Source organism: Streptomyces sp. NPDC127119 (assembly GCF_042677425.1).
GTDB lineage: Bacteria > Actinomycetota > Actinomycetes > Streptomycetales > Streptomycetaceae > Streptomyces.
This window is the reverse complement of sequence record NZ_JBHXTO010000081.1, coordinates 1-44,268: the sequence shown is the minus strand read 5'-3', so window position 1 is coordinate 44,268 and position 44,268 is coordinate 1. Positions and strand designations below refer to the sequence as shown.

Genomic DNA, 44,268 nt, shown 5'->3' with positions numbered 1-44,268 from the left:
GCCCAGGTATCTGGGGGGGCGGGGAACTGCGCAGTCTTTTAGGGGCGCGGGGAACTGCGCGACCGGCCACAGCGGACCCGCAGACGACCCACTCAGCTCACCCCCGCCGCCCACGGGGCATAAAGGTGAACACCGCTCCGCCGAGCAGCACCGCCGTCCCCGCCACAAACCCGAGCGCCCGCAACCCCCCACCGTCATCACTACCGGTGTCAGCGAGCCCACCCCCGGAACCAGAGGCGCTCCCTCCGGAACCGGAAGCGCTGCCCCCGGCGGAGCCGCTCCCCCCGGCCGCCCCACCCGGCTGGGCAGAGGTGTCGAGCGTCAGGGACACCGCGGACTTCGTCGGCGTGCACGTGGTCGTCGTGCCGAGCGCCTTCACCGTCAGCACGCCCGGCGACAGCGTCGACTCCCCGTCCGCGCCCGGCTTGTACGTACCGGTCATGTCGGAGATCACCATGGGATCACCGGACTTGATGGCTTCGGAGTTGGTCGGCCCTTCGACCGCCACCGTTCCCTTGTCCGCGCCGCCCAGTACGACCTCCATCGACGGCTTGACCGAGTCGGCCGGGATGTCGGCGGGGCTGTCCATCACGGACCCCTTGAACTGGACGGTGAGGTCGTAACTCCCGCCGTTCTTCTTGGCGTTGATCTGCACCGGCGAGGTCGCGTTCTTGTCCCCGATCGGCGTCTTGCACGCGTAGGGGATGTCGACCGCCTTGCCGGTGAAGTCGGTCTGTTCCCCGTCGCCGCCGGTGCTGCCGCCCGTGTCACTGCCCCCGGTGTCACCGCCGGTCTCTCCCCCGGTGGTGCCCCCCGGCGGCGTGGGCGTCGGACTCGTCGGATCGGGCGACTCGGGAGGCGGATCCCCGTCCCCCGCCGTGACCTCGATCGTCGCAGCGGGCTTCACCGTCTCCGTGGGCGCGCACTTGGTGTCCGTGGACATGACGTTGATGGCGTACGCGTCCGGTGTCAGCGTCACCTCACCGGCCGTCGTCAGTTTCAGCTTGCCCTTCATGTCGGACAGGATCATCGCCCCGCCCTTGGGGATCGCCGGGTTCTCGCGCGGCCCCTGCATCGCGACGGACGCGGTCTGCGCACCGGCCGCCTTGAGGGTGCCGGACGGCTGCACGGAGTCGGCGGGCAGGTCGATGAGGTCGGGGTTCTTGGACGCGGCCTGCGTGAACTTCCACACCACCTCGACCTCGTCACCGACCTTCGCCGTGGCGGGTGCGGTGACCTCGACCTTGGTGGTGCCCTTGACCGTCGGAAGCCCGGAGATCGGAGGGGGTACGCAGTCGGTCGCGTAGGCCACCTCGGCGGCCTGGGCGGGCGCCGCCGCCACCGCCAGCAGGACTCCCGCACCGCCGAGCATCATCGCGACTCCGGCCGCGCTCGCTCTCCGGCCGCCTCCGGGCTTCTTCGGTCTCGGCCGGACTCTCCGTTGCGTGCTCACGTGTTTCCCTTCCTGGTGGGGGTCGTCGGGGTGTTCTCGTGCGGTGCGGAGAGCTGATCGGCCTCGGCGGCCCCGGGATCGGTGTCCGGGGTGAACCAGGGCAGAGCGGACTGCGTCCGTGTACGGGCCCCCGTACGCGTACCTGCGCCGGAGCCGGAACGGAGGTCGGAGCCGGAACGGAGGTCGGAGCCTGCCGGGTCGTGGTCGTCGCCGGAGTCTCTGGCGGCAGGCGAAAGACGCAGCTTCGGCATCCGCAGGGTGACGTCGGGCAGCCGCAGCCCCCCGCGCCGCACGCCGTGCGCGCCCCGACCGGGCCGCACACTCCGTCCGCCCCTGCCGCCCCTGCCGCCCCTGCCACTTCCGAACCGGCCGGCGCGCTGGTTGGGTCCACTCGGCCGCACCCGGTCCACCACGGCCATCCCGGTCCGGAACAGCGCGGCCGGTACGACGACGCAGACCAGGATCCAGAAGAGGGTCACGCCCCAGGGGCGGCCCACGCCCCACGGCTGTTCGGCGAGCACCTTGCCGCCGAACTTCAGGGCGACCGTGTAGTCGCCGTGCGCACCGGCGGTCAGTTCCACCGGCAGGGTGATCCGCGCCTTCTTGCCGGGGCCGATCGTGCCGCGCCACTGGTGTTCCTCCCACTGCGGGGCGAACACACCGTGCGAGGTGCCGACCTGGAAGACCGGGTTCTTCACGGCGGTGGTACCGACGTTGCCGACGGTGAAGACGAGCTTGCGGGACGGCGGAGCGCCGAACCAGGTGAGCAGACCGCTCGACCCGTCGAGCTGCGTGTCGGTGAGCACCGAGAGCCGCCCCGCGGTGTCCTCCTTGGGCAGCGGCTCGACCTCGTGTCCCGCGACCAGGAAGGAGGCGTCGGCCTCCGCCTTCGCGCCGGTGACGGTCGCGACATGGACCACGCAGGGGCACGGTACGGGCGGTTCAGTGACCGGCAGTTTCTTGCTGAACCGGCCCTTCGCGTCGGTGGTGACGGCCCGTCCGTCCGCGTTGGCACAGGAGTTGGTCCCGCCGATCACGCCCCGGTCGATCGAGGACCGACCGCAGATGAGCACCATCAGCAGGGCGTTCGCCCGCCAGCCGCTGCCGCTCACCGTGAGGGAACCGCCCGTTCCCGCCTGCGACTTGGAGAGTTTCACCTGCGGTTTCTCCGCCGCGGAGGCGGTACCCGCCACCAGCGGGAACAGCACCATCCCGAGCGCCACGACCACCGCCGCCACGGCCGCCCGCCACCGACACACCCCTTCAGCCGTGCCGCTCACATCACCGCTCCCGTCGACTCGACTTCCGTACGCGCCTGTCCGGCGGCCTCGGTCGGCCCCGGCTGCCCCCGACGCCGTACGAGCCGCATACGCCGCACACGCCGTACGAACCAGAGGGCGCCGCCCGCACACACCGCGAGGCCGGCCGGCGCGCCCGCCATCGCCGCCGCCTTCGGCACGAACCACGTTTCCGCGGCGGCCTCCGCGCGGGCCCCGCCCTCCGCCGTGACCGTCAGCTCGACGTCGACGCCGTCGAGGGCGGGCGGATCGGGCCAGGGTTCGTCGAGGCGTACGCGGCGGCCGGGGAGCAGTTCGACGGGCAGGGTCCGCGGGGCCCGGTCGAGCACCTCGCCGAACAGCCCCTCGGCCCGTACGGCGAGCTTCGGGGTCAGCACGGTGGTGCCGCGGTTGACCAGCTCGTAGGAGATGTGGCCGCCGTGGATCCGCACGTGTTCGACCGTGAGCGCCGAGAGGGTCGGGCCGCCGACGCGCAGCTGGACCCGTACGGCCGCGGTCCGGCCCCCGGCGCTCGCGAGGATCGCGCCGGGGTGGTCGCCGGGCGCGGTGTCCGCCGGGACGCTCACGGTGAAGGGCACGTCGGCGCGGGTGCGCGCGGGGATGCGTACCGTCCGCTCGGCGAAGGTGATCCAGGCGCCGGTGTCCTTCGCCCGTGCCCGTACGGAGAGCGTTCCGTCGCCGTCGTTGTCGGCGTCGGCGCCCCGGAACCGTACCGTCAGCGGCTTTCCGCCGGGGTTGCGCACGGACACGGTGTCCTGGAGGACCGTGCCGGGCGCGCCCTCGGCGTAGAAGTACGGCCGGCCGTCCCGGCCCCCGCCCGCCGAGGGCACGACGGACCAGTCGGCGTCGGCCACGGAGACCGGGGCGACACCGAGCACGGTCACGGAGGCGAGGCAGAGGGCACGGACGGCGAACGGCATCGGCGGCTCCGTAGCAGAAGGGCTGGTGCGGGGTGGTTCAGCCGCGGGCCTGGTGGCGCCGGGTCAGCCACAGCACGCCGGCCGCGCCTGCCAGCAGGACGGTGCCGCCGAGTGTGCCGAGGGCGATCGCGGAGTCCTCGGGGCCGGTCTGCGGCAGGTCCTCACCGCCGGCCGGGGCGTCCTGCGAGGAACCGGTGGTACCCGAGCCGCCCGTGGAGCCGCCGCCCGCCGCCGCGACGGTCAGGGTCAGCGAGGGCTTCGGGCTGTTGCCGGGCGTGCACGTGGTCGTCGTACCGAGGGCCTTGATGGTCAGCACACCCGCGGTGAAGGTGACCTTTCCGCTGCCCTTCGGGGTGTACGTGCCGGTCAGATCGGTGATCTTGATGGGGGTGTTGGCGGGGATCGCGGCCGGGTTCGGTGGGCCCTTGACCGCCACGGTGCCGCTGTCGGCGCCGCCGAGTTTGATGACCGCGCTCGGGTTCATCGCGCCCTTGCCCAGTTCGACGGGGCTGGACGAGACGCCTTTCTCGAAGGTCATCGTGAGCCGGTAGCCGCTGCCGCTCTTGACACTCTTGATGTCGATGGGCGAGACGGCCGACTTGTCACCGATCGGGGTCTTGCACTGGTAGTTGACGTCCACCACGTCGGCCCGGGCTGCGGGGGCGGCCATCAGCACCGCCGAGCCGGCCAGGGCCGCGGCGGACGCGATCGCTGCGGTTCGTTTCTGGTACGTCCGGTATGACACGGTCCCCTCATTCCCGAAGGCGTTCCTGACACCATTCCTGAGTCAGTTCCTGACGGAACATCAGATCGGCCGTCAAGGTACGCCCGGCCCCTTGCCGAGGGAAGACAAAATGCGCACCGGATCCGTGAGGATCCCATGCGCATGGGGCGAGCGACGACGAAGGGACGCCCGCCGGGGGTCGACTCCCGGGAGCCGCCGCTGGGCGACCAGCTCTCCGGAGGCGACGCGGCACGGACGACGCGGCACGGACGACGCGGCACGGACGACGCGGCACGGACGACGCGGCACGGACGACGCGGCACGGACGACGCGGCACGGGGCAGGCCCGAAGGGCCGCCCCGATCAGGGGCGCGGGGAACTGCGCGACAAGCCCCCACCGAACCCGCGGACGAACACCAAACAGCCAGCGCACCCCACACAGCGCAACGCCAACCACAGCGGAGCGCTACGCGGGGGCGCCCAACTCCGCCCAGACCGTCTTCCCGGCAACCCCGTCCGCCCGGATCACACCCCAGTCCAGGCACAGCCGCTGCACGATGAACATCCCGTGTCCACCGGGCCGCCCGGCCCGGTGCGGCGTCCGCGGCGCGGGCTGACCGGCCCCACGGTCGGACACCTCGATCCGCAGCACCTTGTTCTCGCAGGAGATCCAGAGCTCGTCGGGACCCTCGGCGTGCAGACAGGCGTTGGTGACGAGTTCGGAGACGACCAGCAGCACATCCTCCGCCGCGGCCCGCCGATCGGCGGTGGCCGCGGGCAGCCACCCCCACTCGTACAGCGCCTGCCGTGCGAAGTCGCGGGCGAGCGGAACGACCCCGCTCTCGCCGTCGAAGTTCAGCCGGCGGGCGTGACGCCCGGGGGGCGTACCGCCCGGAGACGCCCCGGAAGCGCCGCCGTCGCCCGATTCAGGGCCGCGGTCGCCCGGCGAGTAAGGCCGGGTGGTGCTCATCAGCGCTTCACCTCACCGATTCACCAGTTCACGATTCAAGACTCAGTTCTCAGCACATTCAGCACATGCGGCGCACTCGGAAAGCTCAGGACACTCGGGCTCCGGGAGTGGTCCGGGACTGCCGCGCGCTTGCCGTTCGGTCCGTTGACATATTCAGGATGTCTCCTGCCCGACCGAACCGCCGGAACACCCACTTGTTCGGTACGGATGACGAGACTCCGTCATCGCGTCGATCACATTGATCACGTCGATCACATCGGTCACGTCGAAGCCGGCCTGGACACAACTGTGCCGCAGGACAGCGCCTCGGGGCGACTAGTCACCCCGATCGCCCGCGGGCCGGTCGGTCCCGGCCTCGCCCGTCGCCGCGGAGCCGTCCGCCACCGCGGAGTCACCTGCCCCGCTCTTGTCGTCCAATGCCGCTTCCAGCGTGTCGTGCACGGTGAAGACGGCCTCCGCCCCGGTGATCTCGAAGACCCGGGCCACCACCGGCAGCATTCCTGCCAGGTGGACCCCGCCTCCGGCGGCTTCGGCACGCAGCCGAGCACCGAGAAGGACGTTCAACCCGGTGGAGTCGCAGAACTCCAACCGTGAGCAGTCCACGACGAGACGCACGAACCCGCGGTCGAGGCAGTCCTCGACCGGTTCGCGCAGAAGATCCGCCGTATGGTGATCCAGCTCACCCGCCGGGGTGACGACGGCACTAGTGCCCTCTTCTCGCACCTCGACCAGAAGCCGGCCCGACTGTGCGCTGCCGACCGTCCCGCGGTCCATGCCGTCTCTCTCTTCCGGCCGATGTGGTTGTTCGTTGACGCACTCGAACCCTACGCCTTCCCTGCACACTCTGACACCCGAACAACCGCCAAGAATCGGACATTTCACCGCAAAACTCACTTGCGGGAGGGTCACGAAAGCGGGTAGGGCTAGTAGAGACAGTTTTCGACACGGCCGGCTTTGGAGGCGCCGCACACCGCAGTGCACGTATTGGCATCGGCAGCCATATGCCGAGAACGATGGAGGACATCATGTCACCCCGGCTCGACGCATCGCAGGCCCAGAGGGCGACGTCGACACGCCCTCTGGACGAACTGGAAGAAGAGTCCGCCGACGAGAATGCCGGTCTCGCCGGGCTTCCCGAGATCCCCCCGTTCGCGGAGGTGGGCCCGGTCGACGCGCGAGCACTCTCCAAGACTCTCTTCGGGCGGCTCGAATCGCTGGAGGAAGGCACCTCCGAGTACTCGTACGTCCGTAACACCCTGGTCGAACTCAACCTCGCCCTGGTCAAGTTCGCCGCCTCCCGGTTCCGCTCCCGCAGCGAGCCGATGGAAGACATCATCCAGGTCGGCACGATAGGCCTGATCAAGGCGATCGACCGTTTCGAACTCAGCCGTGGCGTCGAGTTCCCCACTTTCGCGATGCCGACCATCGTCGGCGAGATCAAGCGCTTCTTCCGTGACACGTCATGGTCCGTGCGCGTACCGCGAAGGCTGCAGGAGCTCCGCCTCGACCTGGCCAAGGCCGGCGACGAACTCGCACAGCAACTGGACCGCGCTCCGACGGTGGGAGAGCTGGCGGAGCGTCTGGGGCTGTCGAACGACGAGGTCGTCGAGGGCATGGCGGCGTCCAACGCCTACACGGCCAGTTCGCTGGACGCCCAGCCCGAGGAGGACGACTCCGAGGGCGCGCTGGCGGACCGGATCGGCTACGAGGACCACGGGCTCGAAGGCATCGAGTACGTGGAGTCGCTGAAGCCGCTGATCGCCGAACTTCCGCACCGCGACCGGCAGATCCTGTCGCTGCGCTTCGTCGCCAATCTGACCCAGTCGGAGATCGGCGAGGAGCTGGGCATCTCGCAGATGCACGTGTCGCGACTGCTGTCGCGGACGCTGGTGCGACTGCGCAGGGGCCTGACCGTCGAGGAGTGACCGTCAAGGAGTGACACCTTCGCCGTAACGGGACGTGTGCGGGGCCGAGCCGGACTGACCGGCCCGGCCCCGCGCTTTCTGTCCACGGGCGGTTCCCCATCCCCCATTCGACGCACCCGAGTTACCCACGGGAACCCCTTTCCACTCCGATCCCCTTCCCTCAGTATGGTCACCCGACAAACTGGCTGGTAGGTCAGCAGTCGAGCGAGTGACGGTACGGGCGCAGGGGAGGCGGACGCATGGCTCGGGGCGAGGGCGACGACGACCGGCCGGGCGGGGGTGTGCACACGGGAGCGTCCGACGCACGGCTCACGGAACTGCTGCGCGCCGACGCCGCCACCGGGGGCGCGGCACTGGAGGAACTGCGCGCCCGCCACCGGCCCGCGGTCCTCGCGTACGCCCGGCTGTGCACCACCGGCGAGTACGCGGCCAGGGACCTGACGGCCCACGCGTTCACGCTCGCCGCGCGGGAGACCGAGCGCGGCACGGACCCGCGCGGACCGTGGCGGCACCAACTCCTGCTCCTGGCCTGGCGGCTGGCCGCCGCATGGGCCGGGGACCAGCGCTCACGCCGCCTCGACCCCGGTCTGCTCGCGCGCCTGCACGAGGCGGGCCCCGGCGGCCCGACCCCGCCGATGCTGGACGCGTTCCGCTCGCTCCCCACGCGGGTGCAGGGCCTCATCTGGTACGGGCTGGTCGAGCGGGAGCCCGAGGACGAGACGGCGGGACTGCTGGGCATCACGCGCCAGGACGTGACGTACGGGCTGGAGTCCTCGCTCCAGGCACTGCGCGCGACGTTCCTGAAGTCCCACCTCGCCGCGTCCGGGGACCCGCGCTGCCAGGACTTCCGCCGGCTGATCGAGGAGTCGGTACGCCCCGACAGCCCTCGTCACAGCGCGGATCTGCGGGCCCACATGGCCGAGTGCGGACACTGCGCGACGGCGTACGCGGTGCTGTCCGCACTACGGGACGACCGGCGTACGGCGCTGGCGGAAGGCCTGCTGCCGTGGGGCGGCACGGCGTACGCGGCGACGCTCGGCCCCGGAACGCACGCCCACGCCCACGCCGACGCCCACGAGCGGACTCGTCCGGGCCCCTGGCCGCCCTCCCGCCGCTTCGTCCTGACCTCGGCGGCGCTCGGGGTGGCCCTGGCCCCCCTGCTCCTGTTCCTCGTCCCCCCACAGGAGGCGGGCGACACGTCGACTCCGCCCCGCCCACCGGTGACGGTGACGGCCACGGTCCCCACGAGCCCGCTGCCCTCCCCCACAGGCACCCCCAGCTCCCCGCAGCCGACGTACAGCCCGAGCCCCAGCGCCAGCCCCACGAAGTCGCAACCCCCACCCGCACACCCTCCCGGGGGCGCCTACACCCAGGTGGTGAACCTCGCCTCGGGCCGCTGCCTGGACATCCGGAACGGCGACCTGGAGAAGGGCACGGACGTCATCACGGCACCCTGCACCTCGTCCCGCACGCAACGCTGGCGCGTAGACGCCGACGAGGGCGCCCTGCGGTCGTACGCCGATCCCGACTTCTGCCTGGACAGCCGGGGCGCGACCGACGACGGCGTGGGCATCTGGGAATGCGCCTCGCTCGACGGCCACAACGGCCCGAACCTGCGTTTCGCGGTGACCACAACAGGCGCACTCCGCCCAGCGATAGCCCCGGACCACGCACTGACCCCGACGGACAACAACACCCTGGACCTGTCCCCGGACACAGGCGCGCCGACCCAACGCTGGCGAGCGGGCAAGGCGTGACCCGCCCGCACTGGGCTCAGGCACCCTCGCCGAACAACTCCCCGGCATCGGCGACGCGATAGGAACGGTCGAGCCACGACCCGAGCTCATCCATGTCGGTGCAGGCGAGAACGCGCTCACGAACGGCATCGGGCACGTCGACGCCCCGCCACCGCAGATTCCGCAGAACGCTCTCAGCCCTCTCCTGAGCCCGCCCCTCTTCGCGCCCTTCCTCGCGGCCTTCCTCGCGGCCTTCCTCACGCACCTGCTCGGCAAGCGGATGCCGCCAGAAGTACTGGATTGCGGACATCAGCTCCCTTCCGTTCGACCGGGTCAACGGGCTACACGGCGGCCAGGTCACACCAGACGTACTTGCCTTGGTTGCCGTATCTGAACAGGGGATGCCAGCCCCAGGCGTCGGAGCATGCGTGGACCAGGGCGAGACCTCTGCCGCCCTCGGCGTCGGTGAGCGCCGTCAACTCCCCGGGTGGCTCGGGCGGTTCGGGGTCCGTGTCCCAGGCGCCGATCCGCAGGACCCCGACCGACCAGCAGACCCGGAGGGTCGCGGGCCCCTTCGTGTGCAGTACGGCGTTGGCGACCAGCTCGGTGGCGAGGAGTTCGGCGACATCGACGAGGCGGATCAGCCCGTGCATGGTGAGGATGAGCCGCAGGGTGCGGCGACAGATGGTGACGCCGCGGGGGCCGTTGGGGATGGAGAGGGAGTACTCCCAGGGTCCGGTCTCGTTTTCGGGCATGCGTCAGCTCCGGATGTGGGGCGCGGGGTGGATGCACGGGCGGTGGCAGAGCCGCAGCCGTCATGGCAGGACGGAGCGGTGCGCTTCCGCAGCGTGACTCTTACGTCACTGACGGTATTTCCTAACATTAGGAAGGCGCAAGCGGCTGGCGTATTCTGACCCTCGAACGAGGTACAACCACCGCACAGTTGAGACGAGGAGGCGCCGGTTGCCACCGAAGAGGCACCTCACGGCCCGCAGGCTGCGACTAGGTGCTGAACTGCGGAAACTGCGCGAGGCGACGGGCATGAAGGCCCGGGAGGCCGCCACCCTGCTCGGGGCCGACGCGGTCCAGATGAGCCAGATCGAGTCCGGCGTCGCAGGTGTGAGCGCCGAACGCGTACGACGCCTCGCCGGCCACTACGCCTGCACGGACGAGGCGTTGGTCGAAGCCCTCACCGCGATGGCGACCGATCGGACGCGGGGCTGGTGGGAGGAGTACCGAGGGCCGCTGCCTCCGGTGTTCGCGGACGTCGCCGAGGTCGAGCACCACGCGACGTTCCTCCGCGAGGTGGTGATCACGCACGTGCCGGGACTGCTCCAGACAGCCGACTACGCTCGCGCGGTCTACACGTACATGGTCCCCGGCCTGCCCGAGCGAGATCTGACCCCTCGGGTCGAGCACCGGATGAAACGGCGCGCCGTCATCGAGGGCGCCAAGCCCACGCCGTACGAGACGCTGATCCACGAGTTCGCCCTGCGCATCCGCGTGGCCGGCCGCCAGGCGTCCCGCGTACAACTCCAGCAGATCCTCGACAAGATCGAGCAGGGCCACGCCACCGTCCGCATCATCCCGACCGACCAGGACGGTTTCGCCGGCGCCGGGGCCTCGATGATGTACACGGGCGGCCCGCTCCCCAGACTGGACACCGGCCTACGGGACGCCCCCACCGGAACCGCGTTCATCGATGCGGAACCGCAGCTGACTCAACTTCGAACACTCTTCCGTAAGGTGGAGAAGGCGACGTTGGACCCCGTGGCATCGCGGGACTTCATCCATCGACTGACCAAGGAGATGTGACGCGCGCAATGAACCACATCCTGCGCTGGCAGAAGTCCACTTTCTCGGACGGCGGCGACGGCAACACCTGCGTCGAAATCGCCACCTCCCCCGGAACCCTCCACCTCCGCGAGAGCGACAGGCCTGGTGTCGAACTCACCACCACCACCGGCCCGTTGGCCCGTCTGATACGCGGAGTCAAGGCAGGCGTGGTCGGCACAACCGCTTGATCACATCTCACCGTGGGCTTCTCGGGGAGATCCGTGCGGCCGGCGGAGGGTGGCGTACCGCCAAGCCATCAACTCCCCGTAAGCGGCGGCTGACGACAAAGACCCAGGTCTAGAGGTCGGCACGTCGGGGACGGGCATCTTCCCGTCCGAATGTCAGGACCTGCGCCAGCACTTCCCGCAGCCGCCCGATGTCGTCCTGCGGAACTTCGAGCAACGCCTCGATCTCCGTGTCCGCCAGCCCCAGGTCATCCAGGGCAGCGGGGTGCAACGACACGGTGAGCAGGTTGTCGGACAGCGTCACCTCGCGGACACAGCCATAAGCGGTGCCCTCGTCCGCAGTCACCAGACAGTGGGTGTCGAGACCGAGCGCCACATCCTGACGGGACGGTTCACCCATGTCGCTCATGAACAGAAGAAAGAAACCCTCGCCGTCGTCGTCCTCGGCAACACCCGCCTGCATGATGTCGTTGGCCTCGTCGATCTCTGCAGCCACCGCACGAGCTGTGAATCTGTAAGTCATGCCTGGGTTCTAGCAGAAGCCCCAGTTCGCGACGCTGCCCTGCTGCACAGACAGCCAGTCGCCGCCGAGTCCGGCGTCGCCTGACACCGTATGGAAGTGGAGAAGATGACCGCGCAGGCCGGCCTCGTCGACCACGAACTGATCCGGGCAGCGACGCACATCGCCGCCACTCGCTGTCGGGGCGACAACCACACCATGGCGGCTGCGGCCCGGGCCGAGGACGGTCGGATCGTCACCGCGGTGAACGCCTACCACTTCACCGGAGGCCCCTGCGCCGAGCTGGTCGTCATCGGTGCGGCAGCCGCCCAGGGCGTCTACGACCTGGACACCATCGTCGCCGTGGGTGATCGCGATCGCGGAGTGGTGCCTCCGTGTGGCCGCTGCCGCCAGGTCCTGCTCGACTACTTCCCCGCCCTCAAGGTCATCGTCGGTGCGAGCGACAGCCTCCGAACCGTCCCCATCACCCACCTGCTGCCCGAGAGCTACGTCTGGGCGGACCACCAGCTCGACACCGAGCAGATCGCACCTTCCGGTACGAGCTGACACCCCGGGCAACTTCAGTTCAGACCGTACGGACTCCGCGCCTCCACACCTCTGAAACCAGCGGCACCCCCGGCCGGTACGCCAAGTGCACGTGGCTCGGGGCGTCGAGGAACGTCAGGTCGGCGTACGCGCCCGGGGCCACGCGGCCGATGTCCGTGCGGCGGAGCGCCGCGGCTCCGCCCGCCGTCGCCGACCACAGCGCCTCGTCCGGCGTCATGCCCATGTCCCGTACCGCCAGCGCGATGCAGAACGGTACGGACGACGTGAAGGACGAGCCCGGGTTGCAGTCCGTCGACAGGGCGACCGTGACGCCCGCGTCGAGCAGGCGGCGGGCGTCCGGCCACTCGGCGCGGGTGGAGAACTCGGCGCCCGGGAGCAGCGTCGCCACCGTGGCGCCGTTCGCGAGCGCGTCGACATCCGCGTCGGTGAGGTGCGTGCAGTGGTCCGCGCTGGCCGCGTCCAGTTCGACGGCCAGTTGCACTCCGGGCCCGTACGAGAGCTGGTTGGCGTGGATGCGCGGGTGCAGCCCCTTCGCCCTGCCGGCCGTAAGGATCGCGCGGGCCTGGTCCCCGTCGAAGGCGCCCTTCTCGCAGAAGACGTCGATCCAACGCGCGTACGGGGCACACGCGTCCAGCATCTCGCCGGTGACGAGCGCGACGTACGCGGTGGGATCGTCCGCGTAGTCCGGCGAGACGATGTGCGCGCCGAGGAACGTGACCTCGTCGGTGTGCGCGGACGCGATGCGCAGGGCCCGCGCCTCGTCCTCGACCGTCAATCCGTAGCCGGACTTCGTCTCGAACGTGGTCGTGCCCTGGCGCAGAGCCTCGTCGAGGTAGTGGACGAGGTTGCGCTCAAGCTCCTCGTCGCTCGCGGCGCGCGTGGCCGCGACGGTCGTACGGATGCCGCCGGCGCTGTAGGCCCGGCCGGACATCCGGGCGTTGAACTCCTGCGTGCGGTCGCCCGCGAAGACCAGGTGCGAGTGGGAATCCACGAAGCCGGGGATCACCGCTCGGCCACCGGCGTCGACCCGATTGTCAGTGGCGGGTGCTTTTCTTGAATCACCGGTCCATGCGATGCGGTCGCCGTCGATGACGACGGCCGCGTCCTGGATCAGACCGAGCGGAGACCTGTCACCGAGAGAGGAGTCGTTGGTGACCAGACTGGCGATGTTGGTGATGAGGGTCGTGCTGCCGGTACTGCTACCGCTGGTGCTGCTGGGGCTGGTGCTGCTCATGGCGTCCTCGGGGGCTGTCGGGGCGGAGAGGGCCCGGTCGGGGCCGGAGTTCAGGCGCGCAGCGCTTCGACGGCGTCGGCCAGGGCCCGCGGCACGTCCGGGACGAGGGTGTGCGCCCCGTCGCGTACGACGTGCCGGCCGCCCACGACGGTGTGCCGCACGTCCGCCGCTGTCGCGGCGAATACGGCCGTCTCGGCCCCGAGCCGCGGCAGCGTCCCCGCTGTCCTGACGGAGTCGAGCGCGACCGTCGTGAAGTCGGCGAGCGCACCCGCTTCGAGCGTGCCCGCGTCGGCCCAGCCGAGGGCCGCGTGACCGTCCGCGGAGGCGGCGCGAAGGAGTGCCGCCGCGGTCCAGTGACCCCGCGTACGGCTGCGCAGGCGCTCGTTCAGCTCCATCGCGCGCGCCTCTTCGAGCAGGTCGATCACAGCGTGGCTGTCGGAGCCGAGGGACAGCGGGGAGCCCGCCTGCTGGAGGGCGACGGCCGGTCCGATGCCGTCGGCGAGGTCGCGCTCGGTGGTCGGGCACATGCACGTGCCGGTGCCGGAGCGGCCGAGCAGCGCGATGTCCTCGTCGGTGAGGTGGGTGTTGTGCACGCCCGTGGTGCGCGGGCCCAGCACCCCGTGGTCGGCGAGCAGTTGCGTGGGCGTGCGGCCGTGGGCAGCCAGGCAGGCGTCGTTCTCCGCCGTCTGCTCGGACAGGTGCACATGGAGCGGGGCCCGCCGTTCCTCGGCCCACCGCGCCACCGTCGCCAACTGCCCCGCGGGCACCGCCCGTACGGAGTGGACGGCGGCCCCGATCCGCGCGTGATCCCGGTCCTTGAGAACTGAACAGCGTGTTGCCCAGGCTTCCGCGGTGCCGTCGGAGAAGCGGAGCTGGTGCCGGTTCGGGGGCTGTCCCCTGCGCGCGTCGACCAGGCCGGCGGCGAGGTAGACGGTGTCGAGGAGGGTGATGCGGATGCCCGCCTCGGCGGCGGCCTCGACGAGTGCCTCACCCATGGCGTTCGGGTCGGCGTACGGGGTGCCGCCCGGCGCGTGGTGCACGTAGTGGAACTCGCCCACGGCCGTGATCCCGGCGAGCGCCATCTCCGCGTACACCGCGCGGGCGAGCGCGTGGTACGTGTCCGGGGTGAGCCGGTCCGCGACGGAGTACATGATCTCGCGCCAGGTCCAGAAGGTCCCGGAGCCGACCTGGACGGTGCCGCGCAGGGCCCGGTGGAAGGCGTGGCTGTGGGTGTTGGCGAGGCCGGGGAGGGTCAGGCCGCGCAGGATCTCCGCCCCGGACGGCGGGCTGTCGACGCCCGTGCGGACGGCGGCGATCCGGCCGTCCGTGCCCACGTCGAGGGCCACGCCCGGCTCCACGTAGGAGTCGAGCCAGGCGTGCTCCAGCCAGTACGTCGTGCCTCGCGCGCTCACGTGCGGCTCACTCACTTGCAGGCCAGCCCTTCCAGTACGTCGGCGAGTGCGGTCACCCCGGCCACGCAGTCGTCCTCGGCGGCGTGCTCGGCCGGCGAGTGCGAGATCCCCGTGGGGTTGCGTACGAACAGCATGGCGGTCGGGATCGCACCGGAGAGGATCCCGGCGTCGTGTCCCGCACCGGTTCCCAGGACGGGCACGTTCAGGTGCGCACTCTTCCCTGCGTCCCCCTTGCCGAGGAGGCGGGCGATCTCGTCGCGCAGGGCGTGCTCGAACTCGACGACCGGGGTGAACGACTCCCGGACGACGTCGAGGTGGATGCCGTGCGCGTCGGCGTACTCGCGGGCCGCCTTCTCGATGCCGTGGACGACCCTGTCGAGGGTCGCCTGGTCGGCGGCACGGGAGTCGAGCCAGCCGCGTACGAGGGAGGGGATGGCGTTGACGCCGTTCGGCTCGACGGAGATCTTGCCGAAGGTGGCCACGGCGCCGGCGAGCTGGGCCTCCCGGCGGGCCGCGAGCACGGTCTCCGCGTACGACAGCATGGGGTCGCGGCGGTCCATGAGGCGGGTGGTGCCCGCGTGGTTGGCCTCGCCCCGGAAGTCGAAGCGCCACCGCCCGTGCGGCCAGATGGCGCTGGCGACGCCGACCCGGTCGCCGGTCAGGTCGAGGGCGCGTCCCTGCTCGACGTGCAGCTCGACGAACGCGCCGATACGGCCCAGGCGTTCGGGGTCCGCGCCGATGGCGTCCGGGTCGTGGCCCGCGGCCTCCATCGCCTGCGGGAGGGTGATCCCGTCGGCGTCGGTGAGCCGGTGCGCCTGCTCGACGGTGAGTTCCCCGGCGGTGAGCCGCGAGCCCACGCAGGCCAGCCCGAAGCGGGCGCCTTCCTCGTCGCCGAAGTTCACGATGGCGAGAGGCTTGGTGAACCGCGCGTTCCGGCCGCGCAGTTCGTCCAGCGCGGCAAAGGAGGACACGACACCGAGGGGCCCGTCGAAGGCACCGCCGTCGGGCACGGAGTCGAGGTGGGATCCGGTGACGACGGCGTCCCCCGCGGAGGGGTCACCGAGCCAGGCCCACTGGTTCCCGTTCCGGTCCAGTTCGAGGGTGAGCCCACGCGCCTCGGCCTGCGCCCGGAACCAGGCCCGGCAGTCGGTATCGGCCCCGGTCCAGGCGAACCGCCGATACCCCCCGGACCCGGCATACCGCCCGATGGACTCCAACTCCCCCCACATCTCAAGAAAGGAGGCCCCCTTCACCCCGTCCGGCACCCCCACCCCGTCCGGCGCCTGCCGACGAGACCGCTCGGACACCCCCACCCCGTCCGGCGCCTGCCGACGAGACCGCTCGGGCACTTCCAGCCCGTCCGGCGTTTGAGGACGAGGCCGTTCAGGCCGATCGGGGGTCCGGGGGCGGAGCCCCTGGCCGGGCCCGGGGACAGCGCCCCCGTCACGCGACTGCGGACTCACTCGCCCTCCCGCATGGGAACCCGCACGCCACGCTCATCGGCAACCGTCTCAGCGATGTCGTACCCGGCATCGACATGCCGGATGACACCCATCCCGGGGTCGTTCGTCAGCACACGCCGGATCTTCTCCCCGGCCAGCTTCGTGCCGTCGGCCACCGACACCTGCCCCGCGTGGAGGGAACGTCCCATGCCCACACCGCCACCGTGGTGGATGGACACCCAGGACGCGCCGGAGGCCACGTTCACCATGGCGTTCAGCAGCGGCCAGTCGGCGATCGCGTCCGAGCCGTCGAGCATGGCCTCGGTCTCGCGGTACGGGGAGGCGACGGAACCGCAGTCGAGGTGGTCGCGGCCGATGGCAAGGGGGGCGGCCAGTTCGCCCGAGGCGACCATGTCGTTGAAGCGCTCGCCCGCCTTGTCCCGCTCGCCGTAGCCGAGCCAGCAGATCCGGGCGGGCAGGCCCTGGAAGTGGACGCGTTCGCCGGCCAGTTTGATCCAGCGGTGGAGGGACTCGTTCTCCGGGAAGAGGTCGAGGATCGCCTTGTCGGTCTTGTGGATGTCGGACGCCTCACCGGACAGGGCGGCCCAGCGGAAGGGGCCCTTGCCCTCGGAGAACAGCGGCCGGATGTAGGCGGGCACGAAGCCGGGGAAGGCGAACGCCCGCTCGTATCCGGCGAGCTGGGCCTCGCCCCGGATGGAGTTGCCGTAGTCGAAGACCTCGGCGCCGGCGTCCATGAAGCCCACCATGGCCTCCACGTGCCGTGCCATGGACTCACGGGCCCGGGTGGTGAATCCGGCCGGGTCCTTCGCGGCGTACGCGGCCATGTCGTCGAGTTCGACGCCCACGGGCAGGTAGGCCAGCGGGTCGTGGGCCGAGGTCTGGTCGGTCACGATGTCGATCGGGGCGCCCTCGGCGAGCATCCGCGGCAGCAGTTCGGCGGCGTTGCCGAGCAGGCCGATGGAGAGCGGGCGGCGGGCGTCCCGGGCCTCCACGGCGAGCTGGAGGGCGTGCTCCAGGGAGTCGGCGCGTACGTCCAGGTACCGGTGCTCGATGCGGCGCTCGATGGCGCGCGGGTCGACGTCGACACAGATCGCGACGCCGTCGTTCATCGTCACGGCGAGCGGCTGGGCGCCGCCCATGCCGCCGAGGCCGGCCGTCAGGGTGATGGTCCCGGCGAGCGTCCCGCCGAACTTCTTCGCGGCGACGGCGGAGAAGGTCTCGTAGGTGCCCTGGAGGATGCCCTGCGTGCCGATGTAGATCCACGATCCGGCGGTCATCTGCCCGTACATGGTGAGGCCGAGGGCTTCGAGGCGCCGGAACTCCTCCCAGTTCGCCCAGTCGCCGACGAGGTTGGAGTTGGCGATGAGGACGCGCGGCGCCCACTCGTGGGTCTGCATGACGCCGACGGGGCGGCCGGACTGGACGAGCATCGTCTCGTCCTGCTTCAGCGTCCGCAGCGTACGGACCATGGCGTCGTAGGAGCGCCAGTCGCGGGCGGCCTTGCCGGTGCCGCCGTAGACGACGAGCTTGTCGGGGTGCTCGGCGACCTCGGGGTCGAGGTTGTTCTGCAGCATCCGCAGAGCGGCTTCCTGCTGCCATCCCAGGGCGCTCAGTTCCGTTCCGCGCGGTGCTCGGACGGGGCGGGGTCCTGACATGGTCTGCCTCCTGGCGACGGTGAGTGCTCCGGGTGGTGCCGTTCGTACAGCGGTGCGGCGATAAGCGGTGGGGCAATACAGCGATACAGCAGATATTCACATCCTGAACTTCTGAATAGAACTAGTCAATACCCTCGCGGGCCAGCACGGGCGCCGTACGGGTGTTTGGCTGGATGTATGGCTGCATACACAGGTTCAGGGGACGCGGACAGTGATACGGAAACGAACACCGGCCCGGACCCGGCCGGTGGACCGTCGGAGGGGGCCGTGCGGCGCCACGAGGCCGTTCGCGCCGCCTTGGAGCAAGGGCTCGTGAGCCCCTCCGTCCCCCTCGTCGCACTCCTCGACACCACCGGAATCACGTCCTCCGTCATGGCCCTGCGGGCGGCCTTCGACGCGGTGACCGCACCGGGTACGCCCGTGCTGCACGCGTTCGCGGTGAAGGCGACCCCGCTCGTCCCCGTGCTGCGCCTGCTGCACCGGGAGGGCATCGGCATGGAGGTCGCGAGTCCGGGCGAACTGGCCCTCGCCCGCGCGGCCGGGGTGCCCCCGTCCCGTACGGTCCTCGACTCGCCCGCGAAGACCCCCTCGGAGCTGCGGGAGGCACTGGCGCTGGGCATCGCGGTCAACGCGGACAACCCCCAGGAGCTGGCGCGGATCGACGCGCTGGTCGGGTCGGCGTCGACCCGCTCGCCGCTGGGGCTGCGGGTGAACCCGCAGGTCGGCGGGGGTTCGATCGGGGCGTTGTCCACGGCGACGGCGACCTCGAAGTTCGGTGTGGCGCTGCGGGACGAGGGCGCGCGCGAGTGGGTCGTGCGGGCGTACCTGGACCGGCCGTGGCTGACCCGGCTGCACACGCACTCGGGTTCGCAGGGGATGCCGCTGGAGCTGATGGCCCGCGGGGTGGCAGAGGCGTACGGGCTCGCGGAGGAGATCAACGGGCGGACCGGGCGGCGGCAGGTCGACACGCTCGACATCGGCGGCGGGCTGCCGGTGAACTTCGGCTCGGACGTCCACGCCCCGACGTACGAGGAGTACGCACGGCTCCTCGCGTCGACCGTGCCGGGGCTGTTCGACGGACGGTACGGACTGGTCACCGAGTTCGGGCGGTCGCTGCTCGCCAAGCACGGCGTGGTGCTGGCACGCGTCGAGTACGCGAAGTCGGCGGGCGGCCGGGCCATCGCGGTGACGCACGCGGGGGTCCAGGTGGCGGCGCGCACGGTGTACGCGCCCGAGTCCTGGCCGCTGCGGGTGGCCGCGTACGACGCCGAGGGGCGGCCGAAGACGGGGCCCGAGGTGGTGCAGGACGTGGCGGGGCCGGCCTGTTTCGCGGGCGACCTGCTGGCGGAGGGCCGGTCGATGCCGCTGCTCGAACAGGGCGACTACGCGGCCGCGCTGGACACGGGGGCGTACTACTTCGCGCACCACTACGGGTACAACTCGCTCGCGCGGCCCGCCGTGCACGGCTTCGGTCCTGACGGGGCGGGCGGGGTGCGGTTCGTGACGGTCCGCACGGCGCAGACGATCGACGAACTCGTGGCGGAGTCGGGAGGAGCGCACGCGGACGCGTTGACGGGCGAGCCCCCGGCCTGACCCGTACGGCGCGGGCGGGACCGGCTCGAACCAGGCGGGACTCGAACCAGGCGTGACCGGAATGAACCTACGAACCAGGCGAAGCCGGAAGGTCTGATTATCTTCAGGGCAATCGACCCACACTAGCCAGCAACTGGCATGTTCCACAGGAAAATGCACTATCTCTCACTCGTCACGCACACGTTGCGTAGCTTCTGCGTCACTCAGCTGAACCGACGGGCGGGAGGGAAGCACCGTGCCCGGAATCGACGAGTGCCTGCTGGAGGCCATGAGGCTGCCCGGAGCCCGGGGAGCCTCGGTGGTCGACTGGACCAGCGGACTGGCTCTGGGCACGGTCGGGGACTCACCGAACGGGGATCACGAGGCCACCGCGGCCGAGGCGGCGGAACTCGCCCGCCTCGCCGCGGAGCACAAGGCGTTCGCACCCGAGGAAGGAGCCGACTGGTCCGGCGGGCAGCCGCCGGTGGAGGACCTCATCGTCAGCAACAGGGACAGCTATCACGTCCTGCGTTTCGTCCGGACGACCTTCGACAGCAGTGTGTTCCTGCATCTGTGGCTGGGGCGTTCGGACGGCAATCTCGCCCTGGCCCGAATACGCCTCGGCGAGATGGCGGAACGGCTGGTGGTGGGGTGACCACGATGGAAGCAGGCCCCCTGCCGGGACTGGACAGACCCGACCCCGACCCACCCGTCGGCCCACCTGTCGACCCGGCCGTCGACCTGGACGGCGCGGACCGGCCGGCCGGTGTCCCGCCCGTGCTCAGTCCCATGCTCAGCCGGCTCGCGGAGGAGCGCGCCACCGGCGTACTGACACGGGACCGCGGAGTGCTGTACCTGGTCGAGGGCCAGGTGGTGCACGCCGAGAGCCCCGCGACCCCCGGGCTGGACATCCTGCTCACCAGCCGCGGGGCACTGGGTTCCGACGGCTGGTGGGAGGCGGTCTCGGAGGCGGGCGCCGAACGCCGCGTCGGACGGTTCCTGGTGGACAGCGGGCGGCTGGCCGCGGGCGCCCTGGAGCTGTGCCACCTGGGGGCGCTGTACGACGCCGCGTTCTTCACGCTCGGCGCGAGCAGCGGCCCGGCGCGGTTCAGGTACGGGGTCGCGCACTGGATAGGCCCCGTACGGCCGGTGACCGTGGACGCGGTGGAGCGCGAGACGCTGCGGCGCCGCGCGCTGCTGCACCGCATCTGGCCGGATCCGGACACGGACACCGCGGAACTCGTCCGGACCGCCCGTGCCGTCGACGTGGTCCTTCCGCCGCGTCAGCGCACGGTTCTCGACCAGGTCGACGGGGCGCGCACGGTCTCGGACATCTCACGGGTCCTCGGCAGGCCGGGATTCCACACGCTGGTCGACGTCCGCCGGCTGGCGGCGGCCGGGATCGTGACGACCCGCGCGCGGACGGTCGAGTGCCGGGCACCGGATACCGCCGCACCCCCCGTGTCCCCCATGTCCCCCGTCTCCACTGCGACCGCCCAGGCGGCGCAGGCCGCGCAGGCGTCGGCGGATCCCGACGTGGCCCTGCTGCGCCGGCTCAGAGACGCATTGGAGGCCTTGTGATCCGCGCGCTCCGACAGCGTGCCGAGAGGAGACAACTGATGGCGGCGGAGGCCGAAGTCCTCGACGAACTGCACCGGTTACGGGCCCGGGTGCCCCAGCTGACGGGCGCGCTCGCGGCCAGCGTCGACGGCCTGGTACTGGCCCAGGACACTCCGGGCGTGGAGCCGGAGGGGCTGGCCGCCCTCACCGCCGCCGCACTGGGGGTCGCCCTCCGCGTGGCGGACGCGACCGGCCGGGGCGACTTCCGCGAACTTCTGCTGCGCGGCGAGCACGGCTATGTGGCGACCTACGCGGCGGGACCCTCCGCCGTACTGACGCTGCTGGCGGGCGACCGGACGAACGTCGGCCGGCTGCACCTCGAAGGGCGCCGCTCCGGCACCCGGATCGGCGAACTCGTCGAGGCCGCCGTCGAGGCCCAGCCGGCCCCGGCGGCACGGCCCACGCCGAAGGCCGCCCTCACGCCCCGCACCAGAACCGCGCGCACCGCGCGGACGATCCCCGGGCCGACCGGTGAGAGCCGTTGAACCCGGCCGCACCGAGCCGGCCCGGACCGATCCGAACCAACACGAACTGAACCGAACCGAAAGGACCGCATCACCATGACCAACACCGAGACCGCGTTGAAAGAGACCCTGGCCTCCATCGAGGGCGCGACCGGAGCCGCTCTCGTCGACTACACCACCGGTATGGCGCTGGGCACGATCGGCGGCAGCAAGAGCTTCGACCTCACGGTCGCCGCGGCCGGGAACACCGACGTCGTCCGCGCCAAGATCCGCACCATGGAGCACCTGGGTCTGAAGGGCGAGATCGAGGACATCCTGATCACGCTGTCCGACCAGTACCACCTGATCCGGCTGATCAAGGGCCGCGGCGGCAACGGACTCTTCCTCTACCTGGTGCTCGACGCCAAACGCGCCAACCTGGCCATGGCCAGGCACCAGTTGAAGAAGATCGAGAGCGACCTGGAGGTCTGAGGGATCAGACCAGTACCCCGGCCCGACGCCGCGCCCCACCGGGCGCGGCGTCGCCCGCGGCGATCCCGGTGGCCCGGTAGCCCTTGACGCGCCTGCCCGCCGGAACGCCCGCACCGCGGCCGAGCCAGTCGACCCGTACCCACAGGAGCGACTCGGCCGCCCGTTCGAGCCGGCCGATCCGGGCCGCCTTGAGACGAAGGCCCACTCCGGCGCCGGCGAGCAGCATCCCGCCGGCGGCCGGCACGGCGAACGCGGAGCCGAGTGCCGCGGCGAAGGCGAGGAGCACCCACCAGCGGTGCCCCCGGCGCCAGTTCCGTACGGACACCGCCCGGTCCTGCAGCACATCGTGCTTGCTCGCCCGGTCGGCGCCGCGGGCGAGTGCCGCGTACCGTTTCCGGCGCGTCAGCAGGACGGCGACCGCCGTGATCAGGAAGAGCGCGGCTCCCGCCAGCACCCCGATCCGCCGTCCCGTCACTCCGGGCACCAGTACGCCCACTCCCGCCGCGACGATCCCGAGCCAGCCCAGCGGTGCCGCTCCGGCCCGTACGACGACGGCCACCCGAGCAAGTCCCTGCCCTCCGCGCGCCACCATCCGCCTCCTCACCAGACGCCTGTATGTGGCGGGCAGGTTAGCGGCCGAACGTGAGACACATCTGAGAGAGCCCAGAATTCCGGCCGGTCGCCGGCACTCCGTCTCCGGGGTGCCGCTACTCGACGAACAGGCCCCGCGCCGCGGCGCGCGCGTCGAACTCCTCCAGGCGCGCCTGGGCGTCCGGCAGTCCGTCGCACATCGCCTCCAGCAGGACCCGGCCGAGCAGCATCGGCGCGCAGGCCGTGTCGAAGGCGAGACCCGTTCCGACGGCGGCGGGCAGCAGCAGGTCGGACACCTTGGCGACCGGCGCGAACGCGGAGTCCGCGACGGTGACGACGGTCAGCCCGGCCTCCTTCGCGTGGGCGAGGGTGTCGACGACCTCGCGCGGGTGGCGGGGCAGCGCGAAGCACAGCAGGGTGCTGGCCCCGGCCCGGACGGCCGCGTCGATGCGGTCGTGGACCATCGTGCCGCCCTCGTGCAGCAGCCGGACGTCCGGGTGGACCTTGGCCGCGAAGTACGCGAAGCCGTACGCCTGGGACGCGGCGGCCCGCAGCCCGAGCACCGGCAGCGGGCGGGAGGCGGCGAGGAGCCGGCCGGCCCGTTCGACGGGACGCGGGTCGGCCAGTACGGAGGCGAGATGGCGGAGGTTCTCGATCTCGGCCTCGACGGCCTGCTGGTACTCGTTGTACGAGCCGGTGTCGGGGGCGGGTTCGGCCGGTGCGACCTCCCGCAGGTGTTTACGCAGCGCCGGGTAGCCGTCGAAGCCGAGGGCGACGGCGAAGCGGGTGACGGAGGGCTGGCTGACCCCGGCGAGTTCGGCCAGTTCCACGCTCGACAGGAACGGCACGTCGGCGGCCCGGCGGACCATGCTGTGCGCGATGCGCCGCTGGGTGGGCGTCAGCCGGTGCCCCTCGAAGAGGGCCTGCAGCCGCCCGGCGGGAGCGTCGGTCACGCCCGCGCCTCCGCCGTCCCCGCCGCTGCCCCCGCCCGCGCTCCGGTCGTCCGCCCTCGCGCCACCCGCATCGCCGGCGCCGCTCGCCTCGCTCGTCTCACCGCTGTCCGGGCCCGTTTCCATGTCCCTGTCCATGCCCCTCTTCACGCTCGTGTCCCCGTCCACGCTCATGCCGTGCCCCCACTCCAGATGTCCGTGAACCGGTCGAGCAGCGCTGCCGCCGCCGTCACGTCGTCCGTGAGCGGCCGGTCGGTCGCGTCCGCGTCGAGCACCGACTCGGCGATCTCCAGCGCCCTGCCCACCGGCAGCTCCGGGTCGGGACGCAGGCCGCGCTGACGCAACGCCCGGACGGCGGCCACGAGTTCGCAGCCGACCACGAGACGGTACGCACTGCACGCGCGCAGGGTCTGGCGAGCGGCGAGCGAGGCGAAACTCGCCTGTTCCTCGACGCCCCGGGAGAGTACAGCGTGGCCGAGCGAGGCGGGCGCGGAGAAGGCCCGCAGGTCACCGAGGGCGGCCCCGGCGGCGTACTCCAGGATCATCACGCCGGAGGAGGCGGGCTCGTGGTCGGCGAGGAAGGGGCGCAGCCGGGTGTAGGAGGGTTCGTTGAGGGTCGACAGGCGTGAGGTCGACAGGCGGGCGACCTGAGTGAGGGAGAGTCTGAAGTGGTCCAGGGAGAGGGCGAGCTGGGCCTGGTAGAAGCCGCCGTGGTGGTAGGCGGCCATGTCCTCGGCGCAGATCAGCGGGTTCTCGGCGGCCGCGTTGATCTCGACGGCGAGGACCTCCTCCAGCGCGTCGGCCGCGTCGTGCGCGGGGCCGTGGATCTGGGGCACGCACCGGAAGCCGTACGGGTCCTGGATGCGTCCGAGCGGCGGGGTCGGCCGGTCGGGGGCGCCGATCATCTCCCGCATCCGGCGGGCCACTTCGGTCGATCCGCGGTGCGGCCGGGCGGCGTGGACGGGCGCCGCGTAGGCCTCGTACGAGCCGTCCACCGCGACCAGCGAGAGCGCGGCGACGACCTGGGTGGCCCCGATGAGCCCGCGCAGTTCGTGCAGGGCGAGCGCCGCCTGGCCGAGGGTGAGGGCGTTGCTGCTGATGAGCGCGAGGGCGTCGTTGTTGTCGAGCGGCTGCGGTTCGGGCGCGCGCGCCTGCTCGACGGCGCCCGCCCGCGCCGACAGGCCGGCTCCCTCCCCGCCGCGCCAGGGATGCTCCCCCGCCAGCGCGAGGCCCACCTGGGCCAGGGCCGCGATGTCGCCGGTGCCCACCGAGCCGAACTCGTTCACGACGGGATACGCGCCGCTCTCCAGCGCCTCGCACAGCGCGGTGACGACGGTGGGGCGCAGGCCGGCGCCGCCCGCGAGGAGCTGGTTGGCCCGCACGGCGAGCATCGCCCGGACCTCGCGGGCGGGCAGCTCGGCCCCGATGGCCCCCGCGTGGCTGCGCAGCAGGCGCAGACCGTGTTCGGCGGCGGCCTCGGTGGGCACGTCCTCGTTCCGGTTCGCGCCGACTCCGGTGGAGCGGCCGTACACGCGGCCGGTGGCGGCGATGCGCCGGGCCGCGTCCCAGGACTCCTCGACACGCTTCATCGCGTCGGTGCCGGGGACGGGCCGCGCGGACCCGTCGGCGAGGCGTACGACGTCGGCGACACCTGTGCTGTAACCGTCCAGCACCACGAGGCCGTACGTCCCCGCACTCGGCGTGTCCACATCCCGAGACGACATAGAGCGCAAACTCCCCTCAAACCGGGCATTCGGTCTTGCCTGTCGATCACAAGAAACCAGCGATCAACACCACACCGTTGACAAGCTATTCAAGTAGAGAGAACTCTGCATGACTATATGCAGCCGGGCAAGGGACACCTCATGATCCAGTTCGACGCGGTCCACAAGCGTTTCCCGAATGGCACCACCGCGGTCCACGACCTCTCCCTGGAGATGCCGGAAGGGGGCGTGACCGTCCTCGTGGGGTCTTCCGGTTGCGGCAAGACGACCACCCTGCGAATGATCAACCGGATGGTCGACCCCACCTCGGGCACCATCCGGGTCGGCGGCCGTGACGTGCTGGAACAGGACGCCGCCGACCTCCGCCGCTCCATCGGGTACGTCATCCAGCAGTCGGGGCTCTTCCCGCACCGCACGGTCCTCGACAACATCGCGACCGTGCCGCTCCTCCTCGGCTGGGGCCGCCGCAAGGCACGGTCACGGGCCGCGGAACTCCTGGAGACGGTCGGCCTGACCGCCGAGGCCGGCAAGCGCTACCCGCACCAGCTCTCCGGCGGCCAGCAGCAGCGCGTCGGCGTGGCCCGCGCGCTCGCGGCCGACCCGCCGGTGCTCCTGATGGACGAGCCGTTCGGCGCGGTCGACCCGGTCGTGCGCACCCAGCTCCAGGACGAGCTGCTGCGGCTCCAGAAGGAGCTGAACAAGACGATCGTCTTCGTCACGCACGACATCGACGAGGCCGTTCGGCTCGGCGACCGGATCGCCGTGTTCCGCACCGGCGGCCATCTCGTCCAGTGCGCCACCCCGGCCGAACTGCTGGCCCGCCCGGCGGACGACTTCGTCGCGGACTTCCTGGGCGCCGAACGCGGCCTGAAACTGCTGTCCCTGACCTCGCTCAAGGGCATCCCGCAGGCCCCCGCCCCCGAGGGCGGCACCTGGGAACTGGTCCTGGACGGCGCCCGCAAACCCCTGCACTGGCGCCCCGCGCCCACCAAGGCCGGCGACGAGCAGGGCGACAGCGGGACCACCGAACTCCCCGTACGCCCCCTGCGCGACACGGACTCCCTGCTCGCCGCCCTCAACGAGTCCATCGCCTCCCCGGCCGGACTCGTGGCCCGGGTCGACGCCGACGGCACCCTCACCGGCGTGACCTCGCGCGACGAGATCCACCGGCACGCGGGCCAGGCCCACGCGGAAGCCCGGGTGGCCTGATGACCATCGACTGGTCGTGGATCGGCGACCACACCGACGACCTCACCACCCTCACGCTCTCCCATCTGCAGGCGGCCCTGTCCGCCGTCCTCCTCGGCCTGCTGATCTCCCTGCCGCTGGCCGTGGTCGCCCACCGGATCCGCCCCCTGCGCGGGGTGCTCCTGGGCCTGTCGAACGTCCTCTTCACGATCCCGTCGATCGCGGTCTTCGTCCTGCTCCTGCCGGTCTCGGGACTGACCCGCACCACCACGGTCGTCGGACTGACGATCTACACCCTCGTCGTCCTCCTCCGGAACACGGTCGAGGGCCTCGACTCGGTCCCCGCGAAGACGAAGGAGGCCGCGAAGGCCATGGGTACGCGCCCCCTGCGCGCCCTGCTGACCGTCGAACTCCCCCTCGCGCTCCCGGTGATCATGGCGGGCGTCCGGATCGCCACGGTCATGTCGATCTCGCTGGTCTCCGTCGCCACGTACATCGGCGACGGCGGTCTGGGCCAGCTCTTCACGGACGGCTTCCAGCGCAACTTCCCGACCCCGGTGATCGTGGGGGTCGTCCTGACACTCCTGCTGGCGCTGGTCGCGGACGCCCTGCTGGTCGCCCTCCAGTACGTACTCACCCCGTGGAAGAGGCGGCGAGCCTGACATGTACGAACTCTTCAAGAACCTCGGCGACTGGCTGGTCGGCAGCGAACAGTGGACCGGGCCCGACGGCATCGGTCACCGCCTCGCCGAACACCTGCAGTACTCGCTGCTCGCCACCCTCGTGGCGACCGCGATCGCGCTGCCGCTGGGCCTGCTGATCGGCCACACCGGCCGGGGCGCGTTCCTCGCCATCAACCTCGCGTCCTTCGGGCGCGCCCTGCCGACCGTCGGCCTGGTCGTGCTCGTCTTCCTCGCCAGCGGGCTGTCGATGTGGCCGGTGTACGTGGCGCTGGTCGCGCTCGCGGTGCCGTCGATCGTGACCAACACGTACGCGGGGATGACGGCCGTCGATCCGGACGTGAAGGACGCGGCGCGGGGGCAGGGGATGCGCTGGCACCAGGTCCTCTTCCAGGTCGAGCTGCCGCTCGCGCTGCCGCTGATCATGACGGGGCTGCGGCTGGCACTGATCCAGGTGGTGGCCACGGCGACGATCGCTGCGTACGTGTCGTTCGGGGGGCTGGGGCGGTACGTGTTCGACGGGCTCGCCCAGCGGGATCTTGTGCAGGTGCTGGGTGGGGCCGTTCTTGTCGCCCTTGTGGCCGTCGTGCTCGATCTCGCGCTGAGTGGGGTGCAGCGGTTGTTGTTCCGGCACCGGCCTGCGTAGGGCGTTGCCTCTGGCTGCCTTTTGGCTGCCGCCGGCCGTCGTACTGGATCTGCGGGTCCGTCGTGGCTGGTCGCGCCGTTCCCCGCGCCCCTGAAGGGCTGGGGGCTCCGCCCCCTCGCCCCCGTTGCGCAGTTCCCCGCGCCCCCAAAGACCAAAACCTCAAGGGCAACCCATGCCTCTAGGAGCTTCCCCATGAACCGACGCACCCTTCTCGGTGGGCTTTTCGCCGCCGCATCCGTTCCCGTTCTTGCCGCCTGTGGCAGTGGGATCACGTCCCTCGACGGTGACGGGGGTGGTGGCGGTGGGGGCGGGTCCAGCAAGGACGGGATCACCATCGGGACCGCCAACTTCACCGAGAACCAGGTGCTCGGCTACCTCTACGCGGCCGTGCTGGAGGCCGCCGGTGTGAAGACGAAGGTCCGCCCGAACCTCGGCACCCGCGAGATCCTCATCCCCGCGCTCAAGGGCGGCGACATCGACCTGCTCCCCGAGTACCAGGGCGCCCTCCTGCACTACCTCTCCCCCAAATCCAGGGCCACGGAGGAGGGCGAGATGCAGAACGCCCTCGCGACGGCCCTGCCCGCCGGGCTCCAGGTGCTGCCGTACGGCAGGGCCGAGGACTCGGACGCGTTCGTCGTCACCCGGGAGACCGCCGACACGTACGGCCTGTCCTCCCTCGCCGACCTGAAGAAGCAGAACGGCAAGCTCGTCATCGGCGCCGCGCCCGAGGTGAAGAAGCGCGAAGTGGGCGTGGTGGGCCTGAAGAGCCGCTACGGGGTCGAGTTCAAGGAGTTCAAGTCCCTGGACTCCTCGGGACCGCTGGTGAAGGGCGCCCTGAAGAAGGGCGACGTGGACGTGGCGAACCTCTTCACCACCGACACCGACATCGTGGCCAACGACTGGGTCGTCCTCACGGACCCGGAGAACCTGATCCCCGGTCAGCACATCGTCCCCCTGGTCGCCGACCGCAGGGCCGACTCGACGGTCCGCAAGGCCCTGGCCGAACTCGGCAACGTCCTCACCACGGCCGATCTGACCGAGCTGAACCGCAAGGTCGACAAGGACAAGAAGGACCCGGAGGACGTGGCGAACGCGTACGCGAAGGACAAGGGGCTGACCGACTAGAGCCGGTGGCGGGGACGGTGGGGGCGGGCCCAGCGCGGACAGGGGGGCTAACCCCCGTGCCAAGCCGGCGCCGGCTCCCTACCGTGGAACGCATGACCGGAATGGAAGCCCGCGACGCCGAACTCAAGAAGGAACTCGACGCCACCTTGCACGCACGCAAGGAACTGGGCGCCGAATACGAGTCCGCGCTGGTCGACTCGTTCCTGGAGAAGGTCGAACAGCGCCTGGACGGCGCGGTCGACCGCCGGGTGCGTCGCCAGCTCGCGGAACAGCAGATGGTGGTGGCCCGGGACGCGCGTTCCCCGCAGGGGTCCTCGGACTCCTGGGGCGAGCGCTTCGGATTCGGGATCGTCTCCCTCGTCCTCGCGGTCCCCCTGTCCGCCATCGGCGGCGGCGTCGCCCATCTGCCCGGCCTACTGGTCGCCTGGGCGGGCATCGTCGGCGTCAACGTGGTCCAGGCCGCGCGCTTCTCACCGAATTTCTTCGGGCGGCGCAGGGCCAAGGCGGACTCGGACTGGGACGGGTGACGGACGGACACGGGGAGAGGGACGACACGGGGAACAGCGCGACACGAGCAGCACGAGCAGCAGAGGGGCAGGGGAACGCCGAAGGGCCCGGTACCTGAACAGGTACCGGGCCCTTCGTGAAGCTTGCGCGGGGGCCGCCGCACCCCCGTTGCCGGGGGGCGGGACGACGGCGGTCCCCGCGAGGGACGCGAGCCGGGTCAGGGCCGAGCTGCGCGTCCGTGGCGTCCATGGAGGTCCGGGAGCCGCTCCGGAGGTCCTTGGCGCCGTTTTGGTGCCGGCCGGGGCGGGGAGCCGCTCCCGCCCTTGCCGACATCCACCAATGTGCCGTACCCGTGTTAAGCGAGTGCTGCGTGGACGTGACGCGCTCGTACCACTTCCACGAAGTTCCGCCGTGACCGCTCACACCGGAAGTCCCGCTCCCGCGTGCGCGGTTCACCGGAGGTTCTACTGCCGGCCACCCTTGGCGAGGAAAGACAGCAGGTCCTGCCGGCTGACGACCCCGGTGGGCTTGCCCTCCACCAGGACGATCGCGGCGTCGGCCGCGCCGAGCACGGTCATCAGGTCGCCCACCGGCTCGCCGGAGCCGACCTGCGGCAGCGGCGCCGACATGTGCTTCTCCAGCGGGTCGGTGAGGGAGGCCCGCTGGGTGAACAGCGCGTCGAGCAGTTCCCGTTCGACGACGGAGCCCACGACCTCGGCGGCCATCACGTCCGGGTGTCCGGCGCCCGGCTTCACGATCGGCATCTGCGAGACGCCGTACTCGCGCAGCACCTCGATCGCCTCGCCGACCGTCTCGTCGGGGTGCATGTGGACGAGCTGCGGGATCGCCCCGTGCACCTTGTCGCTGAGGACGTCGGCGACGCGGGCGCTGGGACCCTCGTCCTCCAGGAAGCCGTAGTCGGCCATCCACTCGTCGTTGAAGATCTTGCTGAGGTAGCCGCGCCCGCTGTCCGGCAGCAGGACGACCACGACATCGTCGGGGCCGAGCCTTTCAGCCACCCGCAGCGCGGCCACGACGGCCATGCCGCAGGAGCCGCCGACGAGCAGGCCCTCCTCCTTGGCGAGGCGCCGGGTCATCTGGAAGGAGTCCTTGTCGGACACGGCGACGATCTCGTCGGCGACGGTCCGGTCGTACGCGGTCGGCCAGAAGTCCTCGCCGACACCCTCGACGAGATACGGGCGCCCGGAGCCGCCGGAGTAGACCGACCCCTCCGGGTCGGCGCCGACGACCTGGACCTTGCCGTCGCTGGCGTCCTTCAGATAGCGGCCGGTGCCGGAGATGGTGCCGCCGGTGCCCACGCCCGTGACGAAGTGGGTGATCCGCCCCTCCGTCTGCGTCCACAGCTCAGGGCCGGTGGAGTGATAGTGCGAGGCGGGATTGTCGGCGTTCGAGTACTGGTCGGGCTTCCAGGCTCCGGGCGTCTCCCGCACCAGCCGGTCGGAGACGTTGTAGTACGAGTCGGGGTGCTCGGGGTCGACCGCGGTCGGGCAGACGACGACCTCGGCCCCGTACGCGCGCAGCACGTTGATCTTGTCGGTGCTCACCTTGTCGGGGCACACGAAGATGCACTTGTAGCCCTTCGTCTGGGCCACGATGGCAAGGCCCACACCCGTGTTGCCGCTGGTCGGCTCGACGATCGTGCCGCCCGGCTGCAGCGCGCCGCTCTTCTCCGCGGCCTCGATCATGCGCAGGGCGATGCGGTCCTTCACGGAGCCGCCGGGGTTGAAGTACTCGACCTTCGCGAGGACGGTCGCCTGGATGCCGGCGGTCACGCTGTTGAGCCTCACCAGCGGGGTGTTGCCGACGAGACTGATCATCGAGTCGTGGAATTGCACCGTTGTCTCCGGAGCTGAAAAAGAAATGGTCGGGATGGTTCCGTCAGCCTAAGCCCCTCCTGGGCGTTCACACCGCGTTGAGATTGACCGACGGTCTGTACGGGGCAAGGAGTGGGTGTACGGCTAAGAGGAGGTGGCGGCTTCGCATGTCGAGCTTGTCGAGGGCGAGGGTGGCACGGCGGATCGCGGCGGGCGCGGCGTACGGCGGCGGCGGGATCGGGCTGCTGGGCGCGGCGACGGTCGGAGTGGTGCTGGCCGAGGTGCAGCTGGCGAAACGGCAGGTGGGGCACGGGCGCAGTCCGCACCCACCGAGCGCGGACGGCCTGTACGGGTACGCGTACGCCGGCGGGGAGGAACCGCTGCGCCTGACGATGCTCGGTGACTCGACCGCCGCGGGGCAGGGAGTGCACCGGGCCCGGCAGACACCGGGCGCACTGCTGGCGTCCGGCCTCGCGGCGGTGGCGGAACGGCCGGTGCGACTGCGGAACGTGGCCCTGCCCGGCGCCCAGTCCGACGACCTGGACCGCCAGGTCCGGCTGGTCCTCTCGGATCCGGACGGGCTGCCCGAGGTGTGCGTGATCATGGTCGGCGCGAACGACGTGACGCACCGGATGCCGGCGACCCGGTCGGTCCGTCACCTGTCGGCCGCGGTACGCCGACTGCGTACGGCCGGTGCGGAGGTGATCGTCGGCACCTGTCCCGACCTGGGCACGATCGAGCCGGTCCACCGGCCGCTGCGGTGGTTCGCACGGCGGGCCTCGCGTCAGCTGGCGGCGGCGCAGACGATCGGCACGGTCGAGCAGGGCGGGCGGACGGTGTCGCTGGGCGACCTGCTCGGACCGGAGTTCGCGGAGAATCCGCGCGAGCTGTTCGGACCCGACAGCTACCACCCCTCGGCGGAGGGGTACGCGACGGCGGCGATGGCCGTGCTGCCGACGGTGTGCGCGGCGCTGGGGCTGTGGCCGGCGGAGGAGGAACGTCCTGACGTGTCCCGCCGGGAGGGGTTCCTTCCCGTGGCGCGGGCGGCCGCGGAGGCGGCGTCGGAGCCGGGTACGGAGGTGGCCGCGGCCATGCCGACGGGGCCGCGCGGTCCCTGGGCGCTCCTCAAGCGCCGCCGCCGCCGACGCGTCCCGGCGTCCGACCCGGCCCCGACGTCCCCCTGACCCTCACCGCCTCGGGGGCTCCGCCCCCGAACCCCCGTTGCGCAGTTCCCCGCGCCCCTGGGGTGCCTGGGGTCGCCGCCCCCGCGACGAAGGGCCGGGGCGCAGCCCCGCTCTTCAGGGGCGCGGGGAACTGCGCGGCCCGCCCCCACCGGACCCGCAGCCGAATCCGGGGGTCCGGGGGCGCAGCCCCCCGGGGCTGGGACGGGCAGCGAGGAAAAAGCAAGCGCTTGGAAAGTGCGGCCGGAGTCACACCGTGACACCCGTGACCTCACCCGTACGGACGGGTAGCTTCCCAACCAGGTCCGCCCATCCCCCCGCGACGCCAATGGAGCCGTAGATGCCCGAAGCCGTGATCGTCTCGACCGCCCGCTCCCCCATCGGCCGCGCATTCAAGGGCTCCCTCAAGGACCTGCGCCCCGACGACCTCACCGCCACCATCATCCAGGCGGCCCTCGCGAAGGTCCCGGAGCTCGATCCGAAGGACATCGAGGACCTGATGCTCGGCTGCGGCCTCCCCGGCGGCGAGCAGGGCAACAACCTCGGCCGCATCGTGGCCGTGCAGATGGGCATGGACCACCTCCCCGGCTGCACGATCACCCGTTACTGTTCCTCCTCGCTCCAGACGACCCGCATGGCCCTGCACGCCATCAAGGCGGGCGAGGGCGACGTCTTCATCTCGGCGGGCGTCGAGCTGGTGTCGCGCTTCACGAAGGGCAACTCCGACAGCCTCCCGGACACCCACAACCCGCTCTTCGCGGACGCGGAGGCCCGCACCGCCGAGGTCGCCGCGAGCGAGGGCGCGTCCTGGCACGACCCGCGCGAGGACGGCCTCGTCCCGGACGCGTACATCGCGATGGGCCAGACCGCGGAGAACCTCGCCCGGATCAAGGGCGTCACCCGCCAGGACATGGACGAGTTCGGTGTCCGCTCGCAGAACCTCGCCGAGGAAGCCATCAAGAACGGCTTCTGGGAGCGCGAGATCACCCCGGTGACCACCCCTGACGGCACGGTCGTGAGCAAGGACGACGGCCCCCGCGCCGGCGTCACGCTGGACGGCGTCGCGGGTCTCAAGCCCGTCTTCCGCCCCGACGGCCTGGTCACGGCGGCCAACTGCTGCCCGCTGAACGACGGCGCCGCCGCCCTCGTGATCATGTCGGACACGAAGGCCCGCGAGCTGGGCCTGACCCCGCTGGCCCGGATCGTCTCGACCGGCGTCACCGGCCTCTCCCCCGAGATCATGGGCCTCGGCCCGGTGGAGGCGTCGAAGCAGGCCCTCTCCCGCGCCGGCCTGACCGTCGACGACATCGACCTGTTCGAGATCAACGAGGCGTTCGCCGCCCAGGTGATCCCGTCGTACCGCGACCTGGAGATCCCGCTGGAGAAGCTGAACGTGAACGGCGGCGCGATCGCGGTCGGCCACCCCTTCGGCATGACCGGCGCCCGTATCACCGGCACGCTCATCAATTCCCTCCAGTTCCACGACAAGCAGTTCGGCCTGGAGACGATGTGCGTGGGCGGCGGCCAGGGCATGGCGATGGTCATCGAGCGCCTGAGCTGACGCGCAAGCACGCTCGCGGTAACCGCAGTTGAACGCAGGGTGAACGAAACGACCCCGGATCCCGCACCCGCCGGGACTCTGGGTCGTTTTGTGATCGAATCTCCCCCAGGATGTGACCTAACTCCCTTCGGGGAGGGATTTATGCAGCTCAGGGCTGGTCCGCAAGTAAACGTCAGGGCTAAAGTCCTGTCCCTTTCGTGACGTTGTGCACTGACAGCTGGTTAGTCCACCCTTCAAGCTGATGTAGGAAGTCGGGGGTCGACTTTGAACCGGGAGTACGTCAGTGAGCACCACGTTTCTCGCTCTGCTGCTCGCCACAGCCACCACCACGGCCGTGGGCGTCGCCGTTCTGCGCACCCTGCTGGCCCTGCGCCAGCAGGTGGCGGCCCTGCACACCGAACTCGCCAGAAGCCGCTCCGCGGCCCTCAGCGGCCTCGTACCGGCCGCCCGGGGAGCCGCCGACGCGGAGGAGATACGCGCCGCCGTGGCCGAGGCCCTCGCCGAGGAGCGCGAGCGTGAGCTCGCCGAGGCGCGCGCCTTCTGGGCCGCCCAGGAGGCCCGTGACGCAGGTGACGCGCCGACGCTGCTGGGCCTGCCCGACAGCGAGCTGTTCCTGCCGCGCCAGTCGGACTTCATCGGCCTCGAACACCTGGAGCCGGTGACCGAACCGGCCGCCGACGCCGACGAGTTCTCCGGCGACTCCGCCGAGCTGGCCGCGGCCCGCCGCCGCCACCCCTCGCACCCGGACTTCGTCCCGGTCCAGTCGCCGATGGTGAACGACCACGAACGCACGGTGTCCTGCCTCGAGGAACTGGCCGACTCCCGTACGGAGCTGGCGGACGTCCGCCCCGGCCCCCTCGGCACGCTCGACGTGTACGTCTTCGCCGACGGCACCACCCTCTGCATGACGCCGGGCCACCGTGAGACCGCCGAACGCCTCGCGGAGTCCCTGCGCACCGGTCACCCGCCGGTCCTGCTCGGCGGCTCGGGCGTCTCGGGCGCCTACGCGCTCACCTTCGAGTGCGGCCAGGAGAACGTCTACGTGCTCGCGGACCGCGTCATAGCGTCGCTGTAACCCTGCGTGCGGCCCTCCGCACCATCGCTCGCGCCGGACGCCCGTCCGCCGCGTCAGACACCCGCCCTCTTCTGTGCCTCCTCCACGAGCACCAGCGCCTCCGCCAGTTCCGCCTCGGTCCTCAGGACGAGCGCGAGGTCGTGCACGGCCACCGTGATCTGGTCCGCCGACGCGAACATGCCCGCGTCCGGCATCTCTCGGGGAGCCTGCCCGGGGTCCTCGAGCCGCTGGGCGCGCAGCGCCAACTCCCTGGCCAGGCCCAGCGCCTCGGCGGCGGCCCCCCGTTGCAGCCGGCTCTGCGGCGCGGCCCGCAGCCGGTCGGCGAAGTGGTCCACGGCACGGGTCAGCGGCGTCGTATCAAGCACGTCGCGAGACTACGCGTCGCAACCGGACTGTTGCCAACGACCGAACCCTCAGGCACGGTGGCGTGAAGGACCGGCTTACATCCCCTTTGCGTCCGGAGGCGCCGATGTCCCAAGTCTTCTCCGCGGAGACCCATCGCAATCTGCTCGCCCGCATCCCCCACTGCACCGGTCGTGAGATCTCCGACTGGCTGCGCACCGTCGACGAAGGCCCCGCACTCCACCGCTTCGAGGAGAAGGTCAGCTGGCTGCGTGCCGAGCACGACCTCGCGTACGGCCACGCCAAGGCGATCATCCACGAGTACGACCTGAGGAGGGCCGCGCGCAACCTGCGCTGAGCGCGCCCTCGCTGCTCCGGCACCGAAAAAGAACGAAGGGCCCCGCGAACCGAGGTTCGCGGGGCCCTTCGTCGTGTCCTCAGGACAAGGGACGCGGGTCGTCCCTCAAGGGGCGCGGGGAACTGCGCGCCCGGCCACACACGACCCGCAGATCGTCACCGTGCCGCCGTGCTCCCCGTCACTGCGAAGAGCTAGTCGTTGCCGCTGAAGATCGCGACCAGCCGCAGCATCTCCAGGTAGATCCAGACGAGACTCATGGTCAGACCGAACGCGGCGAGCCAGGACTCGTCACGCGGCGCGCCGTAGGCGATACCGTCCTCGATCTGCTTGAAGTCGAGCGTCAGGAAGAACGCACCCAGGACGATCGCCAGGATGCCGACGATCGCGCCGAGCGGGCCCATGCTGCGCAGCCCGCCGTCGTCGGCGACACCGAAGACGACCAGCAGCAGGTTGACCGCCATGACCAGCACGAAGGCGATCGCGATGGCCATACCGATGCGCGCGTACCTCGCGGTGACGCGGATCCAGCCCGCCTTGTAGATCAGCAGGGTGGCGCCGGACACGGCCAGCGTGCCGAGCACCGCCTGGAAGGGCGCGCCGGACCACCGGCTGTTGTACATCTCGCTGATCACGCCGAGGAACACGCCCTCGAACGCGGCGTACGCCAGGATCAGCGGGGGTGAGGCCTTGCGCTTGAAGGCCTGGACCAGCGCGAAGACCATCGCGATGAGCGCCGAGCCGATGGCCAGGCCGAAGCTGGTCGACGTGACCGGCAGCAGGACCCAGGCGAGAACGGCACCGACGGTGACGGTACCGAGAGTCAGGGCCGTCCGCGCGACGACGTCGTCCATCGTCATGCGGCCGGCGGCGGGCGGGGCCTGCGGCGGTGCGCCGTGCTGCAGGTCCTGCTGTGCGTACGGGTTCTGAGCGTAAGGATTCTGCGCGTACGGGTTGCCGCTCTGCGAGGCGCCGGGGGCACCCTGTGCGTACGGGTTCCCCTGCGTACCGACAGCGGGGCCCCCGGCCTGCGGCGCCGCGTTGAAGCCCGCGTAGCCGTTGTCGCGGCTGAACCCCCGTCGCGAGAAGACCGGGTTGCTGCTCCTCATTTCACTCCTCCATGGCCACCTTGCGCGGCCTTGGCTCAAGAGTAATGGGTAGGCAAAAGAATGCATCCAGTGCCTGAGAGGATCTTTCCCCTCTTGTGACCGGGAACACCGGGTCTCACCCCGGCATTCCCCGCACCCCTATAACGCCGGTGCGTACTGATCCGGTTCCCCCGCCGGTGGCCGTTCACTCCAGGGCGAAGCCCGTGTAGCCCTCGGCGAGGTCCTGCTCGGCGGCGCGCGCGGAGGCGAGCCGTTCCAGCCGGGCCAGCTGGATCCGGTCCTCGAAGGGCGTCGCCCCGGGCGGGCGGTGCAGCAGCGTCGTCATCTCGTACGAGAACCGCTCGGCCTGCCACACCCGCCGCAGGCAGGTCTGCGAATAGGCGTCGAGCAGTGCGTCCGATCCGGTCTCCTCGCGGTGGGCCAGCGCCCGCGCGAAGGTCACCACGTCACCGACAGCGAGGTTCAGGCCCTTGGCGCCGGTCGGCGGCACGATGTGGGCGGCGTCCCCGGCCAGGAAGAGCCGCCCGTGGCGCATCGGTTCATGGACATGGCTGCGCATGGGGGTGACGGACTTGGCGGTGACGGGCCCCCGCGCCAGCCGCCAGTCGTCGTCCGTCTCGAAGCGGCGCTCCAGCTCGTCCCAGATCTCCTCGTCGCTCCACGACTCGGCGTCCGTGCCCTCCGGCACCTGGAGGTAGAGCCGGGAGACGACGGGCGAGCGCATGGAGAGCAGGGCGAAACCGCGGTCGTGCCGGGCGTAGACGAGCTCGTCGTGCGACGGGGGCACGTCGGCGAGGATCCCCAGCCACCCGAAGGGGTACGTCCGCTCGAAGACCTGGGTGAGCTCCTCGGGGATCGCCTTGCGGGCCACGCCCCAGAAGCCGTCGCACCCGACGACGTACGCGCACTCGAGGACGTCCTCACGCCCCTCGTGCCGGAAGCGCACCCGGGGGCTGTCGGTGCCGGCCCCCTCCACGGCCAGCGCCTCCGCCTCGAAGAGCAGCGGGCCGCCCTCCTTGAGCTGCAGCGCGATGAGGTCCTTGCACACCTCGGTCTGGGCGTAGACCATCACGGACCGGCCGCCGGTGAGTGCGGGGAAGTCGATCCGGTGGCGCCTGCGCGCGAACCGCAGCTCGATGCCGTCGTGGCGCAGCCCCTCACGGTCCATACGGGCGCCGGCGCCCGCGGCCCGCAGCACGTCCACCGTTCCCTGCTCCAGGATTCCGGCGCGCTGGCGCTGCTCCACGTAACCGCGGTCGCGGCTCTCCAGTACCACGGAGTCGATCCCCGCGTTGTGCAGCAGCCTCGCCAGCAGCAGGCCGGCCGGTCCGGCCCCGATGATCCCGACGGTGGTACGCATCGACACGCCCCTTCGCGCTCCGACGACTCCCGTGAGCGCCGTCAGCGTAGTGCGCCGCCGCCCGCCATCGTGAGCCATTGTTCGCTGGGTGAAGTTTTATTCACCACTATCGTTCACGTGAGTCTCCGACGGGCGCAACCCGCTGTCAACGGTCGAGTGGTGAAGTCTTCAATGAAGGATGCACCCTTCGCCGGAATACGCCGAGAAGGGCGGGGAAGGGCGAGGAAGGGTGAAAGTGTCGGTGGTGCCCGGAACCGGACTTGAACCGGTACGCCCGTTAAGGGCAGCGAGGTTTAAGCTCGCCGTGTCTGCATTCCACCATCCGGGCAGGCCATGGACTCCGCTTCGAGTGTCCCGAGCCTATCGGGACAGATCCCCCGAACAGCGGTGGGGCGACCCGATGTTGTCTTATTTTATTGGCGTCTGAGGGTGCATCAGCCCACGGTATGCGCCATCCGCACATGCCACGTGCCTTTCGACCTACGCGGGACGCCGCCCGGGGAATGACGTGATTTCACCGCCCGAACGAGCGGAACCTGACGAACCGTCGCCATTTTGCTCCCGCGTCGCTCCCGGCCCGCTCCCGGGTTCGTCCCACGTCCCTCTCGCGTCCGTCTCGGGGGCGGGTGTCATCCCCAGGTATGACCCGGGGCCCCGGGGTCCGTCCCCAGGCCCCCCTCGGAACCGGAACAGGGGGTGACTACATGGCGGCCGTCGGCGCCGACGATGGAACGGTCGTCCACTCGTCGTCGTACCGACAAGGAGCACCCTTCCGTGACCACCACTCCCCTCGCCGAACGGTCCACCGCGGTGGCCGCCCGCGCCACGGAACTGTCGAAGGTCTACGGACAGGGGGAGACCCAGGTGGTCGCTCTGGACCGGGTCTCCGTCGACTTCCGGCAGGCCGAGTTCACCGCGATCATGGGTCCCTCCGGCTCCGGCAAGTCCACGCTGATGCACTGCGTGGCGGGGCTGGACAGTTTCTCCTCCGGCTCGGTCCGCATCGGTGAGACCGAACTGGGCTCCCTCAAGGACAAGCAGCTGACGAAGTTGCGCCGGGACAAGATCGGCTTCATCTTCCAGGCGTTCAACCTGCTGCCGACCCTGACCGCGCTGGAGAACATCACGCTCCCGATGGACATCGCCGGCCGCAAGCCGGACAAGGAGTGGCTGCACAAGGTGATCGAGATGATCGGTCTGGCCGACCGGCTCTCGCACCGCCCGTCCGAACTGTCCGGCGGGCAGCAGCAGCGGGTGGCGGTGGCGCGTGCGCTGGCGTCCCGCCCGGACATCATCTTCGGCGACGAGCCGACCGGGAACCTGGACTCGCGCGCGGGTGCGGAGGTACTGGGCTTCCTGCGCAACTCCGTGCGGGAGCTGGGGCAGACGGTCGTGATGGTCACCCATGACCCGGTGGCGGCGGCGTACGCGGACCGGGTGATCTTCCTCGCCGACGGGCGTGTGGTGGACGAGGTGCACGCGCCCACGGCTGACGCGGTGCTGGACCGGATGAAGCGCTTCGACGCGAAGGGCCGCACCAGTTGACTGGGGCGCCCCCTGTAGACCCCGTGCCTGAGGTCGTCGTTCACCCGCGCGCCGGTGGGGGCGGGCCGCGCAGTTCCCCGCGCCCCTGAAGGGGCCCGCCCCACCGGCCTGCGTTGAGGGGCGCGGGGAACGGCGCAATCTCTTGCCTTTAGGGGCGCGGGGAACTGCGCGACAAGCCCCCACCGGCCCGCACCCGACACACCGCCCCAGCCCGCTACTTCCAGGGGCGCGGGGAACTGCGCAACAGGGCCCACCGGCCCGCACCCGACACGCCAACCCGGCCGGCAGCCAACACCGCCCGCCCATCCATCCCACCTGGACTGAGAAGACATGCTCCGTACCGCCCTGCGCAACGTGCTAGCGCACAAGGCCAGGCTCCTGATGACCGTGCTCGCCGTGATGCTGGGCGTGGCGTTCGTCTCCGGCACCCTGGTCTTCACCAACACCATCTCGGACGCGTACCAGAAGAGTTCGGCGAAGGGCTTCGACCAGGTCGACGTGGCCGTCGAGCCGGACTACCCGGACGACGGGAGCGACGACCTCGGCAAGGAGCCGGAGCTGTCCCAGGCGCTGCTGGACAAGGCCGCCGAGGCCCCCGGCGCCGCGTCCGCGATAGGCGTGGTCACCGGCTTCACCGCCATCGCCGACAAGGACGGCAAGCTCATCGGCGGCGGCTTCCAGTCGCAGGGCGGCAACTACTGGGGCGACAAGGACCCCCGCTACCCCCTGAAGAGCGGCAAGGCCCCGTCCGGCAAGGACGAGGTGGCCATCGACGCCGAGACGGCGAAGCGCGCCGGCTACAAGGTCGGCGACACCGTACGGCTCTCGGTGGACGGCCCGGTCCTCACCCCCACCGTCACCGCGATCTTCACCACGGACGACGGCAACGTCGCCGCCGGCGGCAGCCTCGCCCTCTTCGACACGGCCACCGCGCAGCAGCTCTTCCACAAGACCGGCGCGTACGGCGAGATCGACGTGAAGGCGGCCCCGGGCACCAGCCAGGCCGCGCTTCAGGCGAGCCTCGAAAAGGTCCTCCCGCAGGACCTCACCTCCACCACGACGGGCCAGAAGCTCGCCGACGACCAGGCCGAGATGATCGCGGCCGAGATGAGCGGCCTCAAGACGGGCCTGCTGGTCTTCGCCGGCATCGCGCTGTTCGTCGGCACGTTCATCATCGCCAACACCTTCACCATGCTGGTCGCCCAGCGCACCAAGGAACTGGCGCTGCTGCGCGCGGTGGGCGCCTCCCGCAAGCAGGTCACGCGCTCGGTGCTCCTCGAAGCCTTCCTGGTCGGCACGGTCGCCGCCGTCACGGGCCTGCTGGCCGGTATCGGCATCGGCGCGGGCCTGCGTGGTCTCATGGGCCTGCTGGACGCCACGGTCCCGGCCGGACCCCTGGTCATCACCCCGGGGACGATCGGTACGTCGTTCGCCGTCGGCATCCTGATCACGATGCTGGCCGCCTGGCTGCCGGGCCGCCGCGCCGCGCGGATCCCGCCGGTCGCGGCGATGAGCAGCGTGCACGCCACGGCGACCACCAAGTCGCTGGTGCTGCGCAACACCCTCGGCGCCCTGGTCGCGGCGGCGGGCGTCACCGTCGTCCTGTACGCCACGACGATGAACGGCACGGACGGCCAGGCCCCGATGGGCCTGGGCGCGGTGCTGCTGATCATCGGTGTCTTCATCCTCACGCCGCTCCTCTCCCGCCCGCTGATCGCGGGCGCGGCCCCGGTCCTGCGGATCTTCGGCGTCTCGGGCAAGCTGGCCCGCCAGAACTCCGTACGCAACCCGCGCCGCACCGCCGCCACCGCCTCGGCCCTGATGATCGGGCTGACCCTCATCACCGGTATGACGGTGATGGCGGGCAGCCTGCAGAAGGGCATCGACAAGATGGCCACGTCCGCGCTGAAGGCGGACTACGTGGTCTCGATGGCGAACTTCAACGACCTCTCGCCGGACGTCGAGAAGAAGCTCGCGAGGACCGACGGCGTCACCACCATCAGCGCCCTGCGCAACGCGCCCGCGCGCGTCGACGGCGACACCGAGTACGTGACCGGTGTGAAGGGCTCCGCGATCGGCGACCTGACCGATCTGAAGGTCGACAACGGCTCCTTCAAGGTCAGCAGGACCCAGGCGGTCGTGGACGACGACACGGCGAAGGACCACGGCTGGAAGGCCGGTTCGACGTTCTCGGTCTCGTACGAGGACGGCAAGAAGCAGCAGCTGACGGTCGCCGGTGTCTACGAGGGCAACCAGATGATCCGGGGCATCATGGTCGACATCGCGACCCTCGCCCCGAACCAGGCGAACCCCGGCGACGCGCAGGTCATGCTGAAGACCTCCGGCGGCACGTCCGACGCGACCAAGGACAAGCTGGAGAAGGCGCTCGGCAACAACCCGGCCGTCAAGGTCCAGGACAAGCAGGACGTCTCCAACGAGATCGCGCAGATGTTCACGCTGATGCTGAACATGCTCTACGGCCTGCTCGCGATGGCCGTCCTCGTCGCCGTCCTCGGCGTGATCAACACCCTGGCGATGTCCGTCTTCGAGCGTTCGCAGGAGATCGGCATGCTCCGCGCGATCGGCCTCGACCGCAAGGGCATCAAGCGGATGGTCCGTCTGGAGTCCCTGGTCATCTCCCTCTTCGGCGGAGTGCTCGGCGTGGGCCTGGGCGTGTTCTTCGGCTGGGCCGCCGGTGAACTGGCGGGCGCCAAGATGCCGACGTACGAGCTGGTGCTGCCCTGGGACCGGATGGCGGTCTTCCTGCTCCTCGCCGCCGTGGTCGGCGTCCTGGCCGCGCTCTGGCCGGCCCGGCGGGCGGCCCGCCTGAACATGCTGTCGGCGATCAAGGCCGAATAGTCACCGCGCGGCACACCGCACGACGCACCGCACGATGCGCCACGCGACGCGGGTGGGCCCCGTTCCGACACCATGGAACGGGGCCCACCGGCATGAACGGACCGCTCAGTTCCAGGTACGCGCCCGCAGCGGCATGCCCGACGCGCCGGAGCCCGGCGTCCGTACCGCCAGCACCTGGTTGACGCCGATGCGGTTGCGTTCGAAGGCGAGCGCCGAGGCGGCCATGTAGAGGCGCCAGACGCGGGCCCGGCCGGGGCTGGTGAGCTTGACGGCCCGCGGCCAGTCCGCCTCCAGGTTGGCCACCCAGTGGCGCAGGGTGAGCGCGTAGTGCTCCCGGATCGACTCGACGTCACGCACCTCGAACCCGGCACCCTCCAGCTGGGTCACGGTCTCGCCGATCGGCGCGAGCTCCCCGTCGGGGAAGACGTACGCGTCGATGAACTCGTCGATCTCGTACGCCGCTTCGTCGCGCCACGGCCGGCGCCCGATCTGGTGGTTCAGCAGCCGTCCGCCGGGCTTGAGGAGGGCGAACAGATCCTGCGCGTACTCCAGATAGCGTTCGCTGCCGACGTGTTCGGCCATCCCGATGGAGGAAATGGCGTCGTACGGCCCGTCCACGACGTCCCGGTAGTCCTGGACGCGGATCTCGACCCGGTCGGTGAGCCCCTCCTCCGCGACGCGCTTACGGGCGTACGCGGCCTGCTCCTGGGAGAGCGTCACGCCGACGACGCTCACGCCGTACTCACGGGCCGCGTGGATGGCCATCGAGCCCCAGCCGCAGCCGACGTCGAGCAGTCGCATGCCCGGCTTCAGTTCCAGCTTGCGGGCGATGAGCCCGAGCTTGTCGCGCTGGGCGTCCTCCAGAGTGCCGTCCGGGGTCTCCCAGTAGGCGCACGAGTAGACCATGGACGGCCCGAGGACGATCTCGTAGAAGTCGTTGCCGACGTCGTAGTGGTGGCTGATCGCCCGCCGGTCGCTGCGCTTGGTGTGCAGATGGGAGAGCTGGGACCGTCTGCGCACCTCCTCGCGGGGCGGTGCGGGCGGCAGGGGCGAGCCCGCCATCCGGACGAGCCCGCGCACGGCGGACCGTACGTCGGGGTCCCGCAGGGACTGGGCCAGGGTCCTGGCGTCCTCCCCGCGCTCCCAGACCATCTCGGCCACCGCGTCCAGTACGGCGTAGAGGTCGCCGTCCACCGTGAGGTCACCGGCGACCCAGGCCCTCGCCAGGCCCAATTCCCCCGGCTTCCACAGGAGTCGGCGCAGCGCCCGCCGGTTCCGTACGACGAGCACGGGCGTGCCCGGCGGTCCCGCTTCCGAACCGTCCCAGGCACGAATCCGCACCGGGAGCGGGGCTCCCAGCAGCTGTTCCATCAGCGCCTTGAGCCGAAGCGCCGCGTCCTGCATGACGCACACCTCCGTGACGAGGAATTCCACAAACTCCAACACCACGTAAACACCAACGGGGCCGGAGCGCAGTCCCGCGAAAGCGTCATGTTCGAGCAAAATACATGCAGACACCACGTACTAACCGGGTGGTGTCCGGGCCCCTGGGGGCTGCGCCCCCAGACCCCCGTCGCGCTGACGCGCTCGTCCTCAAGCGCCGGACGGGCTGGTTTTCCAGCCCGTCCCTC

42 protein-coding genes and 1 tRNA gene are annotated in these 44,268 nt (G+C 71.0%); 21 read left to right on the top strand and 22 right to left on the bottom strand.

Annotation, left to right across the window (positions count from 1 at the left end; genetic code table 11):
* Window positions 1-97 precede the first annotated feature (97 nt).
* The 6 genes from ACFVH5_RS28495 to ACFVH5_RS28470 all read right to left on the bottom strand — a co-directional run bounded on the left by ACFVH5_RS28495 (window position 98) and on the right by ACFVH5_RS28470 (window position 6,139).
* Complete coding sequence (locus tag ACFVH5_RS28495; protein WP_385836594.1) at window positions 98-1,372, bottom strand: hypothetical protein; 1,275 nt, start codon at window positions 1,370-1,372, stop codon at window positions 98-100.
* 77 nt (window positions 1,373-1,449) lie between these two features.
* Window positions 1,450-2,664 (bottom strand): hypothetical protein, encoded by a 1,215-nt coding sequence (locus tag ACFVH5_RS28490; protein WP_385836593.1) that lies wholly within the window; start codon window positions 2,662-2,664, stop codon window positions 1,450-1,452.
* A gap of 65 nt (window positions 2,665-2,729) precedes the next feature.
* A complete protein-coding gene (locus ACFVH5_RS28485; RefSeq protein WP_385836588.1) occupies window positions 2,730-3,671 on the bottom strand; it encodes a hypothetical protein in 942 nt (313 codons plus the stop codon).
* Between the two features lie 37 nt (window positions 3,672-3,708).
* Complete coding sequence (locus ACFVH5_RS28480; protein ID WP_384810595.1) at window positions 3,709-4,416, bottom strand: LPXTG cell wall anchor domain-containing protein; 708 nt, start codon at window positions 4,414-4,416, stop codon at window positions 3,709-3,711.
* 445 nt (window positions 4,417-4,861) lie between these two features.
* Window positions 4,862-5,365 carry an ATP-binding protein gene (locus ACFVH5_RS28475; RefSeq protein WP_384810592.1) on the bottom strand — a complete coding sequence of 168 codons (504 nt, stop codon included), beginning with the start codon at window positions 5,363-5,365 and terminating at the stop codon, window positions 4,862-4,864.
* Between the two features lie 315 nt (window positions 5,366-5,680).
* A complete protein-coding gene (locus ACFVH5_RS28470; RefSeq protein ID WP_385836587.1) occupies window positions 5,681-6,139 on the bottom strand; it encodes an STAS domain-containing protein in 459 nt (152 codons plus the stop codon).
* A 239-nt stretch (window positions 6,140-6,378) separates the two neighbouring features.
* Between ACFVH5_RS28470 and ACFVH5_RS28465 the strand changes: the two genes are divergently transcribed.
* Window positions 6,379-7,290, top strand: coding sequence for an RNA polymerase sigma factor SigF (locus ACFVH5_RS28465; protein ID WP_384810590.1), 912 nt, complete (start codon window positions 6,379-6,381; stop codon window positions 7,288-7,290).
* 239 nt (window positions 7,291-7,529) lie between these two features.
* On the top strand, window positions 7,530-9,047 hold the full coding sequence (locus tag ACFVH5_RS28460; protein WP_385836585.1) for a ricin-type beta-trefoil lectin domain protein: 1,518 nt from the start codon (window positions 7,530-7,532) through the stop codon (window positions 9,045-9,047).
* Between the two features lie 16 nt (window positions 9,048-9,063).
* Here ACFVH5_RS28460 and ACFVH5_RS28455 read toward each other — a convergent pair whose 3' ends face one another.
* Complete coding sequence (locus ACFVH5_RS28455) at window positions 9,064-9,336, bottom strand: hypothetical protein (protein WP_385836584.1); 273 nt, start codon at window positions 9,334-9,336, stop codon at window positions 9,064-9,066.
* A gap of 31 nt (window positions 9,337-9,367) precedes the next feature.
* Window positions 9,368-9,781, bottom strand: a complete 414-nt coding sequence (locus ACFVH5_RS28450) for an ATP-binding protein (protein WP_385836583.1) — start codon at window positions 9,779-9,781, stop codon at window positions 9,368-9,370.
* 208 nt (window positions 9,782-9,989) lie between these two features.
* Between ACFVH5_RS28450 and ACFVH5_RS28445 the strand changes: the two genes are divergently transcribed.
* Window positions 9,990-10,841: a helix-turn-helix domain-containing protein gene (locus tag ACFVH5_RS28445; protein ID WP_385836582.1), complete on the top strand. Its 852-nt coding sequence runs from the start codon at window positions 9,990-9,992 to the stop codon at window positions 10,839-10,841.
* 8 nt (window positions 10,842-10,849) lie between these two features.
* Window positions 10,850-11,050, top strand: a complete 201-nt coding sequence (locus ACFVH5_RS28440) for a DUF397 domain-containing protein (protein WP_385836580.1) — start codon at window positions 10,850-10,852, stop codon at window positions 11,048-11,050.
* 109 nt (window positions 11,051-11,159) lie between these two features.
* Here ACFVH5_RS28440 and ACFVH5_RS28435 read toward each other — a convergent pair whose 3' ends face one another.
* Window positions 11,160-11,543, bottom strand: coding sequence for an Imm10 family immunity protein (locus tag ACFVH5_RS28435; protein ID WP_385836579.1), 384 nt, complete (start codon window positions 11,541-11,543; stop codon window positions 11,160-11,162).
* 132 nt (window positions 11,544-11,675) lie between these two features.
* Between ACFVH5_RS28435 and ACFVH5_RS28430 the strand changes: the two genes are divergently transcribed.
* Entirely contained in the window at window positions 11,676-12,113 is a 438-nt protein-coding gene (locus ACFVH5_RS28430; protein WP_385836592.1) for a cytidine deaminase family protein, read from the top strand.
* A 19-nt stretch (window positions 12,114-12,132) separates the two neighbouring features.
* Here ACFVH5_RS28430 and hutI read toward each other — a convergent pair whose 3' ends face one another.
* The 4 genes from hutI to hutU form a co-directional block, all read right to left on the bottom strand.
* The gene (hutI, locus tag ACFVH5_RS28425; RefSeq protein WP_385836578.1) at window positions 12,133-13,347 is read right to left on the bottom strand and encodes an imidazolonepropionase; all 1,215 of its coding nucleotides are present in this window, start codon (window positions 13,345-13,347) and stop codon (window positions 12,133-12,135) included.
* A 50-nt stretch (window positions 13,348-13,397) separates the two neighbouring features.
* Window positions 13,398-14,759: a formimidoylglutamate deiminase gene (locus tag ACFVH5_RS28420; RefSeq protein ID WP_385836577.1), complete on the bottom strand. Its 1,362-nt coding sequence runs from the start codon at window positions 14,757-14,759 to the stop codon at window positions 13,398-13,400.
* A gap of 11 nt (window positions 14,760-14,770) precedes the next feature.
* Window positions 14,771-15,988 carry an allantoate amidohydrolase gene (locus ACFVH5_RS28415; RefSeq protein ID WP_385836591.1) on the bottom strand — a complete coding sequence of 406 codons (1,218 nt, stop codon included), beginning with the start codon at window positions 15,986-15,988 and terminating at the stop codon, window positions 14,771-14,773.
* Window positions 15,989-16,218: 230 nt separating this feature from the next.
* Window positions 16,219-17,877, bottom strand: coding sequence for a urocanate hydratase (gene hutU, locus ACFVH5_RS28410; protein WP_385836576.1), 1,659 nt, complete (start codon window positions 17,875-17,877; stop codon window positions 16,219-16,221).
* A 177-nt stretch (window positions 17,878-18,054) separates the two neighbouring features.
* On the opposite strand from hutU, the gene ACFVH5_RS28405 reads away from it, so the two are divergent.
* The 5 genes from ACFVH5_RS28405 to ACFVH5_RS28385 all read left to right on the top strand — a co-directional run bounded on the left by ACFVH5_RS28405 (window position 18,055) and on the right by ACFVH5_RS28385 (window position 22,004).
* A complete protein-coding gene (locus tag ACFVH5_RS28405; RefSeq protein ID WP_385836575.1) occupies window positions 18,055-19,470 on the top strand; it encodes a diaminopimelate decarboxylase in 1,416 nt (471 codons plus the stop codon).
* A 235-nt stretch (window positions 19,471-19,705) separates the two neighbouring features.
* Window positions 19,706-20,104: a hypothetical protein gene (locus ACFVH5_RS28400; RefSeq protein WP_210880812.1), complete on the top strand. Its 399-nt coding sequence runs from the start codon at window positions 19,706-19,708 to the stop codon at window positions 20,102-20,104.
* A gap of 134 nt (window positions 20,105-20,238) precedes the next feature.
* Window positions 20,239-21,030, top strand: coding sequence for a transcriptional regulator (locus ACFVH5_RS28395; protein WP_385836590.1), 792 nt, complete (start codon window positions 20,239-20,241; stop codon window positions 21,028-21,030).
* 38 nt (window positions 21,031-21,068) lie between these two features.
* Complete coding sequence (locus ACFVH5_RS28390) at window positions 21,069-21,554, top strand: roadblock/LC7 domain-containing protein (RefSeq protein ID WP_384810554.1); 486 nt, start codon at window positions 21,069-21,071, stop codon at window positions 21,552-21,554.
* A 75-nt stretch (window positions 21,555-21,629) separates the two neighbouring features.
* Window positions 21,630-22,004 carry a hypothetical protein gene (locus ACFVH5_RS28385; protein WP_107015660.1) on the top strand — a complete coding sequence of 125 codons (375 nt, stop codon included), beginning with the start codon at window positions 21,630-21,632 and terminating at the stop codon, window positions 22,002-22,004.
* A 4-nt stretch (window positions 22,005-22,008) separates the two neighbouring features.
* On the opposite strand, the gene ACFVH5_RS28380 is transcribed toward ACFVH5_RS28385, so the two are convergent.
* The 3 genes from ACFVH5_RS28380 to ACFVH5_RS28370 form a co-directional block, all read right to left on the bottom strand.
* Entirely contained in the window at window positions 22,009-22,596 is a 588-nt protein-coding gene (locus tag ACFVH5_RS28380) for a hypothetical protein (protein WP_385836574.1), read from the bottom strand.
* 115 nt (window positions 22,597-22,711) lie between these two features.
* Complete coding sequence (locus ACFVH5_RS28375) at window positions 22,712-23,719, bottom strand: MurR/RpiR family transcriptional regulator (RefSeq protein WP_385836573.1); 1,008 nt, start codon at window positions 23,717-23,719, stop codon at window positions 22,712-22,714.
* Entirely contained in the window at window positions 23,716-25,269 is a 1,554-nt protein-coding gene (locus ACFVH5_RS28370; protein WP_385836572.1) for an aromatic amino acid ammonia-lyase, read from the bottom strand. The genes ACFVH5_RS28375 and ACFVH5_RS28370 overlap by 4 nt, the downstream gene beginning before the upstream one ends.
* Window positions 25,270-25,386: 117 nt before the next feature.
* Here ACFVH5_RS28370 and ACFVH5_RS28365 point away from each other — a divergent pair, with 117 nt between their 5' ends.
* The 5 genes from ACFVH5_RS28365 to ACFVH5_RS28345 all read left to right on the top strand — a co-directional run bounded on the left by ACFVH5_RS28365 (window position 25,387) and on the right by ACFVH5_RS28345 (window position 29,435).
* Window positions 25,387-26,478, top strand: a complete 1,092-nt coding sequence (locus ACFVH5_RS28365; protein ID WP_385836571.1) for an ABC transporter ATP-binding protein — start codon at window positions 25,387-25,389, stop codon at window positions 26,476-26,478.
* On the top strand, window positions 26,478-27,119 hold the full coding sequence (locus ACFVH5_RS28360; protein ID WP_385836570.1) for an ABC transporter permease: 642 nt from the start codon (window positions 26,478-26,480) through the stop codon (window positions 27,117-27,119). The genes ACFVH5_RS28365 and ACFVH5_RS28360 overlap by 1 nt, the downstream gene beginning before the upstream one ends.
* 1 nt (window position 27,120) lies before the next feature.
* Window positions 27,121-27,783: an ABC transporter permease gene (locus tag ACFVH5_RS28355; protein ID WP_385836569.1), complete on the top strand. Its 663-nt coding sequence runs from the start codon at window positions 27,121-27,123 to the stop codon at window positions 27,781-27,783.
* A gap of 192 nt (window positions 27,784-27,975) precedes the next feature.
* A complete protein-coding gene (locus tag ACFVH5_RS28350; RefSeq protein WP_385836568.1) occupies window positions 27,976-28,908 on the top strand; it encodes an ABC transporter substrate-binding protein in 933 nt (310 codons plus the stop codon).
* Window positions 28,909-29,000: 92 nt separating this feature from the next.
* Window positions 29,001-29,435 (top strand): hypothetical protein, encoded by a 435-nt coding sequence (locus tag ACFVH5_RS28345; protein WP_384810536.1) that lies wholly within the window; start codon window positions 29,001-29,003, stop codon window positions 29,433-29,435.
* Window positions 29,436-29,879: 444 nt separating this feature from the next.
* Here ACFVH5_RS28345 and ACFVH5_RS28340 read toward each other — a convergent pair whose 3' ends face one another.
* Entirely contained in the window at window positions 29,880-31,271 is a 1,392-nt protein-coding gene (locus tag ACFVH5_RS28340) for a cystathionine beta-synthase (protein WP_384810533.1), read from the bottom strand.
* 146 nt (window positions 31,272-31,417) lie between these two features.
* On the opposite strand from ACFVH5_RS28340, the gene ACFVH5_RS28335 reads away from it, so the two are divergent.
* From ACFVH5_RS28335 to ACFVH5_RS28325, 3 genes are all read left to right on the top strand, one after another.
* Window positions 31,418-32,434 carry an SGNH/GDSL hydrolase family protein gene (locus ACFVH5_RS28335; RefSeq protein ID WP_385836566.1) on the top strand — a complete coding sequence of 339 codons (1,017 nt, stop codon included), beginning with the start codon at window positions 31,418-31,420 and terminating at the stop codon, window positions 32,432-32,434.
* Between the two features lie 337 nt (window positions 32,435-32,771).
* Entirely contained in the window at window positions 32,772-33,992 is a 1,221-nt protein-coding gene (locus tag ACFVH5_RS28330; RefSeq protein WP_107015654.1) for an acetyl-CoA C-acetyltransferase, read from the top strand.
* A 283-nt stretch (window positions 33,993-34,275) separates the two neighbouring features.
* On the top strand, window positions 34,276-35,067 hold the full coding sequence (locus tag ACFVH5_RS28325) for a hypothetical protein (protein ID WP_385836565.1): 792 nt from the start codon (window positions 34,276-34,278) through the stop codon (window positions 35,065-35,067).
* A gap of 53 nt (window positions 35,068-35,120) precedes the next feature.
* Here ACFVH5_RS28325 and ACFVH5_RS28320 read toward each other — a convergent pair whose 3' ends face one another.
* Window positions 35,121-35,432 carry a hypothetical protein gene (locus tag ACFVH5_RS28320; protein ID WP_079103859.1) on the bottom strand — a complete coding sequence of 104 codons (312 nt, stop codon included), beginning with the start codon at window positions 35,430-35,432 and terminating at the stop codon, window positions 35,121-35,123.
* Between the two features lie 104 nt (window positions 35,433-35,536).
* On the opposite strand from ACFVH5_RS28320, the gene ACFVH5_RS28315 reads away from it, so the two are divergent.
* Window positions 35,537-35,767 carry a DUF4287 domain-containing protein gene (locus tag ACFVH5_RS28315; protein ID WP_107015651.1) on the top strand — a complete coding sequence of 77 codons (231 nt, stop codon included), beginning with the start codon at window positions 35,537-35,539 and terminating at the stop codon, window positions 35,765-35,767.
* A 191-nt stretch (window positions 35,768-35,958) separates the two neighbouring features.
* Here ACFVH5_RS28315 and ACFVH5_RS28310 read toward each other — a convergent pair whose 3' ends face one another.
* The 3 genes from ACFVH5_RS28310 to ACFVH5_RS28300 form a co-directional block, all read right to left on the bottom strand.
* The gene (locus ACFVH5_RS28310; protein WP_385836564.1) at window positions 35,959-36,873 is read right to left on the bottom strand and encodes a Bax inhibitor-1/YccA family protein; all 915 of its coding nucleotides are present in this window, start codon (window positions 36,871-36,873) and stop codon (window positions 35,959-35,961) included.
* Window positions 36,874-37,057: 184 nt separating this feature from the next.
* Entirely contained in the window at window positions 37,058-38,233 is a 1,176-nt protein-coding gene (locus tag ACFVH5_RS28305) for a 4-hydroxybenzoate 3-monooxygenase (protein ID WP_385836563.1), read from the bottom strand.
* Window positions 38,234-38,475: 242 nt separating this feature from the next.
* Window positions 38,476-38,561 (bottom strand) — tRNA-Leu (locus ACFVH5_RS28300).
* A 446-nt stretch (window positions 38,562-39,007) separates the two neighbouring features.
* Between ACFVH5_RS28300 and ACFVH5_RS28295 the strand changes: the two genes are divergently transcribed.
* Both ACFVH5_RS28295 and ACFVH5_RS28290 read left to right on the top strand, forming a co-directional pair.
* Window positions 39,008-39,778 carry an ABC transporter ATP-binding protein gene (locus ACFVH5_RS28295; protein WP_107015649.1) on the top strand — a complete coding sequence of 257 codons (771 nt, stop codon included), beginning with the start codon at window positions 39,008-39,010 and terminating at the stop codon, window positions 39,776-39,778.
* A 330-nt stretch (window positions 39,779-40,108) separates the two neighbouring features.
* A complete protein-coding gene (locus ACFVH5_RS28290; protein ID WP_385836562.1) occupies window positions 40,109-42,637 on the top strand; it encodes an ABC transporter permease in 2,529 nt (842 codons plus the stop codon).
* Between the two features lie 105 nt (window positions 42,638-42,742).
* Here ACFVH5_RS28290 and ACFVH5_RS28285 read toward each other — a convergent pair whose 3' ends face one another.
* Window positions 42,743-44,041, bottom strand: coding sequence for a class I SAM-dependent methyltransferase (locus ACFVH5_RS28285; protein ID WP_385836589.1), 1,299 nt, complete (start codon window positions 44,039-44,041; stop codon window positions 42,743-42,745).
* Window positions 44,042-44,268: the final 227 nt, after the last annotated feature.

Bases quoted from the DNA above. Each gene is read 5' to 3' on its own strand.
- ACFVH5_RS28495 (WP_385836594.1), bottom strand. From the start codon at position 1,372: ATGCTCGGCGGTGCGGGAGTCCTGCTGGCGGTGGCGGCGGCGCCCGCC.
- ACFVH5_RS28490 (WP_385836593.1), bottom strand. From the start codon at position 2,664: ATGGTGCTGTTCCCGCTGGTGGCGGGTACCGCCTCCGCGGCGGAGAAA.
- ACFVH5_RS28485 (WP_385836588.1), bottom strand. From the start codon at position 3,671: ATGCCGTTCGCCGTCCGTGCCCTCTGCCTCGCCTCCGTGACCGTGCTC.
- ACFVH5_RS28475 (WP_384810592.1), bottom strand. From the start codon at position 5,365: ATGAGCACCACCCGGCCTTACTCGCCGGGCGACCGCGGCCCTGAATCG.
- ACFVH5_RS28470 (WP_385836587.1), bottom strand. From the start codon at position 6,139: ATGGACCGCGGGACGGTCGGCAGCGCACAGTCGGGCCGGCTTCTGGTC.
- ACFVH5_RS28465 (WP_384810590.1), top strand. From the start codon at position 6,379: ATGGAGGACATCATGTCACCCCGGCTCGACGCATCGCAGGCCCAGAGG.
- ACFVH5_RS28460 (WP_385836585.1), top strand. From the start codon at position 7,530: ATGGCTCGGGGCGAGGGCGACGACGACCGGCCGGGCGGGGGTGTGCAC.
- ACFVH5_RS28455 (WP_385836584.1), bottom strand. From the start codon at position 9,336: ATGTCCGCAATCCAGTACTTCTGGCGGCATCCGCTTGCCGAGCAGGTG.
- ACFVH5_RS28450 (WP_385836583.1), bottom strand. From the start codon at position 9,781: ATGCCCGAAAACGAGACCGGACCCTGGGAGTACTCCCTCTCCATCCCC.
- ACFVH5_RS28440 (WP_385836580.1), top strand. From the start codon at position 10,850: ATGAACCACATCCTGCGCTGGCAGAAGTCCACTTTCTCGGACGGCGGC.
- ACFVH5_RS28430 (WP_385836592.1), top strand. From the start codon at position 11,676: ATGACCGCGCAGGCCGGCCTCGTCGACCACGAACTGATCCGGGCAGCG.
- hutI (WP_385836578.1), bottom strand. From the start codon at position 13,347: ATGAGCAGCACCAGCCCCAGCAGCACCAGCGGTAGCAGTACCGGCAGC.
- ACFVH5_RS28415 (WP_385836591.1), bottom strand. From the start codon at position 15,988: ATGTGGGGGGAGTTGGAGTCCATCGGGCGGTATGCCGGGTCCGGGGGG.
- hutU (WP_385836576.1), bottom strand. From the start codon at position 17,877: ATGTCAGGACCCCGCCCCGTCCGAGCACCGCGCGGAACGGAACTGAGC.
- ACFVH5_RS28405 (WP_385836575.1), top strand. From the start codon at position 18,055: ATGGCTGCATACACAGGTTCAGGGGACGCGGACAGTGATACGGAAACG.
- ACFVH5_RS28395 (WP_385836590.1), top strand. From the start codon at position 20,239: ATGCTCAGCCGGCTCGCGGAGGAGCGCGCCACCGGCGTACTGACACGG.
- ACFVH5_RS28390 (WP_384810554.1), top strand. From the start codon at position 21,069: ATGGCGGCGGAGGCCGAAGTCCTCGACGAACTGCACCGGTTACGGGCC.
- ACFVH5_RS28385 (WP_107015660.1), top strand. From the start codon at position 21,630: ATGACCAACACCGAGACCGCGTTGAAAGAGACCCTGGCCTCCATCGAG.
- ACFVH5_RS28380 (WP_385836574.1), bottom strand. From the start codon at position 22,596: ATGGTGGCGCGCGGAGGGCAGGGACTTGCTCGGGTGGCCGTCGTCGTA.
- ACFVH5_RS28375 (WP_385836573.1), bottom strand. From the start codon at position 23,719: ATGAGCGTGGACGGGGACACGAGCGTGAAGAGGGGCATGGACAGGGAC.
- ACFVH5_RS28370 (WP_385836572.1), bottom strand. From the start codon at position 25,269: ATGTCGTCTCGGGATGTGGACACGCCGAGTGCGGGGACGTACGGCCTC.
- ACFVH5_RS28365 (WP_385836571.1), top strand. From the start codon at position 25,387: ATGCAGCCGGGCAAGGGACACCTCATGATCCAGTTCGACGCGGTCCAC.
- ACFVH5_RS28360 (WP_385836570.1), top strand. From the start codon at position 26,478: ATGACCATCGACTGGTCGTGGATCGGCGACCACACCGACGACCTCACC.
- ACFVH5_RS28355 (WP_385836569.1), top strand. From the start codon at position 27,121: ATGTACGAACTCTTCAAGAACCTCGGCGACTGGCTGGTCGGCAGCGAA.
- ACFVH5_RS28350 (WP_385836568.1), top strand. From the start codon at position 27,976: ATGAACCGACGCACCCTTCTCGGTGGGCTTTTCGCCGCCGCATCCGTT.
- ACFVH5_RS28345 (WP_384810536.1), top strand. From the start codon at position 29,001: ATGACCGGAATGGAAGCCCGCGACGCCGAACTCAAGAAGGAACTCGAC.
- ACFVH5_RS28335 (WP_385836566.1), top strand. From the start codon at position 31,418: ATGTCGAGCTTGTCGAGGGCGAGGGTGGCACGGCGGATCGCGGCGGGC.
- ACFVH5_RS28330 (WP_107015654.1), top strand. From the start codon at position 32,772: ATGCCCGAAGCCGTGATCGTCTCGACCGCCCGCTCCCCCATCGGCCGC.
- ACFVH5_RS28315 (WP_107015651.1), top strand. From the start codon at position 35,537: ATGTCCCAAGTCTTCTCCGCGGAGACCCATCGCAATCTGCTCGCCCGC.
- ACFVH5_RS28310 (WP_385836564.1), bottom strand. From the start codon at position 36,873: ATGAGGAGCAGCAACCCGGTCTTCTCGCGACGGGGGTTCAGCCGCGAC.
- ACFVH5_RS28305 (WP_385836563.1), bottom strand. From the start codon at position 38,233: ATGCGTACCACCGTCGGGATCATCGGGGCCGGACCGGCCGGCCTGCTG.
- ACFVH5_RS28290 (WP_385836562.1), top strand. From the start codon at position 40,109: ATGCTCCGTACCGCCCTGCGCAACGTGCTAGCGCACAAGGCCAGGCTC.
- ACFVH5_RS28285 (WP_385836589.1), bottom strand. From the start codon at position 44,041: ATGCAGGACGCGGCGCTTCGGCTCAAGGCGCTGATGGAACAGCTGCTG.